General features: G+C 32.0%; 71 protein-coding genes and 1 pseudogene (2 of these 72 running past the window's edge). 58 read left to right on the forward strand and 14 right to left on the reverse strand.

The window, feature by feature from the left end; genetic code table 11:
- The 5 genes from fdhF to HMPREF2629_RS09705 all read left to right on the forward strand — a co-directional run.
- On the forward strand, positions 1-1,458 hold the 3' end of the coding sequence (gene fdhF / locus HMPREF2629_RS09685) for a formate dehydrogenase subunit alpha (RefSeq protein WP_017174890.1). Its footprint begins 1,494 nt before the window's first position; 1,458 of the gene's 2,952 nt are visible here — the last part of the coding sequence; the start codon falls outside the window, past its left edge; its stop codon occupies positions 1,456-1,458.
- Between the two features lies 1 nt (position 1,459).
- Positions 1,460-1,927, forward strand: a complete 468-nt coding sequence (locus HMPREF2629_RS09690; protein ID WP_048762114.1) for a helical membrane plugin domain-containing protein — start codon at positions 1,460-1,462, stop codon at positions 1,925-1,927.
- A gap of 165 nt (positions 1,928-2,092) precedes the next feature.
- Positions 2,093-2,314, forward strand: coding sequence for a hypothetical protein (locus HMPREF2629_RS09695; RefSeq protein ID WP_049334595.1), 222 nt, complete (start codon positions 2,093-2,095; stop codon positions 2,312-2,314).
- A gap of 23 nt (positions 2,315-2,337) precedes the next feature.
- Complete coding sequence (locus HMPREF2629_RS09700; RefSeq protein ID WP_070813338.1) at positions 2,338-3,129, forward strand: N-acetylglucosaminidase; 792 nt, start codon at positions 2,338-2,340, stop codon at positions 3,127-3,129.
- 20 nt (positions 3,130-3,149) lie between these two features.
- On the forward strand, positions 3,150-4,274 hold the full coding sequence (locus HMPREF2629_RS09705; RefSeq protein ID WP_017174886.1) for an FAD-dependent monooxygenase: 1,125 nt from the start codon (positions 3,150-3,152) through the stop codon (positions 4,272-4,274).
- Between the two features lie 56 nt (positions 4,275-4,330).
- On the opposite strand, the gene HMPREF2629_RS09710 is transcribed toward HMPREF2629_RS09705, so the two are convergent.
- From HMPREF2629_RS09710 to HMPREF2629_RS10965, 4 genes and pseudogenes are all read right to left on the reverse strand, one after another.
- Positions 4,331-5,290 carry a 2-hydroxyacid dehydrogenase family protein gene (locus tag HMPREF2629_RS09710; protein WP_017174885.1) on the reverse strand — a complete coding sequence of 320 codons (960 nt, stop codon included), beginning with the start codon at positions 5,288-5,290 and terminating at the stop codon, positions 4,331-4,333.
- 79 nt (positions 5,291-5,369) lie between these two features.
- Positions 5,370-5,684 carry a DMT family transporter gene (locus HMPREF2629_RS09715; protein ID WP_017174884.1) on the reverse strand — a complete coding sequence of 105 codons (315 nt, stop codon included), beginning with the start codon at positions 5,682-5,684 and terminating at the stop codon, positions 5,370-5,372.
- Between the two features lies 1 nt (position 5,685).
- Positions 5,686-6,015: a DMT family transporter gene (locus tag HMPREF2629_RS09720; protein WP_048681895.1), complete on the reverse strand. Its 330-nt coding sequence runs from the start codon at positions 6,013-6,015 to the stop codon at positions 5,686-5,688.
- Between the two features lie 204 nt (positions 6,016-6,219).
- Positions 6,220-6,375, reverse strand: a pseudogene (locus HMPREF2629_RS10965) (CHAP domain-containing protein); the annotation flags it as partial.
- Positions 6,376-6,916: 541 nt separating this feature from the next.
- On the opposite strand from HMPREF2629_RS10965, the gene HMPREF2629_RS09725 reads away from it, so the two are divergent.
- Both HMPREF2629_RS09725 and nhaC read left to right on the forward strand, forming a co-directional pair.
- On the forward strand, positions 6,917-7,987 hold the full coding sequence (locus HMPREF2629_RS09725; RefSeq protein WP_002448510.1) for an NAD/NADP-dependent octopine/nopaline dehydrogenase family protein: 1,071 nt from the start codon (positions 6,917-6,919) through the stop codon (positions 7,985-7,987).
- 56 nt (positions 7,988-8,043) lie between these two features.
- Positions 8,044-9,429 (forward strand): Na+/H+ antiporter NhaC, encoded by a 1,386-nt coding sequence (gene nhaC / locus HMPREF2629_RS09730; protein WP_048680488.1) that lies wholly within the window; start codon positions 8,044-8,046, stop codon positions 9,427-9,429.
- 302 nt (positions 9,430-9,731) lie between these two features.
- On the opposite strand, the gene HMPREF2629_RS09735 is transcribed toward nhaC, so the two are convergent.
- On the reverse strand, positions 9,732-10,514 hold the full coding sequence (locus HMPREF2629_RS09735) for a CHAP domain-containing protein (protein ID WP_049420000.1): 783 nt from the start codon (positions 10,512-10,514) through the stop codon (positions 9,732-9,734).
- A gap of 618 nt (positions 10,515-11,132) precedes the next feature.
- Between HMPREF2629_RS09735 and HMPREF2629_RS09740 the strand changes: the two genes are divergently transcribed.
- The 7 genes from HMPREF2629_RS09740 (at position 11,133) to HMPREF2629_RS09770 (ending at position 17,255) form a co-directional block, all read left to right on the forward strand.
- Complete coding sequence (locus tag HMPREF2629_RS09740) at positions 11,133-11,987, forward strand: helix-turn-helix transcriptional regulator (RefSeq protein WP_049379338.1); 855 nt, start codon at positions 11,133-11,135, stop codon at positions 11,985-11,987.
- 177 nt (positions 11,988-12,164) lie between these two features.
- A complete protein-coding gene (locus tag HMPREF2629_RS09745) occupies positions 12,165-12,893 on the forward strand; it encodes a transcriptional regulator, SarA/Rot family (protein WP_049379339.1) in 729 nt (242 codons plus the stop codon).
- Between the two features lie 274 nt (positions 12,894-13,167).
- Complete coding sequence (locus tag HMPREF2629_RS09750) at positions 13,168-13,512, forward strand: transcriptional regulator, SarA/Rot family (RefSeq protein WP_002448494.1); 345 nt, start codon at positions 13,168-13,170, stop codon at positions 13,510-13,512.
- 145 nt (positions 13,513-13,657) lie between these two features.
- Positions 13,658-14,803 carry an acyl-CoA dehydrogenase family protein gene (locus HMPREF2629_RS09755; protein ID WP_070813339.1) on the forward strand — a complete coding sequence of 382 codons (1,146 nt, stop codon included), beginning with the start codon at positions 13,658-13,660 and terminating at the stop codon, positions 14,801-14,803.
- A 90-nt stretch (positions 14,804-14,893) separates the two neighbouring features.
- Positions 14,894-15,835: a nucleoside hydrolase gene (locus HMPREF2629_RS09760; RefSeq protein ID WP_070813340.1), complete on the forward strand. Its 942-nt coding sequence runs from the start codon at positions 14,894-14,896 to the stop codon at positions 15,833-15,835.
- 74 nt (positions 15,836-15,909) lie between these two features.
- The gene (locus HMPREF2629_RS09765) at positions 15,910-16,455 is read left to right on the forward strand and encodes a biotin transporter BioY (protein ID WP_070647313.1); all 546 of its coding nucleotides are present in this window, start codon (positions 15,910-15,912) and stop codon (positions 16,453-16,455) included.
- Between the two features lie 35 nt (positions 16,456-16,490).
- Positions 16,491-17,255, forward strand: a complete 765-nt coding sequence (locus HMPREF2629_RS09770) for a GNAT family N-acetyltransferase (protein ID WP_070813341.1) — start codon at positions 16,491-16,493, stop codon at positions 17,253-17,255.
- Between the two features lie 38 nt (positions 17,256-17,293).
- Here HMPREF2629_RS09770 and fdhD read toward each other — a convergent pair whose 3' ends face one another.
- Complete coding sequence (gene fdhD / locus HMPREF2629_RS09775) at positions 17,294-18,088, reverse strand: formate dehydrogenase accessory sulfurtransferase FdhD (RefSeq protein WP_017174872.1); 795 nt, start codon at positions 18,086-18,088, stop codon at positions 17,294-17,296.
- Between the two features lie 187 nt (positions 18,089-18,275).
- Here fdhD and modA point away from each other — a divergent pair, with 187 nt between their 5' ends.
- The 5 genes from modA to HMPREF2629_RS09800 all read left to right on the forward strand — a co-directional run bounded on the left by modA (position 18,276) and on the right by HMPREF2629_RS09800 (position 21,982).
- Positions 18,276-19,067: a molybdate ABC transporter substrate-binding protein gene (gene modA / locus HMPREF2629_RS09780; protein WP_017174871.1), complete on the forward strand. Its 792-nt coding sequence runs from the start codon at positions 18,276-18,278 to the stop codon at positions 19,065-19,067.
- Between the two features lie 11 nt (positions 19,068-19,078).
- Positions 19,079-19,750 (forward strand): molybdate ABC transporter permease subunit, encoded by a 672-nt coding sequence (gene modB, locus HMPREF2629_RS09785; protein ID WP_017174870.1) that lies wholly within the window; start codon positions 19,079-19,081, stop codon positions 19,748-19,750.
- Positions 19,751-20,356 (forward strand): ATP-binding cassette domain-containing protein, encoded by a 606-nt coding sequence (locus HMPREF2629_RS09790; RefSeq protein ID WP_017174869.1) that lies wholly within the window; start codon positions 19,751-19,753, stop codon positions 20,354-20,356.
- 101 nt (positions 20,357-20,457) lie between these two features.
- Positions 20,458-21,462: a ThiF family adenylyltransferase gene (locus tag HMPREF2629_RS09795; protein ID WP_048762099.1), complete on the forward strand. Its 1,005-nt coding sequence runs from the start codon at positions 20,458-20,460 to the stop codon at positions 21,460-21,462.
- A 13-nt stretch (positions 21,463-21,475) separates the two neighbouring features.
- Positions 21,476-21,982: a MogA/MoaB family molybdenum cofactor biosynthesis protein gene (locus HMPREF2629_RS09800; RefSeq protein WP_017174867.1), complete on the forward strand. Its 507-nt coding sequence runs from the start codon at positions 21,476-21,478 to the stop codon at positions 21,980-21,982.
- An 87-nt stretch (positions 21,983-22,069) separates the two neighbouring features.
- Here the strand turns inward: HMPREF2629_RS09800 and moaC are convergent, their stop codons facing one another.
- A complete protein-coding gene (gene moaC, locus HMPREF2629_RS09805) occupies positions 22,070-22,564 on the reverse strand; it encodes a cyclic pyranopterin monophosphate synthase MoaC (RefSeq protein WP_017174866.1) in 495 nt (164 codons plus the stop codon).
- Between the two features lie 142 nt (positions 22,565-22,706).
- Between moaC and glp the strand changes: the two genes are divergently transcribed.
- The 7 genes from glp to HMPREF2629_RS09840 all read left to right on the forward strand — a co-directional run bounded on the left by glp (position 22,707) and on the right by HMPREF2629_RS09840 (position 27,352).
- The gene (gene glp, locus HMPREF2629_RS09810; RefSeq protein WP_070508203.1) at positions 22,707-23,966 is read left to right on the forward strand and encodes a molybdopterin molybdotransferase MoeA; all 1,260 of its coding nucleotides are present in this window, start codon (positions 22,707-22,709) and stop codon (positions 23,964-23,966) included.
- Complete coding sequence (mobB, locus tag HMPREF2629_RS09815; protein WP_017174864.1) at positions 23,963-24,454, forward strand: molybdopterin-guanine dinucleotide biosynthesis protein B; 492 nt, start codon at positions 23,963-23,965, stop codon at positions 24,452-24,454. Before glp ends, mobB begins: the two co-directional genes overlap by 4 nt.
- Positions 24,441-24,890, forward strand: coding sequence for a molybdenum cofactor biosynthesis protein MoaE (locus HMPREF2629_RS09820; protein ID WP_017174863.1), 450 nt, complete (start codon positions 24,441-24,443; stop codon positions 24,888-24,890). The genes mobB and HMPREF2629_RS09820 overlap by 14 nt, the downstream gene beginning before the upstream one ends.
- Positions 24,891-25,124, forward strand: coding sequence for a molybdopterin converting factor subunit 1 (gene moaD / locus HMPREF2629_RS09825; protein ID WP_017174862.1), 234 nt, complete (start codon positions 24,891-24,893; stop codon positions 25,122-25,124). It begins immediately after the preceding gene.
- A 2-nt stretch (positions 25,125-25,126) separates the two neighbouring features.
- A complete protein-coding gene (mobA, locus tag HMPREF2629_RS09830; protein WP_017174861.1) occupies positions 25,127-25,732 on the forward strand; it encodes a molybdenum cofactor guanylyltransferase MobA in 606 nt (201 codons plus the stop codon).
- A gap of 14 nt (positions 25,733-25,746) precedes the next feature.
- Positions 25,747-26,769, forward strand: a complete 1,023-nt coding sequence (gene moaA / locus HMPREF2629_RS09835; RefSeq protein WP_070813342.1) for a GTP 3',8-cyclase MoaA — start codon at positions 25,747-25,749, stop codon at positions 26,767-26,769.
- Between the two features lie 232 nt (positions 26,770-27,001).
- Positions 27,002-27,352, forward strand: coding sequence for a SarA family transcriptional regulator (locus HMPREF2629_RS09840; protein ID WP_017174859.1), 351 nt, complete (start codon positions 27,002-27,004; stop codon positions 27,350-27,352).
- Positions 27,353-27,426: 74 nt separating this feature from the next.
- Here HMPREF2629_RS09840 and HMPREF2629_RS09845 read toward each other — a convergent pair whose 3' ends face one another.
- Together HMPREF2629_RS09845 and HMPREF2629_RS09850 are read right to left on the reverse strand one after the other, a co-directional pair.
- Positions 27,427-28,632, reverse strand: a complete 1,206-nt coding sequence (locus HMPREF2629_RS09845; RefSeq protein ID WP_070813343.1) for an MFS transporter — start codon at positions 28,630-28,632, stop codon at positions 27,427-27,429.
- Positions 28,619-29,062, reverse strand: coding sequence for a MarR family winged helix-turn-helix transcriptional regulator (locus HMPREF2629_RS09850; protein WP_070813344.1), 444 nt, complete (start codon positions 29,060-29,062; stop codon positions 28,619-28,621). Before HMPREF2629_RS09850 ends, HMPREF2629_RS09845 begins: the two co-directional genes overlap by 14 nt.
- A gap of 170 nt (positions 29,063-29,232) precedes the next feature.
- On the opposite strand from HMPREF2629_RS09850, the gene HMPREF2629_RS09855 reads away from it, so the two are divergent.
- The 3 genes from HMPREF2629_RS09855 (at position 29,233) to HMPREF2629_RS09870 (ending at position 34,960) form a co-directional block, all read left to right on the forward strand.
- Positions 29,233-30,003 carry a VOC family protein gene (locus HMPREF2629_RS09855; RefSeq protein ID WP_019834797.1) on the forward strand — a complete coding sequence of 257 codons (771 nt, stop codon included), beginning with the start codon at positions 29,233-29,235 and terminating at the stop codon, positions 30,001-30,003.
- 414 nt (positions 30,004-30,417) lie between these two features.
- A complete protein-coding gene (locus HMPREF2629_RS09865; protein ID WP_017174855.1) occupies positions 30,418-31,680 on the forward strand; it encodes a lipid II:glycine glycyltransferase FemX in 1,263 nt (420 codons plus the stop codon).
- A 106-nt stretch (positions 31,681-31,786) separates the two neighbouring features.
- Complete coding sequence (locus HMPREF2629_RS09870; RefSeq protein WP_049420248.1) at positions 31,787-34,960, forward strand: efflux RND transporter permease subunit; 3,174 nt, start codon at positions 31,787-31,789, stop codon at positions 34,958-34,960.
- A 67-nt stretch (positions 34,961-35,027) separates the two neighbouring features.
- On the opposite strand, the gene mspA is transcribed toward HMPREF2629_RS09870, so the two are convergent.
- Both mspA and HMPREF2629_RS11085 read right to left on the reverse strand, forming a co-directional pair.
- Positions 35,028-35,345, reverse strand: coding sequence for a membrane stabilizing protein MspA (gene mspA / locus HMPREF2629_RS09875; RefSeq protein ID WP_019834800.1), 318 nt, complete (start codon positions 35,343-35,345; stop codon positions 35,028-35,030).
- A gap of 72 nt (positions 35,346-35,417) precedes the next feature.
- On the reverse strand, positions 35,418-35,585 hold the full coding sequence (locus HMPREF2629_RS11085) for an SE1832 family protein (RefSeq protein ID WP_101804312.1): 168 nt from the start codon (positions 35,583-35,585) through the stop codon (positions 35,418-35,420).
- A gap of 132 nt (positions 35,586-35,717) precedes the next feature.
- On the opposite strand from HMPREF2629_RS11085, the gene HMPREF2629_RS09880 reads away from it, so the two are divergent.
- Positions 35,718-36,626, forward strand: a complete 909-nt coding sequence (locus HMPREF2629_RS09880; protein WP_070813345.1) for an AEC family transporter — start codon at positions 35,718-35,720, stop codon at positions 36,624-36,626.
- A 68-nt stretch (positions 36,627-36,694) separates the two neighbouring features.
- Here the strand turns inward: HMPREF2629_RS09880 and HMPREF2629_RS09885 are convergent, their stop codons facing one another.
- Together HMPREF2629_RS09885 and HMPREF2629_RS09890 are read right to left on the reverse strand one after the other, a co-directional pair.
- Complete coding sequence (locus HMPREF2629_RS09885; protein WP_019834801.1) at positions 36,695-37,486, reverse strand: glucose 1-dehydrogenase; 792 nt, start codon at positions 37,484-37,486, stop codon at positions 36,695-36,697.
- Positions 37,487-37,507: 21 nt separating this feature from the next.
- The gene (locus tag HMPREF2629_RS09890) at positions 37,508-38,371 is read right to left on the reverse strand and encodes a GRP family sugar transporter (RefSeq protein WP_017174849.1); all 864 of its coding nucleotides are present in this window, start codon (positions 38,369-38,371) and stop codon (positions 37,508-37,510) included.
- A gap of 286 nt (positions 38,372-38,657) precedes the next feature.
- On the opposite strand from HMPREF2629_RS09890, the gene HMPREF2629_RS09895 reads away from it, so the two are divergent.
- Together HMPREF2629_RS09895 and HMPREF2629_RS09900 are read left to right on the forward strand one after the other, a co-directional pair.
- Positions 38,658-40,793 carry a DNA topoisomerase III gene (locus tag HMPREF2629_RS09895; protein WP_070813346.1) on the forward strand — a complete coding sequence of 712 codons (2,136 nt, stop codon included), beginning with the start codon at positions 38,658-38,660 and terminating at the stop codon, positions 40,791-40,793.
- Between the two features lie 112 nt (positions 40,794-40,905).
- Positions 40,906-42,240, forward strand: a complete 1,335-nt coding sequence (locus HMPREF2629_RS09900; RefSeq protein WP_002448576.1) for an NCS2 family permease — start codon at positions 40,906-40,908, stop codon at positions 42,238-42,240.
- 57 nt (positions 42,241-42,297) lie between these two features.
- On the opposite strand, the gene HMPREF2629_RS09905 is transcribed toward HMPREF2629_RS09900, so the two are convergent.
- A complete protein-coding gene (locus tag HMPREF2629_RS09905) occupies positions 42,298-42,690 on the reverse strand; it encodes a hypothetical protein (RefSeq protein ID WP_017174846.1) in 393 nt (130 codons plus the stop codon).
- 385 nt (positions 42,691-43,075) lie between these two features.
- On the opposite strand from HMPREF2629_RS09905, the gene rpsJ reads away from it, so the two are divergent.
- From rpsJ to rpsM, 26 genes are all read left to right on the forward strand, one after another.
- On the forward strand, positions 43,076-43,384 hold the full coding sequence (rpsJ, locus tag HMPREF2629_RS09910; RefSeq protein ID WP_001118667.1) for a 30S ribosomal protein S10: 309 nt from the start codon (positions 43,076-43,078) through the stop codon (positions 43,382-43,384).
- A gap of 27 nt (positions 43,385-43,411) precedes the next feature.
- Positions 43,412-44,074 carry a 50S ribosomal protein L3 gene (gene rplC / locus HMPREF2629_RS09915; protein WP_002448523.1) on the forward strand — a complete coding sequence of 221 codons (663 nt, stop codon included), beginning with the start codon at positions 43,412-43,414 and terminating at the stop codon, positions 44,072-44,074.
- Positions 44,075-44,101: 27 nt separating this feature from the next.
- On the forward strand, positions 44,102-44,725 hold the full coding sequence (gene rplD / locus HMPREF2629_RS09920; protein ID WP_002448327.1) for a 50S ribosomal protein L4: 624 nt from the start codon (positions 44,102-44,104) through the stop codon (positions 44,723-44,725).
- The gene (rplW, locus tag HMPREF2629_RS09925) at positions 44,725-45,000 is read left to right on the forward strand and encodes a 50S ribosomal protein L23 (RefSeq protein ID WP_002448403.1); all 276 of its coding nucleotides are present in this window, start codon (positions 44,725-44,727) and stop codon (positions 44,998-45,000) included. Before rplD ends, rplW begins: the two co-directional genes overlap by 1 nt.
- A 36-nt stretch (positions 45,001-45,036) precedes the next feature.
- Positions 45,037-45,870, forward strand: coding sequence for a 50S ribosomal protein L2 (gene rplB / locus HMPREF2629_RS09930; RefSeq protein ID WP_002448473.1), 834 nt, complete (start codon positions 45,037-45,039; stop codon positions 45,868-45,870).
- A 64-nt stretch (positions 45,871-45,934) separates the two neighbouring features.
- The gene (gene rpsS / locus HMPREF2629_RS09935; RefSeq protein ID WP_002448348.1) at positions 45,935-46,213 is read left to right on the forward strand and encodes a 30S ribosomal protein S19; all 279 of its coding nucleotides are present in this window, start codon (positions 45,935-45,937) and stop codon (positions 46,211-46,213) included.
- 30 nt (positions 46,214-46,243) lie between these two features.
- A complete protein-coding gene (gene rplV / locus HMPREF2629_RS09940) occupies positions 46,244-46,597 on the forward strand; it encodes a 50S ribosomal protein L22 (RefSeq protein WP_001829734.1) in 354 nt (117 codons plus the stop codon).
- A gap of 23 nt (positions 46,598-46,620) precedes the next feature.
- A complete protein-coding gene (rpsC, locus tag HMPREF2629_RS09945) occupies positions 46,621-47,274 on the forward strand; it encodes a 30S ribosomal protein S3 (protein WP_017174845.1) in 654 nt (217 codons plus the stop codon).
- Between the two features lie 2 nt (positions 47,275-47,276).
- Complete coding sequence (rplP, locus tag HMPREF2629_RS09950) at positions 47,277-47,711, forward strand: 50S ribosomal protein L16 (protein ID WP_002448374.1); 435 nt, start codon at positions 47,277-47,279, stop codon at positions 47,709-47,711.
- On the forward strand, positions 47,701-47,910 hold the full coding sequence (rpmC, locus tag HMPREF2629_RS09955) for a 50S ribosomal protein L29 (protein WP_000644737.1): 210 nt from the start codon (positions 47,701-47,703) through the stop codon (positions 47,908-47,910). Before rplP ends, rpmC begins: the two co-directional genes overlap by 11 nt.
- A gap of 26 nt (positions 47,911-47,936) precedes the next feature.
- Positions 47,937-48,200 carry a 30S ribosomal protein S17 gene (gene rpsQ, locus HMPREF2629_RS09960; RefSeq protein ID WP_002448443.1) on the forward strand — a complete coding sequence of 88 codons (264 nt, stop codon included), beginning with the start codon at positions 47,937-47,939 and terminating at the stop codon, positions 48,198-48,200.
- Between the two features lie 31 nt (positions 48,201-48,231).
- A complete protein-coding gene (gene rplN, locus HMPREF2629_RS09965) occupies positions 48,232-48,600 on the forward strand; it encodes a 50S ribosomal protein L14 (protein ID WP_002432661.1) in 369 nt (122 codons plus the stop codon).
- A 35-nt stretch (positions 48,601-48,635) separates the two neighbouring features.
- On the forward strand, positions 48,636-48,953 hold the full coding sequence (gene rplX, locus HMPREF2629_RS09970; RefSeq protein ID WP_002448459.1) for a 50S ribosomal protein L24: 318 nt from the start codon (positions 48,636-48,638) through the stop codon (positions 48,951-48,953).
- Positions 48,954-48,978: 25 nt separating this feature from the next.
- Positions 48,979-49,518, forward strand: coding sequence for a 50S ribosomal protein L5 (gene rplE / locus HMPREF2629_RS09975; protein WP_002448593.1), 540 nt, complete (start codon positions 48,979-48,981; stop codon positions 49,516-49,518).
- Positions 49,519-49,540: 22 nt separating this feature from the next.
- A complete protein-coding gene (locus HMPREF2629_RS09980; RefSeq protein WP_001140799.1) occupies positions 49,541-49,726 on the forward strand; it encodes a type Z 30S ribosomal protein S14 in 186 nt (61 codons plus the stop codon).
- 31 nt (positions 49,727-49,757) lie between these two features.
- Positions 49,758-50,156: a 30S ribosomal protein S8 gene (gene rpsH / locus HMPREF2629_RS09985; protein ID WP_002448514.1), complete on the forward strand. Its 399-nt coding sequence runs from the start codon at positions 49,758-49,760 to the stop codon at positions 50,154-50,156.
- A 24-nt stretch (positions 50,157-50,180) separates the two neighbouring features.
- Positions 50,181-50,717, forward strand: a complete 537-nt coding sequence (gene rplF, locus HMPREF2629_RS09990; protein ID WP_002448579.1) for a 50S ribosomal protein L6 — start codon at positions 50,181-50,183, stop codon at positions 50,715-50,717.
- Positions 50,718-50,748: 31 nt separating this feature from the next.
- Positions 50,749-51,111: a 50S ribosomal protein L18 gene (gene rplR, locus HMPREF2629_RS09995; RefSeq protein WP_017174843.1), complete on the forward strand. Its 363-nt coding sequence runs from the start codon at positions 50,749-50,751 to the stop codon at positions 51,109-51,111.
- 20 nt (positions 51,112-51,131) lie between these two features.
- On the forward strand, positions 51,132-51,632 hold the full coding sequence (gene rpsE / locus HMPREF2629_RS10000; RefSeq protein WP_002448405.1) for a 30S ribosomal protein S5: 501 nt from the start codon (positions 51,132-51,134) through the stop codon (positions 51,630-51,632).
- 16 nt (positions 51,633-51,648) lie between these two features.
- Positions 51,649-51,828 carry a 50S ribosomal protein L30 gene (rpmD, locus tag HMPREF2629_RS10005; protein ID WP_001096576.1) on the forward strand — a complete coding sequence of 60 codons (180 nt, stop codon included), beginning with the start codon at positions 51,649-51,651 and terminating at the stop codon, positions 51,826-51,828.
- A 19-nt stretch (positions 51,829-51,847) separates the two neighbouring features.
- A complete protein-coding gene (gene rplO / locus HMPREF2629_RS10010; protein ID WP_017174842.1) occupies positions 51,848-52,288 on the forward strand; it encodes a 50S ribosomal protein L15 in 441 nt (146 codons plus the stop codon).
- Entirely contained in the window at positions 52,288-53,580 is a 1,293-nt protein-coding gene (secY, locus tag HMPREF2629_RS10015) for a preprotein translocase subunit SecY (protein WP_070647306.1), read from the forward strand. Before rplO ends, secY begins: the two co-directional genes overlap by 1 nt.
- Positions 53,581-53,598: 18 nt before the next feature.
- Positions 53,599-54,249, forward strand: a complete 651-nt coding sequence (locus HMPREF2629_RS10020) for an adenylate kinase (protein WP_002448556.1) — start codon at positions 53,599-53,601, stop codon at positions 54,247-54,249.
- A 199-nt stretch (positions 54,250-54,448) separates the two neighbouring features.
- Complete coding sequence (gene infA / locus HMPREF2629_RS10025) at positions 54,449-54,667, forward strand: translation initiation factor IF-1 (protein ID WP_001829792.1); 219 nt, start codon at positions 54,449-54,451, stop codon at positions 54,665-54,667.
- A 31-nt stretch (positions 54,668-54,698) separates the two neighbouring features.
- Positions 54,699-54,812 (forward strand): 50S ribosomal protein L36, encoded by a 114-nt coding sequence (gene rpmJ, locus HMPREF2629_RS10030; RefSeq protein ID WP_001829709.1) that lies wholly within the window; start codon positions 54,699-54,701, stop codon positions 54,810-54,812.
- A gap of 22 nt (positions 54,813-54,834) precedes the next feature.
- Positions 54,835-54,861, forward strand: the start of a protein-coding gene (gene rpsM, locus HMPREF2629_RS10035; RefSeq protein ID WP_002448629.1) for a 30S ribosomal protein S13. 339 nt of this gene lie beyond the right edge of the window; only the first 27 of its 366 coding nucleotides appear in the window; its start codon is at positions 54,835-54,837; the stop codon falls past the right edge of the window.

Genomic DNA, 54,861 nt, shown 5'->3' on the forward strand with positions numbered 1-54,861 from the left:
TGGGTTGACAATTTTGATGAGTATTATGAGTCATTAACTCCATTTTCATTAGAATATACTGAAGAGGTTACAGGAATTTCAAAAGCGCGATTAATTAGTTTTGCGGAAGAATGCGCAAAAGCAGAATCTGTAGCTATTTGTTGGGCAATGGGTGTCACACAACAAGATATTGGTAGTGATACAAGTACAGCAATTTCAAATCTTCTTCTTGTAACAGGTAACTATAGAAGACCTGGCACAGGGGCTTATCCATTACGTGGCCACAATAATGTTCAAGGTGCAAGTGATATGGGAAGTATGCCGGACCAATTTCCAGGTTATCAAATGATACACAATGATGAAATTAGATCGAAATTTGAGAAAGAGTATGGTGTTACATTGAACCCAACGCCTGGTCGAGATAATCATCAAATGATGGATGGTATTCATGAAGGACAAATTCATTCACTATATTTGTATGGTGAAGATACTGGAATTGTAGATTCAAATATTAACTATGTACAATCTGCATTAGAAAAAGTTGAATTTTTGGTAGTTCAAGATGAATTTTTAACATTTACAGCAACGTATGCAGATGTTGTGTTACCAGCTAGTCCTTCATTAGAAAAAGATGGCACATATACAAATACAGAGCGTAGAATCCAACGTATTAATCAAGCACTATCACCTTTAGGTGACTCAAAACCTGACTGGGTAATTTTCCAATTGATTGCTAAAAGAATGGGCTTTGATTGGAATTATAGTCATCCTTCAGAAATCATGGACGAAATTGCACGCTTAACACCGTCTTATTCAGGTGTTAGCTATGAAAGATTAGAAGGTTTTAACAGTTTACAATGGCCTGTAGCACCAGATGGTACAGATCAACCTACATTATATCTTGATGGCTTTAATTTCGATAATAAACGTGCAAAATTATTTGAATTAACATTTGATAATTTCTTTAAAGAAGATGAAGTATATGATTTACATGTAAATAATGGTCGCGTACTAGAACATTTCCATGAAGGAAATATGACATATCAAACAGAAATGATTAAATATAAAATGCCTCACGCATTTGTAGAAATTTCACCTGAATTAGCCAAAGATCGCGATATCCATGAGGGTGCAGAAGTAAAACTTATTTCTGATACAGGAGAAGCTACTTTAGTTGCTACAATTACTGATAGAGTTAAAGGAAAAGAAATATATATTCCTTTAAATAATGATGCTATGAGTAATGGCGATATAGGTGCTATAAATAAATTAACTAATAGTGACGTGGATTATGCTACACACACACCATCTTATAAACGTACACATTGTCGTTTAGAGGTTATAACTAGAAAAGGTAAATCTCCTTTAAATCCAACGAATTTCCGTGTAGATAAACATCGTCATCCGCAATATAGTGTCCAAGTTCAGAAAAAATGGAAACGTAAGGATTATATTTTCCCAGGAAATGTGGTGGATTAATATGGCTGAAAGAATAACTAAAATTAATCGTCTTGAAAAATCAAAAGAACAACTTAAGTTGGAAAGTTTGAATGAAGTTACAAATGCAATTGTTGAAAATAAGGATAGTATTTTAAAAGCTATTCGTATTATTAAAAATTTAGATGATGCAAAACTCTTAGATGCTATTAACGGTGGTATTAAAGGTCGTCAAGTTATTATAAATAAATTCGCTACGGAATTAAATAAAGATATGTATACTGGACTCATTACAAATTTAGCTCCAATGGTATTTATGCTTGGGAATTTAGAAGTTAAAGAACTAAGTCAATTTTTAAATAAACTTAATAGTGGCTTACAAGTAGCTAATCAAGCAAGTCCAAATGCCAAAACGACAATACGAAGCTTAATGAGTGTATTAAAAGATGATGATATGAATCGTAGCTTAACGTACATGATAAATTTACTTAAAGGTATGTCTAGAGAATAAATTGAATATATACGACTCCTTAATATAAGAACGAAATGACTTATGTTGAGGAGTTTTTTTAGAAATGAATTTGTAAAATATAGTATACATCTATTATGATAAAGTAGAGTGTATAAATTAAAGTGTAAGGAGAGAGGACTTATTCATCCAAATATTATTAAAATAATGACTATTATTTCTAATATTTTTGTTGTATTAGGAATTATATTTTTAATTATGATGAAATTAATGTTAGCGATAGCAATGTTTGCCGTTTCATTGGCAATTAGTCTTGTTATTTTTAATGTATTATTTCGAGATCGTACGGGCATGAAAATTATTATTAATATTTCGTTTGCCATCGTCGTTATTGCTATTATAGTTGCATACAGTATGTTATCTAAATAAGACAATTAGAGGAATTTCAATTTATGAAATATAGAAATAGTAATCAGTTACGTTTATCTATTATACTTTTTATTATTGTTCTCATCATATTGATTGTATTACTTTGTATCAATCATAAGGATATACTACGTAATGATCGAAGATACAGTTTTCAAGAGGCCCTTCAAAAGCAAACCCAATCGAACCAATTAAATACCATTGATAAAAATAATCAGTTTGTTCTAGTGAATAATAATGAAGTGAAAAGAGCAATGAGTATTTCTAAAAAAGATAATGATTTAAAATATATGGATCTATCTAAAACGGTTCCAATGAATGAAGATGAGGTAAAACATATACTTAAAAATAAAGGTATTTTAACAGATCAGGCTCAAACATTTTTAAAAGCCCAAGATAAGTATCAAGTGAATATTATATATTTAATGAATCATGCAATCATAGAAACAGCAAATGGTCAATCCGAACTGGCTAATGGTATTAAAGAGAATAATCATAAATACTATAATTTTTTTGGAATTGGTGCATTTGATCAAGATGCCATTGCTACTGGTCATAGTTATGCTAAAGAACATAATTGGACAACACCAAGTAAAGCAATTATGGGCGGTGCAGCTTTTATTCGTCATCAATATTTTGAAAACGAACAAATTACGCTTTATCAAATGAGATGGAATCCTAAAAATCCAGGGTCTCATCAATATGCGATTGATATTGAGTGGGCAGATAAAATTGCAGATAATATGAAAAAAGATTATGAACGTTTGGGTATAAAAAAAGATAAGATACGTAGGAATTACTATATATCTAATAAATAGAGATATTGAGGTGTAATAGAATGAAAGTTGCAGTGATAGGTGCTGGTATCGGAGGTTTAACGGTTGCAGCACTTTTACAAGAACAAGGGCATGATGTCAAAGTCTTTGAGAGAAAGACTGATATTAAAGAAGTAGGTGCAGGTATTGGTATCGGTGATAACGTTTTAAAAAAACTCGGTAATCATGATTTAGCTAAAGGTATCAAAAATGCCGGACAAAATTTAAAATCATTAAATATCTATAGCGATAAAGGTGATTTGCTTACATCTGCTAAGTTGAAAGAGGGAACATTAAATGTGACATTATCTCGTCAGTCATTAATAGAGTTAATATCTTCATATGTAAAACCTAATACTGTATTTACTGATTATGAAGTGACTAAAGTGGATGTTCAATCTGAACTGCCAATGCTTCATTTCTCAAAACATGCAAGTCAGACGTTTGATTTATGTATTGGAGCGGATGGTATTCATTCAATCGTTAGAAAAGCATTATTCCCAGACTCTAAAGTGATTTATCAAGGTTATACATGCTTTAGAGGAATGATAGATGAAGCGGACATAATGAATCAATATACAGCAGATGAATATTGGGGAAGACGTGGACGCGTGGGCATTGTGCCTCTAATTAATAATCAAGCCTATTGGTTTATTACAATTAATGCAAATGAAAAAGATCCTAAATATGTATCATTTGAAAAACCACATTTGCAGGCTTATTTTAATCATTATCCTAATCAAGTGAGGGCATTGTTAGATAAACAAAGTGAAACAGGTATTATTAAAAACGATTTATATGATTTAAAACCTTTAACTTCATTTGTACATCGTCGTACAGTCTTATTAGGAGATGCTGCCCATGCAATGACGCCAAACATGGGTCAGGGCGCAGGACAAGCAATGGAAGATGCTATCGTTTTAGCTAATTGTATCGCTTCTTATGACTTAGAAAAAGCATTACAGCGATATAATAAATTACGTGTAAAACATACTAAAAAAGTAATAAAACGTTCTCGAAAAGTCGGAAATATCGCTCAAAAAGATAATAAACTAGTTGTTGCATTGCGCAATGCTATCATGAAACGTATGCCAAAACGATTTTTTAGTGGTCAAACTAAATTTTTATATAAAACAAAAGACAAATAAGGAGTTATCATAGAATTCACTATGGATTCTATGATAACTCCTTATTTTATTTAACCTTATTTTTTATTAACAACAAATTGCGGTTCTTCACCATTCAATTTTTTAATTGTATCATTAGCTACAATTTTAGACATCATTTCACGAGCTTCGAACGTAGCATTACCAATGTGTGGCGTAATGACTACGTTATCTAAAGATTTCAAGCCTTCAGTAATATCTGGCTCAAATTCATACACATCGAGAGCTGCACCTTCAATATCTTTATGCTTCAATGCATCAACAAGTGCTTGTTCATTAACGATTGGTCCACGCCCTGCATTGACTAAATAAGCAGTAGATTTCATTTTTTTAAATTGTTCTGAATCAATCATGTGGTGTATATCTGGATTGTAAGCAGCATTGATTGTAATAAAATCAGAGTGTTCTAATAATGTATCTAAATCAACGTATTTAGCACCAATTTCACGTTCTTTTTCCTTTTTTTGGTGAGGACCTGTATAAAGGATATCCATATCAAATCCTTTTGCACGTTTAGCTACTGCACTACCAATTTCTCCAAATCCGATAATACCAAGTGTTTTGCCTGAGACTTCACGGCCTCTAAAGAATAATGGCGCCCAACCATCAAATCCTTTTGTACGAGAAAGTTTGTCACCTTCAACAATACGACGAGCAATTGCTAATACTAAGCCGAATGTTAATTCAGCAGTTGCAGCTGTAGATGCTTTTGGTGTATTTGTAACATCAATGTTTTTTTCACGTGCATAATCTACATCTACATTATTAAATCCAGCGCCATAATTGGCAATAATTTTAAGATTTTCACCACTGTCAATTACTTCTTTATCTACATTAGTGGATAAAATACTAATTAAAGCAGAAGCATCTTTGACACCTTTTTTTAATGTTTCTTTATCGATGATACCTTCACCTTCATACATGTCTACTTCAAAATGTTCTTTGAGTAGATTTAAACCAGCTTCTGGAATTTTACCAGCTATATATACTTTTTCCATCCATCTCACTCCTTTGTATTCTTTCAAATTAAGTATAATGGAAGAAAGATAGGGACACAAAGAATTTATATGAATAAAGTTACTGTATTATTTTTAAAGCAATTACGGATATTAAGATTAAACCAATACAAAATATACGAATAAATTTTTTTGATTCATTATAGAAAATCATACCTACAATGGTACCTCCAGCAGTCCCGATCCCTGTCCATATTGCATAGGCAGTTCCCATCGAAATCGTCTGCATAGATAGTTTTAAAGTACTAAAACTAAATATAAAAGTAAGCGCACCTAGTAGAATATATATTTTTTTATGTGTACGATTCAGTTCATTTAAGAAAACAACACCTAAAATCTCAAAGCATCCTGCAACTAAAAGGTATAACCACGCCATTTTATAGACCTCCTTCAGATTGGTCATCAGTAGAAAGCTTTAATCCGATAATACCTATAATTAATAAAATAATAAATAATAATTTCATAAGTGAAATGACGTGATTAATAAATAACATATCAACGATAACTGTTCCTGCAGCGCCTATACCAACAAAGACCGCATAAACAGTACCTACTGGAAGTTGTTTTGTCGCAGAAAGCATTAAATAAAAACTTAAAGCAATAAATAATAAAGTGATGAGCCAAGTAAACGTATTATGAGCGTAATTTAAACACGTAACCCAAACAACTTCTATCAATCCAGATAAAATGACCTTTAACCATTGCATTATATCCATTACTCCTTATAATATTTTTGATAAGTAAAAATATTTTCTCAAACAATTATGAGTTATGCAATTTTAGAAAATAAAAAAGTGAGAAAGAATTCATTATGAATTCATTTTCTCACTTTTAAATTAATGAAAATATAATCTTAAAGGTTATCTTAAACGGTAATATATTTATATTCAAGTTATATCAATCTTAGATATTTACGATAAATGAATATAATTATAAGCACTTACTTCGCTTGCTGAAATTGTACGTGTATCAGTCACGTATGCGCCACCTGTGTAATTCATTTCTGAAATTGTAATTGATCCATCACTATTTACACTTTCTACATAAGCCACATGTCCTAAACTTCCTGCTGTCAGTGTTGATAATGTAATTCATTTTTTCATAAATAAAGTCCTCCCAAATACTATTCAACAATAGGATAATTTTAGCGATATGTTGAATATGTTTTAACATTAACTTGTCGCTATTAACGATAAGTCATACTTTATCAGATAAAAACATGTAGTAGGGCATTGTTACTTTACCGTAAATAAAATTCAAAATTCTTGCACAACTATGTAATAAAAATCTGTTTAATATTTCTTGCAAACTGCACGTTTGCTATACATTTTCTAATTTTTTGAAAATATTAATAGAATTTATATTACAGCACCTTGTAATAAACTTATTTTATATAAAGATATATACATAAAGGATAAGCGGTTACATTTATGGAGATTTATGTGATATCATACTACTAATAGTGTTTGTAAAAATTTAAATTAGGCTATAGAATAAAATAATACTATTTTGAAGATGCAGTATTTATATCTGCATCTTTATTTATTGATAATAATTTTTTTAGATGACTATTAAAAATTCTAAATAGAGAAATGAGGAATGATAACTATGAAAATTGCAATAGTAGGATCAGGAAATGGTGCGGTTACAGCTGCAGTAGATATGGTCAATCAAGGACATGAAGTCAAATTATATTGTCGAAATTCATCAATTCACAAATTTGATAGAGCGTTAGAAAAAGGTGGATTTGATTTTAATAATGAAGGTCATGAAACGTTTGTACCTTTTACAAATATTAGTGATGATATTGAATATGTATTAAAAGATGCAGAAGTGATACAAGTAGTGATTCCTTCATCTTACATTGAATATTATGCAAAAGTGATGTCTCATTATATAACGGCGGAACAAATTATTTTCTTTAATATCGCAGCAGCTATGGGATCAATTCGATTTATGAATGTATTAGAAGAACGTCATATTAATATTCAACCTAAATATGCAGAAGCTAATACCCTTACTTACGGAACACGTGTAGATTTTGAAGAGGCTCGAGTGGATTTATCTCTTAATGTAAGAAAAGTCTTTTTCTCAACGTACAATAAGAGAGAGTTAAATGAATGTTTTGATAAAGTGAGCCAATTGTATCCACAATTAGTAAAAGAAGAAAGTTTGTGGAAAACGAATCTAGAAAATGGAAATCCTGAAGTTCATCCAGCTCCTACACTATTAAATGTAGGTCGTATAGATTATGCAGATACATTTGCATTATATAAAGAAGGTATCACAAAACACACAGTGCGACTTTTACATGCTGTAGAATTAGAACGTCTAACTTTAGGGCGTAAATTAGGTTTTGAATTATTAACTGCTAAAGAAGCGCGTATTCAACGAGGTTATCTAGAACGTAAAGACGAGGATGAACCGCTAAATCGTTTATTTAATACAAGTCCTGTATTTTCACAAATTCCAGGACCGAACTCTGTAGAAAATCGTTATCTTACTGAAGATATCGCATATGGACTTGTATTATGGTCAAGTTTAGGACGTGAAATTGGTGTAGATACACCGAATATTGATGCGATAATTACGATTGCCTCGACTATTCTCGAACGTGATTTCTTTAATGAAGGGCTAACAGTAGAAGAACTTGGTTTAGATAAATTAGGATTAAAATAAGTATAATGTTTGGTATAGAAAAGAGGTCTTAAGAAAAAAGAAAAAGGAGCAGATATATGAAAAGAAAACCCACATTTCTAGAAGCAATATCTACAATTATTGTCATGGTAATAGTTGTTACAATTGGATTTATTAAATTCAATATCCCTATTCAAGTATTGTTACTTATCGCCTCAACCTACGCTGCTTTTATTGCTATGCGTGTTGGTTTAAAATGGAAGGATTTGGAAGAAGGAATTACACATCGATTGACAACAGCTATGCCTGCTATTTTCATTATTTTGGCTGTAGGTATTATTGTAGGTAGCTGGATGTACGCAGGTACTGTACCTGCATTAATCTACTATGGACTTAAGTTTTTGAATCCTAGTTATTTTCTAATTTCAGCATTTATCATTTCGGCTATATGTAGTTTAGCAACCGGAACAGCTTGGGGGTCTGCGTCTACAGCTGGGATTGCCTTAATATCTATTGGAAGTCAACTTGGTATAAATCAAGGAATGGCAGCAGGTGCAATTATTGCAGGTGCAGTATTTGGAGATAAAATGTCACCTTTATCAGATACAACCAATCTTGCTGCACTCGTAACAAAAGTAAACATTTTTTCTCATATTAGAGCAATGATGTGGACAACCATTCCAGCATCAATCATTGGACTTATCGTATGGTTTTTTGCAGGATTAAATTCCCAAGGTAATGTAAATACTAAGCAAATAAAAGTACTTTTAAATGAACTATCTAGTATTTATAATATTAATTTTTTTGTATGGATTCCTTTAATTGTGATTATCATTTGTTTAATATTTAAAATTTCAACTGTTCCATCTATGCTTGTTTCAGCGTTGAGTGCTATTTTGATAGGTAAGTTTAATAATGGATTTAAATTTGTAGATGGTTTTAAAGCAACGTTTGATGGTTTTACATCATCTATGACTGGGCATTCTCATGTTACCGAAAATGCAAAAACATTGATTGAACAAGGTGGAATGATGAGTATGACACAAATCATTGTGACCATTTTTTGTGGTTATGCATTTGCAGGTATTGTAGAGAAATCTGGTTGTTTAGATGTAATGTTACAAACTGTTGCAAAAGGTGTTAAATCTGTTGGTACCCTCGTTCTTATTACTGTGCTATCGTCCCTAATGTTGGTGTTTGCTGCTGGTGTGGCGTCAATTGTTATTATTATGGTTGGGGTACTTATGAAAGACATGTTTGAAGATATGAATTTAGATAGAAGTAATTTATCTCGTACATTAGAAGATTCCAGTACTATGGTTCTACCATTAATTCCTTGGGGAACATCTGGTATTTACTATGCGCAACAATTAGGAGTTTCAGTTGATCAATTCTTTATTTGGGCAGTACCATGTTATTTATGTTCTATATTAGCAATTATTTATGGATTTACTGGCATTGGAATACGTAAAAAAATAAATTAAATGATTAATTCGATGTTTAATTCCCTTACAATATGGAAATAACAAATTAGGATTAAAGTATTAATGAGAAACATAGTAGCGATGTTATTTAAAAAAATACATTCATTTTAGATATCCTAAAAAATGAATTAAAAGTGGATTTAATTTTTGTGGCGAGAATTCAATCCATAATAACGAATTTGATTAATATGATAACTTAAAGCGTTCTAAACACTAAAGTTTCGAACGCTTTTTGTATGTATGCATAAAAAAAGATTTAGAATTCATATTGAATTCTAAATCTTTTTTCTTTATCAATTTAATTAATGAATGAAATTATATGAAGCAGCTTCACTTGAAGAAAGTGTACGAGATGTTACTACACCTACACCATGTCCATAATTCATTTCAGATACTGTGATTGAACCATTACTATTTACACTTTCAACATATGCTACGTGACCGTAAGCACCAGCAGTAGATTGCATAATTGCACCTGCAGATGGACGGTTATTTACTGTGTAACCAGCAGATGCTGCAGCATTTGCCCAGTTATTTGCGTTACCCCAAGTTGAACCGATTTTACCACCTACACGGTCATATACATAATATGTACATTGGCCAGAAGTATAGTAGTTTCTACCTGAGCTAACAGAGTTAGAAATTGAAACACCTGTTGATGACGGTGCAGTTACAGTAGTTACTTTTACATTACTATTAGAAGTAGAAGCAGAAGCTGAACCTAAACCACCAGTTTGTTGATTATTTGTTGTGTAAGATTGTGTTGGATTACTAGCAACTTGATTTGAGTTATTAGTATGATAGTTGTTATAACTATATGTTGAATTTGTATTAGAATAATTATTATATGTATTGTAGTTATAATTATAGTTATAGTTAGAATGATTTAAACGATCTGGGCTCCAGTTACCTTTCCAAGTGTAATGGTAGTTACCTTGTTGATCGATAGTGTAAGAGTAGCTATATGAAGTAGGATCATTTGGATTATATCCTTGTTCAGCTGCATGAGCTTCATGTCCTTGTCCGGCGATAGCAATTGCGGCAACTCCTGCAGTAGCGATTGTAGCTGTAGCGATTTTTTTCATTATAAATTTCCTCCTGAGAATTAAATTAATATTATTTTATATTTAATAGTCATTTGTTAACTTAGTCTTTAAATCATTTTACTTAACGACAAGAATTACTTTATCAAAAAAATTACAATTTGTGGGGAATGTTAATGATTTGTAATTTTTCGATAATATAAAAGCTTGTTAATTTAATTATTAGTAATATTTTTTAATATAAAAAAAGCTATTATGACAGTGTTTACAGAAGAATATGAAAAAAATACTCATTTTCTTGTAATCTTTTTGTAAAATAATAGAAAAATAATTTATAACAAAATAATTTAGCCTATTGAATGATTCCTTGATTAAACAAATACTAAAAAATCATTTTATATGTCCTCTTTATATATAAATAAAGTAAGTTTATATTGAAAAATAATAAAATCATACTATAAGATAATAAAGTGATAAAATAAGTCAAAATATTGCTACTGCTAATACCGAAATAAAACATAAAATTGTATATGAAGATAGATCTCCGATACGCATACACAAGTATCGAAGCGATAATTCAATAGAATTAAGTGGTGAATAAAGGGGAGAAATGTCATCGCTTATATCTAGTCTTTATATTACAAACGAGAGGAAAGACGTATGATAGATAATTTTTCGGTAAAGCTTTTAAAAAATACGAGAATAGTAAAACAAAAAGAATCCAATATCAAACTTATATATTGGTTAAAGGGTTCTGGAAAAATAAATTTAGACTTAGATACATATAATATGAAAAAAAGAGATCTCGTATTTATTATGTTAAATGATTTATATTCGATAGAAGGCGAAACGAACTCTGTTATTGCAATAATTGAAATTTCATTCACAGATTATTTAAGATTTGCAGACGATTATATCAGACAAAAAGGATATAAATTTTCTTCTATTGAACGAAAACAATTAGAATCATTTATTATTAATCTTCTTGAATTTGAAAGTCGAAAACCTCGACTTCCACACATAAGGGATAAATTAGTTAAACATTTATGTGTAGAATTAGGTTATATTCAAAGAAAACATCGTCAAAACTATAAACTAGACAATCCACTTGTAGATGAAGTTCATGAATATATTATCGAACATCATCATGAAAAGATTAATAAACAAGCATTAGCGAATTCACTTGATATGTCTAACAAAGAGTTAAGTCAAGTGATTAAATTTCATACACCTTATCATAATATTGCTCAATATATTAATGATATTCGTTTGAAATTATGTTTACTTGATATTTTAGATAGCAGTGAATTTATTCAAGATATTGCTTATAAACATGGATTTAATCATTTTCCGAGATTTATTGCATTATTTAGTAAAAAATATGGGATGACTCCAGGTCAAGCACGAAAAAAACAATTTGCTCCAATATATAAGACTACCGAAACGGTTGAAATATCTTTAGATTATGAAGCACAGTTACTTATAGCTGAGGCCAAAAGTAACTATCATACCTAAAATAGGATTAAGTCCAATAATAAGTAAAAAGATAAAGTATTTAGACCTTTACTCATACTTAATATGAAGTAAGTATATGTATGATATAGAGATAAACTTGTAACACTTTAAAATTGTATCGCAATACTAAAGTCTGTCTTCTAGAATTGTTGTATAAATTGCGAGGTGGCGACTATCATGACAAAAAATGATATGGATGTACTATTATTTTATCTTTTATTTTATAAAGCAGTCGATGAACTTTTAAAATATTCTAAAAACCTAAATATTGAACACCTAAATGTACTATATGCTATTATTGATTATCATAAAACGAGCCATCAAGGTATGGATATTGAAACACTAATGAAAAAAACGTATTTATCTAAACGAACTTTACTTTATCTTGTGAGCCATTTGTATCACGAAAATTGGATTTTTAAATCTTATGATGCAAATGATCAACGAAGATTAAGAATCTTGCCTGTAGAAATGTATGAAAGAAAAATGAATCATTTATTATTAGAAATTGGAGAATTACTTGAAAATAACTATCTTAAAACATCAATCAAGAATATGAATTATTGCAAGTTAACATATCTAATTACTATTTATAAAGTTTTAAGTAAGATTGAAAAAAATATTAAGCACTATCAGTTAAGTTTAAATGATTTGCTTGTTTTAGGCATTATTTGGTTGAATCAAAATGATATCTCGTTGAAATCGATAAACTATTTTTCGCGTTGTCAGTCTATAAATATAAATTTAGTAATTAAACGATTACAACAAAGTGGTTATATTTTGAAAAAAAGAGATGATCTAGATGAACGTAGAGTGTGTATAAAGTTAAATATGTCAAAAAAGGAAGAGATTCATTATATCTTGAGTCATTGTAGTAAAATGATAAAAAAGGAATTAACATTATAATTTGTTTCAAAAAATAAAAATAACTAGTAATGTAAGATTATCTCTTACATTACTAGTTATTTTAGGTGTATAACACATGAAATAATTATGTATAATTTAATTTGGCAAATGAGATTTTAATATATAATATCATTTTAATTTCATAAAAATATTGAAATATTATACTTAAATGTTATAAAATAATTTTTATAGCATAAGAAATGTTTAGTGTTGTAGTAGTAGTATACATGAACCTTGTAGCAACTAGATGTACATCAGAGGAGTGGTTTAGAATATGGGACAAATTAAAGACATCAATGATTTAGTTAACGCAACATTTCAAGTGAAAAAGTTTTTTAAAGACACTAAGAAAAAATATAATCTGAATTATGAAGAAATTTATATTTTAAATTATATTGTTAAAAGTAAAAAAGATGAAATTACTTCAAAAGAAATTGCAACGTATTCAGAATTCAAACCTTATTACTTAACTAAAGCATTACAAAAATTAAAAGATTTACAATTATTATCAAAAAAACGTAGTATACAAGATGAAAGAACAGTTATTGTTTATGTAACAAAAGAGCAACGCGAGAGAATTAATGCTTTAATTGCTGAATTAGAGAAATATATACAATAGAATGATGATGGGGTAAATGAGTGAGACAGAATGTCTGTCCACTCTTTTTTAATTCTAATATACTATGTGAATGAGATGCTTTATATTATTAAAACCGAGTGTTAAACTATGATTAAATATATCAAATATCGAATAGGTGATAGTCATGTTAGATTCATTTTTAATAAGTAGTGATATTCAAAGAAAATGGATTAAAAAATTTAAAACAATTGAAGATACATTTAAACAAAGAGCAGCAAAAGAAGATATTGACTCTAAATTCCCATTTGACAATATAAAATGGCTTGTAGAGGAAGGTTATAGTGTGTTAACTTTACCTAAATCATATGGTGGAGAAGGTGCAACCATAGAAGATATGGTCGTTTTACAATCGTATCTTGGAGCCATAGATGGCGCTACAGCACTATCTATAGGCTGGCATCTAAGCGTTGTAGGGCAATTATATCAACAGCATATGTGGAGTCAAACTATGCTTGATCAATTTGCAAAAGAAGTAAAAAATGGCGCACTTGTAAATAGAGCAGTAAGTGAAGCGGATACTGGTAGTCCTACTCGTGGTGGAAGACCTGCTACGCATGCAATAAAAACTAAAGACGGATATAAATTAAATGGTGTGAAAACATTTACTTCTATGAGTAAAGCATTGACACATTATATTGTTGCTGCATTTGTAGAAGATATTCAAGAAGTAGGCTTCTTTTTAATTTCTAGGGAGAGTAAAGGTTTAGAAATTGCAGATAATTGGAATATGTTAGGGATGCGTGCAACGGAAAGTCATGATTTAGTATTAAATGATGTTATAGTTCCATTTGAAAACTTTGTAGAAACGAAACTTAAACCGCAACCCAATGGATGGATTTTACATATACCAAGTGTATATTTAGGTATTGCCCAAGCAGCGAGAGATTATGCTATTGAGTTTGCCAAAACGCATTCCCCTAATAGTATTGAAGGCACAATTGCTACGCTACCTACTGTACAACAAAATGTTGGGAAAATGGAATCACTCTTATTATCTGCTCGTCATTTTTTATGGAGTACAGCTAGAGGTTACAATCAATATAATGAAACACTTAATATTTGGAATGAAACATCTGCAAGTAAAATTTTAGTCATGAATCAAGGATTAGAAGTAGTGGATCTTGCTATGCGAATAGTAGGGGCGAAAAGTTTAGAAATGGATCGTCCATTACAACGCTATTATCGTAATATGCGTGCGGGCCTACATAATCCTCCTATGGAAGATGCAGCATATACGAATATTGCAAAATCTATACTTGATTTAATGTAGAATGAATTTTTTATTTATAATATGTTTAAAGAAAGCTATGATTACGTATAATGTAGTCATAGCTTTTTTACATATTTTTGGAGGGATTTAATGACTAAAATATATTTTAATCATGATGGCGGCGTTGATGATTTAATATCACTATTCTTATTACTACAAATGGATAATGTTGAATTAGTAGGTGTAAGTACAATCGGTGCAGATTGTTATTTAGAACCTTCTCTAAGTGCTTCATGTAAAATTATAAATCGTTTTTCAAATTTATCTATTGATGTAGCTCCTTCATATGAAAGAGGAGTTAACTCTTTTCCGAAAGACTGGAGAATGCATGCCTTTTTTATGGATGCGCTTCCTATTTTAAATGAGAAATGGATTGATAAACGTTCTGTAACGAGTACATTTGAAGCTTATGAGGATATTATTAATGTATTAAATAATAGTAAAGAAAAGGTGACTTTATTGTTTACTGGTCCGTTAACCGATTTAGCCAAAGCAATCAAACATGATAAAGCAATAGTAAACAATATTGAAAAGTTAGTTTGGATGGGAGGAACATTTTTAGAAAAGGGAAATGTAGAAGAACCCGAACATGATGGCACAGCTGAATGGAATGCTTTTTGGGATCCTGAAGCTGTTAAAACAATATTTGATACGTCTATCAAGATAGAAATGGTAGCGTTAGAAAGCACTAATCAAGTACCATTGACGCCAGCTATTCGTCAAATGTGGGCAAATCAACGTCAGTTTATAGGAGTTGATTTTTTAGGAATCAGTTATGCAGCTGTACCTCCTCTTACTCATTTTGTCACAAACTCTACTTATTTTTTATGGGATGTATTGACGACTGCTCAAATTGGTAAAGAAAGCTTAACAGATTCTATAGAACTTAAAGTAGATGTATATACAAAAGGACCAAGTCAAGGACGTACATATAAGAGTGATGATGGACGTATAGTGCGTGTCGTTAATCATGTCAATCATGACGAATTCTTCAACTATATCACGTTTTTAGCTAAAAAAGTATCTCATTAACTTCAAATGTAAACTTTTTATATAAAACAGTTTACATAAGTGGTATAATTTTCTTCATAAAAGGAGGAAATCAAATGAGTACAAAAAATTTAGTATATACAGCGTTAATGACAGCGGTTATTTGTATTTTAGGCCTAGTACCCGGAATACCGTTACCATTTATGCCCGTACCAATTGTATTACAAAATATAGGTGTCTTTTTAGCAGGAGTTATATTAGGACGTAAATACGGCGCACTCAGTGTTATTATCTTCTTATTATTAGCAGCCACAGGTTTACCATTATTATCAGGTGGACGTGGCGGAATAGGTGTGTTTGCAGGTCCTTCAGCAGGATTTTTATTCTTATATCCAGTAGTGGCATATCTTATAGGTTTAGTAAGAGATCGTTTTAAAAATCATATTAATTTCTTTACATTATTTATTGGTATGCTTGTATTTGGTGTTTTATTATTAGATATTGTAGGAACAATCATTATGGGGTTCATTATACATATGCCTATAAGTAAAGCATTCTTATTGTCATTTACATTTGTTCCAGGAGATATCATTAAAGCGATTATTGCAAGCTTGATTGGTACAACATTACTTAACCATTCACGTTTTAAGAATTTGATATAATAGTACAAAATATACATAGTAAGGTGATGGTTGCTATGACACACATAACAATGAAGCAGATTAAAGAAAATGGAAAAATATACTTAGAAAATGAGTTGAATATTATATATTTAACACCTTCTGATCCAATGACATATCACATGAATAAGTGGCAGTACAAAACGTTACCTTCAATTAATCAGTGGTATGCAGATATGGAGAAACAACGAATTTTGCATAAAAAACAACATTCTTCTCATTTATCTTTTACATTTCCAGAAAACCAATTACTTCATTCTACATGGTTAGAAGCGATACGCAATGAAGGATTTCAATTAAAACTACTTGAATTGTATGCGATAGACAGTGCTACATTAAAACAATTTGAGAGCAATATTCAGGTAGATATTGAACCTGTAACTTCATTTAATATGGAAGATTATCTAAGTGTTTACAATGAATTTTCAAAACCGTATGGCGAAGCGTTTGTTAAAGAAAGTGAAGAACGAACGAGAGAAGCAATATTAAATCAAATAGATGACGTCACTCGTATAGTTGCATATTATCTTCATAAACCTGTGGGGATTTTGGATGTTATAGTTACAGATGAAACTGTTGAAATTGATGGGTTCGGCGTTTTAGAAGACTATCGTCATAAAGGAATAGGTACTACGATGCAGTCCTATGTAGGCCATTTAGCCGGTTCTCGACCAGTCATATTAGTGGCAGATGGCGATGATACAGCAAAAGACATGTATATAAAGCAAGGCTATATTTTTCAAAGCTTTCAATATCAGATAGTTAAAGAAGATGCGATATAAATAAAAGTAGGGAGTGAAAAATGAATTTATAATAAATTCTATTTCACTCCTTTTATACGTTCTGGATGACTATAAATGTTAAAAGAATCACCTCTAATAAAACCAATAGCAGTAATATTTAAGTCATGTGCCAGTGTTATTGCCAATGTGGTAGGTGCAGATTTCGATAATATAACACCGACACCGATTTTAGCTGCTTTTAGTAAAATTTCAGATGATATGCGTCCACTAAAAATAAGTACTTTATTTCTAACAGGAATTTGATGAGTAAGACAAAAACCGTAAAGTTTATCTAAGGCATTATGTCTACCTATATCTTGACGATGTTCAAAAAATGCCTCACCATCACTAATTGCTGCGTTATGCAAGCCACCTGTTTGTTTAAATAAGGTACTTGCACTTTGTAAACCTGTCATCATATTTAAAATTTGTCTTGGAGTGAGAATGATATTAGACATAGACGTTTTAGCAATTGCTGCATCATTTTGAAAATAAAATTCTCGACTTTTTCCACAACATGAAGCAACCATGCGCTTTGTAGAATACTCAAAACGGTCGCTTAATGACTTAGTTAATTCTACATGAGCAAACCCTTTACTATCATCAATTTGTAAATGTTTAATTTCTTCTTTTTTATAAATGGCTCCTTCAGATGCTAAAAATCCTATGACTAACTCTTCTAAATGTGTCGGACTGCAGATTACTGTAGCAAATTCTTTTCCATTTACCATAATCGTTAATGGAAATTCGGTTACATAGCTGTCTTCAGTTTCGATGAGTTGCTCATCTTCATACCTAATAATTGGTTGATTTTGAACGGCATCTTTATCCATGAATGTCTCCCCTTTGGTTATAACTACTTTATACTGTATCATTATATTCACAAAAAGTATTTCAATATTGAATGATTATATAAAACTTTATATTTTAAAATTTAGAAATAAATATAAAATACGGTAAAACTGTTCAAAAGATATAAAAAGCGTATAATATTTGATTGAATAGGGGGCATAAAAATAAATGACTGTAAAACGATTATTAGCGGTGTTAGGGACTTTCATTATCATTATAGCAGGTTGTTCAAATTCAAAAGATAATGACAATAGCAAGCAATCTTCAAAGTCAAATAATAGTGATAATCCTAAAACTGAATTGAAAGTTTCAGCAGCAGCAAGTTTAAGTGATGTAAGTAAAGCATTAAAGAAAGAGTTTGAAAAAACACATAAAAATGTAAATGTAACATTTAATTATGGTGGATCAGGGGCATTAAGACAACAAATTGAAAAAGGTGCGCCAACTGATGTCTTTATGTCTGCAAATACGAAAGATGTAGATATGTTGAAAAAACATAATCAAGCTCATAATACATATAAATACGCACATAATCAGTTAGTATTGATTGGTGATAAAAACAGTGATCAAGCTTCAGTAAAAGATTTAAAAGACAACGAAAAATTAGCTATTGGTGAAGTGAAAACTGTACCAGCAGGTAAATATGCGAAACAATATTTAGATAATCAACATTTATATAGTGATGTAAAAGATAAAATTGTATATGCCAAAGACGTTAAACAAGTATTAAATTACGTTGAAAAAGGTAATACTCAAATGGGATTTGTATATGAGACCGATTTATATACGAATAATGAAAGAACAGATAAAGTAAATGAGATTAAAAAAGCGGATTTGAAAAAACCTATCACTTATGAAGCGGGAGCAACATCAGATAACAAATTTGCTAAAGAATGGATAGAATTTTTAAAATCTAAAAAAGCGAAAGATATTTTAAAAGAATATCACTTTAAAGTATAGGGGGATGACATATGCCTGATTTAACACCTCTATGGATTTCTATTAAAGTAGGATTTATCAGTACGATAATTGTCTCTATATTAGGAATTTTTATTTGTAGAACGTTATATAAAAGAAAAGGGCATGCAACTCAATTTCTTGAAAGCTTAATATTATTACCTATTGTTTTACCACCGACAGTACTAGGGTTTATACTTATTATTGTTTTTTCACCTAGAACATTTGTGGGCCAATTCTTTCAAAATGTACTTCACTTACCCGTAGTATTTACAATGACAGGTGCAGTAATTGCATCTGTCATTGTTAGTTTTCCACTGATGTACCAACATACTATTCAAGGATTTCGAAGTATTAATCCTAAAATGTTAAATACTGCACGAACAATGGGAGCAAGTGAACGTAAAATCTTCTATCGTTTAATTCTACCATTATCTAAACGCTCAATTATTGCGGGTATTATGATGAGTTTTGCGAGAGCTATTGGAGAATTTGGTGCAACATTGATGGTTGCAGGATATATTCCAAATAAAACCAATACTCTGCCACTGGAAATCTATTTTTTAGTAGAACAAGGAAAAGAGAATCAGGCATGGTTATGGGTACTTGTACTCGTTGCATTTTCTATTACAGTCATTAGTATGTTGAATTTTGCGAATCGTGATAAAGTTCAGGAGGTAGACTAGATGTTACAAGTTAAATTACAACATCAGTTAAAGCAAACGTTGATTCATATTAACATTGAAGATACAAAAGCTAAAATATATGCAATACAAGGTCCCTCCGGTATTGGAAAAACGACAATATTAAATATCATTGCGGGATTAAGACAACCAGATGAGGCTTATATCAATATTGATAATCATCTATTAGTGGATACTGAAAACCATATTAATGTAAAGATTCAACAACGCCAAATTGGCTATTTATTTCAAGATTATCAACTTTTTCCTAACATGACGGTTCTTCAGAATATTACATTTATGACTAAACAGTCTAAACATATTGATGAGCTTATTCAACGTTTAAATATTAGCCATTTAATAAATCAATTTCCGCCGACACTGTCTGGTGGGGAAGCCCAACGTGTAGCACTCGCGCGAACTTTAAGCACGAAACCCAATTTAATTTTACTTGATGAACCTTTTTCAAGTTTAGATGATATTTCTAGAGATGAAGGCATCCATCTAGTTAAGCAAATTCATGAGGAATGGTGTATACCTATTATTTTTGTAACGCACTCTAATTATGAAGCAGAAGTATTAGCAGATGAAATTATTCAAATTAAATAAATAGGAGTAGGATATCGAAGTTTAGAACGTTTTAGATTTCTGTCCTACTCCTATTTCGTTATAATAAAAAGAAGAGAGAATGTTGAGAGAGGTTTCAAATAATGACTCAAGAACGTTATTCAAGACAAATTTTATTTAAAGATATTGGAGAACATGGACAACAAACCATTAATCAGAAACATGTATTGATTGTTGGAATGGGCGCTTTAGGTACCCATGTAGCTGAAGGACTTGTTCGTGCTGGTATTCAAGAGTTGACTATTGTGGATAGAGACTATATTGAATATAGTAATTTACAAAGACAGACATTGTTTACAGAAAGTGATGCAGATCGTATGCTGCCAAAAGTGGTTGCTGCACAAGATCACTTAAAACATATTCGTTCTGATATAAAAATGAATATTTATATTGAACATGTAGATGCTCAATTTTTAGAGCAATATGCAACGAGTGTAGATTTGATTATTGATGCAACGGATAATTTTGAAACAAGACAATTAATCAATGATTTTTCCTATAGGTATCGCATTCCTTGGATTTATGGTGGAGTAGTTCAAAGTACCTATGTAGAAACTGCATTTATTCCAGGTCAAACCCCTTGCTTTAATTGTTTAATGCCTCAGTTACCAGTTATAAATCTGACATGTGATACTGTCGGTGTGATTCAGCCAGCCGTAACGATGACCACAAGTTTTCAATTACGGGATGCTTTAAAGATATTGATTGGTAAACAGATTCCCACAAAGCTGACATATGGAGATATTTGGGAGAATACACATTGTTCTTTTGGTTATAGTAAAATGCGTCGTGATGATTGCCCAACTTGTGGTAAGAATCCTAGCTTTCCGTATTTATATGCTCATTCGACTTCATATGCAACTTTGTGTGGTAGAGATACAGTTCAATATGAAAATAAAGACATTACAAAAAAAGTATTAGTTGATTTTCTTACAGCACTCGATATTCGTTACCATGAAAACCAATATATGTTAGTATTTGAATTTAAAAAACATAGAATTGTATATTTTGAGGGTGGGCGAATGTTGATTCATGGTACAACTAAGAAATCTGAAGCAATACATTTAATCAATCAACTATTTGGATAAGGAGAGAATGATGATGCATCAGCATGATAACAAAGAAGTTAAAAAAACAATTCAATGTGCAGTGTTAACAATTTCTGATACACGAAATAAAGAAACAGATAAAGGCGGTCAATTAGTTCAAAAGTGTTTGAAAGAACTGAATATAGAAGTGACAGAAGAACACTATCATATCATTAAAGATGACAAGGAAGACATCCAATCTCAAATTGACGAATGGTTAGCATCAGATATTGATGTCATTATAACGACTGGAGGCACTGGTATAGCACAACGTGATGTGACTATAGAAGCTGTAAAACCACTTTTAGATAAAGAAATTGAAGGATTCGGCGAACTTTTTAGATATTTAAGTTATACGGAAGATGTAGGAACAAAAGCGCTTCTCTCAAGAGCATTAGCGGGAACAGTTATGAGTAAATTAATCTTTACGTTGCCGGGATCAACTGGGGCAGTAAAGTTAGCAATGACTAAACTCATTATTCCGGAATTAAATCATATGGTTTATGAACTCCATAAATAAAATAGTCATAAAAAGCATTGTAAATCATAGGTTTCCCTAATTGAAAATGCTGCTTATGACTATCATAATAGAAGAAAATCATAAAGATTAATCTAATTGACGGTGATAATCTCCAGATTTACCTCCAGATTTTGATTCAAGGTATGTGTCACCAATGATCATTCCTTTATCAGCTGCTTTTGTCATATCATATACTGTGAGAGCTGTAACTGAAGCAGCTGTTAAAGCTTCCATTTCAACACCAGTCTTACCTGTAGTAGAAACCGTAGCAGTAATGCTTAATTGATAGTGGCGTGGTGTGTTTGCTTGATTCCAAGAGAATTCAATATCTATTCCAGTTAAGGGCAATGGATGACACATAGGAATAATAGTCGATGTATTTTTAGCAGCCATTATACCTGCAATTTGAGCAGTATTAAGTACATTACCCTTTTTATTTGTATTGTCTATAATTTGACGGTAAATCGTCTCATTCACTGTGATGCTTGAATGCGCTTTAGCGATACGTTTTGTAATACTTTTATTAGAAACATCAACCATTTTTGCATTACCTTGATGATTGATATGTGTAAAATTTGACATAAATAGCCTCCTATAGAAATATCTAAAAAATCATAACATATAAATAAAGTTATAAACATTTATTTTTAATGAGTACATCATTATCTTACTGAGTTTATAAAATAGTATAGCATGAATTTATCGTGTAATTGGAGTTGATAAAATGGTAGTTGAAAAAAGAAAACCAATACCTATTAAAGAAGCAATTGAACGTATTGTAAAACAAGATATATATACTCAACAAAATAATATATCATTAGAGGACAGTTTAGGATATGTCTTAGCAGAAGACATTGTAGCAACTTATGATATACCACGTTTCAATAAATCGCCGTATGATGGTTTTGCTATAAGAAGTGAAGATTCGGCTGGTGTCTTTTCAAAAAATCGTAAAACGTTTAAAGTGATAGATCATATTGGTGCAGGCACAGTATCTCATAAAACAGTTGGAGAAAATGAAGCAGTTCGTATTATGACAGGCGCTCAAATTCCTGAGGGTGCAGATGCAGTAGTGATGTTTGAACAAACTGTGGAAAATGGAGATACATTTACGATTAGAAAACCTTTTGAAGAGAATGAAAATGTGTCGCTAAAAGGAGAAGAAACTAAAACAGGAGATATCGTTTTAAAAAAAGGACAAGTCATTAATCCTGGAGCTATTGCAGTACTAGCGACCTATGGTTATACAGAAGTGCCTGTATTTTTAAAACCAAGTATTGCAGTTATTGCTACTGGAAGCGAATTATTGAATGTAGACGAAGAATTACAACCAGGAAAAATTAGAAATTCTAATGGTCCGATGATACAAGCGTTAGCTGATAAAATGAGATTAACGATAGAGCCTTATAGTATACAACAAGATGACTTAGAAAGTAGTATTCAAGTCATCACTAAAGCAATGAAAGATCATGATATTGTCATTACTACTGGAGGCGTTTCGGTAGGAGATTATGACTTTTTACCAAAGATATACAAAGCAATTCAAGCAGAAGTGTTATTTAATAAAATTGCGATGCGTCCTGGAAGTGTGACAACTGTGGCAGTTGCAAATAAGACGTATTTATTTGGTTTATCAGGGAATCCATCGGCTTGTTTTACTGGTTTTGAATTATTTGTTAAACCAGCAGTGCAACATATGATGCAAGCCAAAGCAGTTTACCCTCAAGTTGTGAAAGCAACATTAATGGAAGATTTTGCGAAAGCCAATCCATTTACAAGATTTATTCGAGCAACTGCATCTTTTACTCATAATTGTGCGACTGTGGTTCCATCCGGATTTAATAAATCGGGTGCTGTGGTAGCAATAGCACATAGTAATGCAATGATTATGTTGCCAGGGGGTACAAGAGGATTTAAAGCCGGCCATACGGTAGATGTTATTTTAACTGAATCGAATGTTTTCGAAGAGGAACTATCATTATGATTTTACAAATAGTTGGTTTTAAAGATTCGGGTAAAACAACGTTGTTACAACAATCTATTACATTTTTAAAATCTCAAGGCTATCACATTGTGACGATTAAACATCACGGACATGAAAAAGATGATATTACACTTCAATCATCTAATGTGGATCATATGAAACATTTTGAAGCTGGTGCAGATCAGAGTATTGTTCAAGGATCTGCTTATCAACAAACAGTAACACGTAGAAATCAGCCGTCGCTTGAACAACTGATAAAAGAAAGTGTAACTATTAGTTATGACGTTATTTTAGTTGAAGGGTTTAAAAATGAGGATTATGACAAAATAGTGGTATATAAAACCCAAGAAGAATTAGAAGAACTGAGACTTCTTACACATGTTCAATATTTTTATAATTATAATAATGAGAATGCTTTAAAAAACTATGAGCAATGGTTACTAAAATGGATGAAACGAAAGGATGAACATAAAAATGAAACAATTTGAAATCGTGACGAATCCAATTGAGCCCGAACAATATAGAACATTTACTTTAAATGAACATCAAGGAGCTGTTGTTGTATTTACAGGTCATGTTCGCGAATGGACTAAAGGGGTGAAAACAGAATATCTTGAGTATGAAGCTTATGTTCCAATGGCTCAAAAAAAACTAGAACAAATTGGAGAAGAAATTACACAGCGTTGGCCAGGAACGATAACAACGATTGTACATCGTATTGGCCCCCTACAAATCTCTGATATTGCAGTATTGATTGCTGTCTCTTCGCCACATCGTAAAGATGCCTATCGTGCAAATGAGTATGCGATTGAAAGAATTAAAGAAGTTGTGCCAATTTGGAAAAAAGAAATTTGGGAAGACGGTGCAGAATGGCAAGGACATCAAAGAGGAGATTATAGTCAAGCAACTAAAGGAGAGGCTTAAATGAGAGTATTATATTTTGCAGAAATAAAAGAAATATTAGAAATGAATTCAGAAGACATTGATTTAATAGAAGATATTACAGTAGAAACGTTTAAAGAATTATTATTTGAACGTCACCCATCCATTCGTGATAAAAAATTTCAAGTAGCTGTAAATGAAGAATTTGTTCAACTTAATGATATTGTAAAGCAAGATGATGTTGTTGCGTTAATACCTCCAGTTAGTGGTGGTTAAATATGAAAGCAATTATTCTAGCTGGGGGACACTCTAAACGTTTTGGTAGTCCTAAAGCATTTGCTTGTATTCACGGGGAAATGTTCTATAAACGAATTATTAACACATTAACAGAAACGAATTTATTTGACGATATTATTATAAGTACAAACAAACAACTTAAGAATGAATTTGAGTATAAACATATTATGGTAGATGAAGAAACACATGCAGATAAAGGCCCGTTATCAGGAATCTACACAGTTATGAAACATTATAATAATGAAGAATTATTTTTTGTGGTCTCTGTAGATACTCCTATGATTACTAAAGAAGCAATAAGTCAACTATATCAATTTACAATTTCACAGCGTATGGAACATCAAGCCGATATTATAGCTTATTCAGACGATGATAAACCTATACCGACCATTGCTTTTTATAGTCGAGGAGTCATTTCGAATATTGAAAAAGCACTCAATTCTAATGATTATAGTTTACAGCATGTATATAAAAATGTGATAACATGTTTTCTAGATACTAAAGAGGTTCAGCCTTTAAAAAATTGGTCTAAAAATATTAATTATCAAGATGATTTGAATACTTTACTTCATCAGATTAATGATTAAAGGGGGACACGTTAATGACGATCCAAATTAAAGATAAATTAGGACGTCCTATAAGAGATCTACGAATTTCTGTAACAGATCGTTGTAATTTCAGATGTGATTATTGTATGCCAAAAGAAATATTTGGTGATGATTTTGTTTTTTTACCTAAAAAGGAATTACTTACATTTGATGAAATTACAACAATTGCCAAAGTTTATGCTGAATTAGGCGTGAAAAAATTAAGAATTACTGGTGGAGAACCTTTATTACGACGTGATTTATATAAATTAATTGAAAAACTTAATCATATTGAAGGTATTGAAGATATTGGTATGACCACTAATGGTTTACTTTTAAAAAAACATGGTCAAAAGTTGTATGATGCAGGATTGCGTAGAATTAATGTAAGTTTAGATGCAATTGATGATGAAGTATTTCAAGCAATCAATAACCGTAACATTAAAGCTTCTACCATCTTGCAACAAATTGATTATGCAATATCTATTGGATTTCATGTAAAAGTAAATGTAGTGATACAAAAAGGAATTAATGATGATCAAATCCTACCTATGATTGAATATTTTAAAGATAAACATATTCAAATAAGATTCATTGAATTTATGGATGTAGGTAATGATAATGGTTGGAATTTTAGTAAAGTTGTTACGAAAGAAGAAATGCTATCTACTATTGAAGAAGAGTTTGATATAGAACCTCTTCCACCTAAATATTTTGGTGAAGTTGCCACATATTATAGACATAAAGATAATGGTGCACAGTTTGGTCTAATCACAAGTGTTTCAGCTTCATTTTGTTCTACTTGTACAAGAGCAAGATTATCATCTGATGGGAAATTTTATGGATGTTTATTTAGTGTGATTGATGGTTTTGATATTAAATCATTATTGCGTAGTGGTGCTACACATCAAAAATTAAAAGACACGCTCATTTCATTATGGCAAGCACGTGATGATCGTTATTCAGATGAACGAACAGAACAAACAGTAAGAAATCGACAACGAAAGAAAATTAATATGAATTATATTGGTGGTTAATCTATACAGAAACAAGTGATAATCATATGTGATATCACTTACTTCTGTATTTTAATTTGATAGTATCTTTAATTAATTTTAATAATTTCAAAGTAATTTATATTAATCACTAAACAGATATAAATTAATATTTGTAATAGATTAAATTGTGCATATGTTATATAATTAAATTAAGCAATTTTATTATATTATGTATTTATACAACTTAGAATCAACTTTGGAGGCATGTACTATGAATAATAAAGTGACTCGCTTTATTGAAGCGGAAAGAGAACTTAGTCAATTGAAGCATTGGTTGAAAATGACGTATAAAATTTCTATTGAGGAATTTGTTGTTTTATTTAAAGTGTATGAAGGTAAAAAAATTAGCGGAAAAGAGTTACGCGATACATTACATTTTGAAATGTTATGGGATACAAGTAAAATTGACGTCATCATCCGCAAAATTTACAAGAAAGAATTAATTTCTAAATTACGTTCTGAAACAGATGAACGACAAGTATTTTATTTCTTTAATGCGTCGCAACAAAAAGTATTAGATAAAATGAAAAATGAAATTGAAGCTATTAGTATTGCAAATTAATTAAATAAAAAGAGCACCTCTAATATTCTATAACGAATAATAGGGGTGCTTCTTTTTATATATTAAATGAAAGATTAATACGTATTACCATTCACTTTTCTACCATGAACAATTAAATAAAGTACCGTACATAAAGCGGCTACAATAGCCATAATGAAATAAACTTGAGTATACGTGATTGCACTTGTAAATAATCCAAGCAACGATGGACCAAAACCAATACCAATATCTAATCCAATAAAGTAAGTTGAAGTTGCAATTCCATATTTACTTGAAGGTGACACTTTAATTGCAATGGCTTGCATAGAAGAAGAGAGATTTCCATAGCCAATACCTAAGAACACGCCAGCAAGTAATAATACCCAACCATTATAGCTAAATACTAATAAAACAAATGTGATAATTAAGGCAAGAAATGCTGGATAAACCACAACATTTTCATTTTTTGCATCAATCATCCTACCAGCAATAGGTCGAGTGATTAATGAAGCGATCGCATAGAAAATAAAGAAATAACTAGATGCTTCTAACAAATGACGTTGCTCAGCAAAAGATTTTAAGAATGTTAGGATTGAAGCATAGTTCAACCCTATAATCATCATCACAATTGCTACTGGTACAGCTTCTTTAGCAATGAAATTATGAATGTTGAAACCAGAAGCTTGGGCTACTTTTCTATCAATTGCATTTTTAGTAGGATTAAAGTCAATTTTAATAAAGACTGAAACAATTAAACTTGTAATTCCTAGTATAAGACAGATAAGAAATAGTAAATTAATTGAGAATGATTTCAATAATAAAATTCCAAAGAAAGGACCAATGGCTGATCCAAGAACAAGACTTAGTGAAAATAAGCTAATGCCTTCACTTTTACGTTCTACAGGGGTAACATGTGCAGCAATTGTACCTGTAGCTGTCGTTGCGATAGCTGTAGCAATTCCATTTAGGAGTCGTACTAACATCAAGATGGTTATCGATCCAGAGATAAAATAAAGTAACTGAGTAATGATTAGAAAAATTAAACCAGCAATTAAAATCTTTTTAGGACCAAAACGATTGACATACTTTCCCGTTCCAAAACGTCCAATCAATGATCCGATAATAAATAGTCCTACAACAAGTCCAGATAAGCTGTCTGACACATGATAGAATGTTTTAGAATAATCAGCGATGATAACTAATAATAAGTACATACACAAATAAACAAAGAAATTAATCATAAAATTGATTGTAAAACTTTTAGTAAAAATAGGTTGTTTAGTAGTACTAGTCTGATTCATGAAGATCCCCCTTCGATAATGTGGTATGTAATTTTTTCATAATTGCTATGACGTGATCCAAATCATCATTAGATATATTAGATTGATGGATTAAATCTTCTTGAATAGGTGTAATACAAGCATTAATGTCCTCAAATAATTGCTGTCCTTTTTCAGATAAACTTAATAGCTTTTCACGTTTGTCAGTCCCTGGAGTAACCAAAAGTAAATCTTTTTCAAATAGTACTTTAATAATTTTACGCGCAGTCGGTTTTTCAATAAAACGACGTTTAGATATTTGAACTAAAGTCGTTTGGTCATATGTAGCAATATCTTTAAGCACTAACCACTGACCTGTATGTAGACCAAACTGATCTAATATAGATTGAGTACGTTTAATATAAGGACGATAAATACCAATAAAACTATTAAAAAATTCATTTGTGAGCATTTTGAATTATCTCCCTCAAAAATAGTTAGCAAGGCTAACTAATTGATGACGAAAAATATTATACGCCGATTTCATTCATTTTTCAACACTAAATATAAGTTATAGAGTAAAGTATAGTGAAATTTGTTAAAATACAATTAAGTTTAAATTAGTAAAGGGGATATTGATAAATGAAGTTGAAATTTGATCATATGATTCATTACGTCGATCAATTAAAAGGATTTAAATATCCAGGTGAGTTATTAAAAATTCATTCTGGAGGCAAGCATCATCAATATGGCACTTTCAATCGTTTAACTTATATAAATGGAAATTACATCGAACTCTTAGATGTTGAAGATGTCGAAAAGTTAAAGAAAGAAGCTAAAACTGAAGAGGGTAGAGTCGCTTTTGCAACGAAAATTGTTCAAGATGATTTTAAGCAAGGATTTAAAACAATGGCATTTAGAACGGAAGATATAGAGAGGGTAAAACAATCTTTAAACGAACGTCATATTGATACGATTGGTCCTATACATATGGACAGAGAAGATAAAAAGGGTGAAAAGATAAGATGGAAGTTACTCTATATCGCTGATCCCGACTATATGGTTAGGCCACCTTTTTTTATTGAGTGGAATAAAAATAAAGTCGATCATATGCAAAATTTAGACTCATTTTTTCAGAAACAATTTAAAATTGATAAAATTATTATAGATAGTTCTAAACGCTCTAAAACCTTAACTAAGTGGCAAAGCTGGTTTAATATGGACATTATAGAAGAAAATGAGAACTACACTGACTTAAAATTAGAGGGGGATACTATCGTTTATCGGATTCAAGATGCGGCTCAATCTGGATACAATACCATTGTTTTTAAAGATAATGAAACTACGACTCCTTATTCAATTATTATTAAAGGAGCCAAATATCGTTTCGAACCGAATGAAGGAACTAATTAAATAGATAGGTATAAGTACTATGTGCGATAAAAGCAATATGAATAAAAACTAGTACTAGAGAGATTAAGCTTAATATTAAAGAAAAACGATTTGTTTTTAATAATATAAATAAAATGGTAAGTACAAGTGATAAAGCGACAAACATCACTCTCAGACTAAAAAAATTTATAGTTAAAGGATGAGCCATTGTATAAATTATTGCAATAGCATTACATACAATAAATATAAGTAAAATTATATTTCTCAATTTTAAAAACCTCTTTAATAAAAAATAGTAGTGTTTTTCATTCATTAAGTATAACAAAAAGAATAGCTTTTTGAAGAAAATTCAACTTCTATTATGAGTTTGTCGACACTCTCAAATCTACAATGTATAATGATAAGTAATGCAAAGATAAAGGAGTTTTATATAGCATGGAAAAGATGAATATCACAAATCAGGAACATGACGAATTTGTAAAAACTCATCCGAATGGTGATTTATTGCAACTGACAAAGTGGGCAGAGACAAAGCGCTTAACTGGATGGTATTCAAAACGTGTGGCAGTAGGTGAAAATGGTGAAATTAAAGGTGTAGGACAGTTATTATTTAAAAAGATACCGAAGTTACCATTTACATTATGCTACGTATCACGTGGATTCGTAGCCGATTATAATGATAGAGATGTACTGAGAGCACTTTTAAATGAAACAAAAAAAATCGCTAAAGAAGAAAAAGCGTATGCGATTAAGATTGATCCAGATGTTGAAGTAGAACATGGCACAGAAGCACTTAAAAATTTAAGAATGCTTGGATTTAAACATAAAGGGTTTAAAGAAGGATTATCAAAAGACTATATTCAACCTCGTATGACAATGATTACACCTATTGATAAGACGGATGATGAAATTATTCAAAACTTTGAACGTCGTAATCGTTCTAAAGTTAGATTGGCGCTTAAACGAGGTACTAAAGTTGAACACTCAAATCGTGAAGGGCTTAAAACATTTGCGAAATTAATGCAAATTACGGGTGAACGTGATGGCTTCTTAACACGTGATATTAGCTATTTTGAGAATATTTATGACTCATTACATGAAGATGGGGATGCAGAATTATTCTTAGTGAAATTAGAGCCACAACAAGTGCTTGATGAAACGAATAAAGATCTAGAAGCTCAAGAAGCAGAAAAAACTAAACTAGAAGCGAAGTCAGAAGCACGTCCAAATGATAAAAAAACAGCTAACAAATTAAATGATGTAAAAAATAAGATTTCTAAGACAACTGAATTAAAAGAAGATTTAGAAAGATTAAATCAAGAACATCCAGAAGGCGTATATTTATCAGGCGCATTACTTATGTTTGCAGGTAAAAAATCATATTACTTATATGGAGCTTCTTCAAATGATTATCGTGATTTCTTACCGAACCATCATATGCAATATGAAATGATGAAATACGCAAGAGATCATGGTGCAACAACGTATGACTTTGGTGGCACAGATAATAATCCATCAAAAGATTCTGAACACTATGGATTATGGGCTTTTAAACGTGTATGGGGCACTTATTTAAGTGAAAAAATTGGTGAGTTTGATTATGTCTTAAATCAGCCGTTATATCAATTAATCGAACAAGTTAAACCAAGACTTACAAAAGCCAAAATTAAACTCTCTCGCAAATTAAAACGTAAATAATTAATTTACAGTATTGTAGATACAGTATTTAATCTGAACGATTCTATAAAGAAACGTTCAGATTTTTTTACCAATATTAATAACTTATTATAGGAGAAGTAATTAAATGATTAAAAAAATGCTTCAATTTTCATTAGGTAATAAGTTTGCTATTTTCTTAATGGTTCTTTTAGTCATTATAGGTGGCATATATTCAAGTGCTAAACTTAAATTAGAATTATTACCTGATGTTGAAAACCCAATTATTTCTGTCCAAACGACGATGCCAGGCGCTACACCTCAAACGACACAAGGTGAAATTAGCTCGAAAATTGATAAACAAGTCAGATCACTCGCTTATGTAAAAAGTGTAGAAACACAATCGATACCTAATGCTTCAATTGTGAAAGTTGAATATAACAACGGAACTGACATGGATAAAGCTGAAGAAGTACTGAAAAAAGAAATAGACAAAATCGATTTTAAAGATGGAGTAAGCGAACCAGAATTAATACGTAATTCTATCGATGCTTTTCCTATCGTAGCTTACTCATTTACAAATAAGAGTAATGACTTAAGAACCACTACAAAGGAAATTAATGAACAATTAATACCTAAACTTCAAACTGTTGATGGTGTTCAAAGTGCACAACTGAATGGACAAACTACACGTCAAGTTACTTTAAAATTTAAACAAAAGGAATTGGATAAAGTAAGGTTATCTGCGGAGGATGTTGAAAATTACATTAAGACAGCGACAAGAGAAACACCACTCGGTTTATTCCAATTTGGAAATAATGAAAAATCCCTTGTTGTGGATGGTCAATTTAAATCAGTCAGTGCATTAAAAGATTTAAACATCCCGCTTTCTATAGCAGGCCAAGGACAATCAAGTGATTCTAACGATAATAGTATTAGTAGTACTGGCCAAGAAGGTAGTCAATCATCTAGTGCAAGTCAATCGCAAACGAATAGCTCTTTAAAAGGAACAAATGGTCAAATGCCAAGCGTGCCACTTAAAGATTTAGCTAACATCACTGTGGGCGATGAACGAGATTCTATTTCAAAAACAAATGGTAAAGACGCAGTGAACGTACAAGTAATGAAAGCACAAGATGCAAATACAGTTCAAGTGGCTAGAGCAACGCAAAAGAAAATAGACGAGTTTGTTAAGAATAATAGTGATATCAAAGCTACAAAAACAATGGACACAGCTAAACCAATTGAAGATTCATTATATACTATGATTGAAAAAGCGGCATTAGGTACCATCGTCGCAATTATTGTTATTTTATTATTCTTAAGAAATATTAAAACAACAGCGATATCTATCGTTTCAATTCCGTTATCTATTTTGATTGCACTTATTGCACTGAAATTAAGTAATGTATCACTTAATATTTTAACTTTAGGTGCATTGACGATTGCGATTGGTCGGGTCATAGATGATTCTATTGTTGTAGTAGAAAATATCTATCGACGATTATCAGATCCAAGTGAACAATTAAAAGGGAACAATTTAGTTATTAGTGCAACGAGAGAGGTATTTAAACCTATTTTATCTTCTACGATTGTTACAATTATAGTTTTCTTACCGCTAGCTTTTGTTTCCGGCTCAGTAGGTGAAATGTTCCGACCATTTGCGTTAGCTATCACATTTAGTTTACTGGCTTCGCTTCTTGTTTCTATTACTGTTGTGCCAGCCCTTGCCTCAACATTCTTTAAAAATGGAATAAACATAAAGGGCAATGTTAATGAAGAAAATAAATTAGGAGGGATTAGTAAGGGATATAAACGAGTACTTGGTTGGTCACTTAATCATAAATGGCTTGTTCTTATTATTAGTATTGTTATATTAATTGCGAGTATAGGAATTGGTGCAGCTAAATTAGGAACAAGTTATATTTCTACAGGGGAAGATAAGTTTTTAGCGTTAACTTATACACCTAAACCAGGAGAAACTGAAGAAGCAGTACTTAAACATGCTGAAAAAGCTCAAAAATACCTTCAAAGTAAAGATAAAGTTAAAACAGTTCAATTTTCTGTAGGGGGACCTTCTCCAGCAGATCCAACGGGAAGTACGAATAGCATGGCTATTATGGTGGAATATGATTCGGATACGCCGCACTTTGAGGAAGAACCAGATAAAGTGGTTACACATCTTTCTAAAATGAAAAACCCAGGTAAATGGAAAAATCAAGACTTAGGTACAGGAGCTGGAAACAATTCAGTGGACGTAACTGTTAAAGGATCTTCTACTGATGCAATTAGAAGTACAGTAACTAAAGTTGAAAATAAAATGAAATCCATTAAAGGTGTAGCAGATGTCAATTCAGATTTATCACAAACCTATGATCAATATGAAATCAAAGTAGATCAAAATAAAGCAACAGATAAAGGTATTTCAGCTGCACAATTAGCATTGAATTTAAATGAGAACTTACCAGAAAAAACAATTACAACTGTTAAAGAAAATGGTAATAATATAGATGTAAAAGTAAAACAGAATAAACAAACAAATTGGTCTCAAAATAAACTAGAAAACATCGACTTACATGCACCAAGTGGAGAAACTGTTAAATTAAAAGATATTGCACGTCTAAACAAAACAACAACACCAAGTAAACTTGTTCAAGAAGATGGCGATTATGCTACAACAATTTCAGGTAAAATTACCGCTTCTGATGTTGGTGGAACTTCTAGTAAAGTGATGCGTGAAATCAATACAATTGATAAACCTAATAACGTTAAGTTTAATGTTGGTGGTGCAACAGATGATATTAATACAGCTATGAGCCAACTCGCTTTTGCAATGCTTATTGCTATTGTTATTGTGTATCTTGTGTTGGTTATCACATTCAAAGGTGGTTTAGCACCATTTACAATTCTATTCTCATTACCATTTACAGCTATTGGTATAGTATTTGCATTATTGATTACCGGAGAAACCATTTCAGTACCAAGTTTAATTGGTATGTTGATGTTAATTGGTATTGTTGTTACAAATGCAATTGTATTAATTGATAGAGTGATTTCAAATGAACAACAAGGTATGTTAATGAAAGAAGCTTTAATTGAAGCGGGTGGAACCCGAATTAGACCTATTTTGATGACTGCAGTTGCAACAATCGGTGCATTATTACCATTATTATTTGGGCAAAATAGTTCAATTCTAATTTCTAAAGGAATGGCCGCTACAGTCATAGGTGGATTAGTATCATCAACACTACTAACCTTAATCGTAGTGCCAGTTATCTATGAAATACTCTTTACTTTAAAAAACAAACTTACACGTAAATAAAGATAAATTTAGGATAAGTCAAAAAAAGCAATTGAGACGTATGCACATACGTTCAATTGCTTTTTTATTAATACATAGTAAAAGTTAAAATAATATATATTACAAAAATAATAATAGATATAATATTTAAAATTGAAACACCTTTATAATCGTTTTTAAGTGCTTTAAAAGCTGTAACTTCTACATTTCCTACAAGAAGAAGCAATACAACAAATACCCACCAATTTTCACTAGGAAATTGGATCGTAGTGATAGCTACTACAAATAATAATAATATTCCCATAATAAGACGTAAAATATGTACGAACATTGATTTCATTTTAAAAATACTGATATAACTTACAATAAGATACAGTATGGGTAATAAAATTAAGTATATTTTCACTTGATGACATCCTTTCTATTACGACTAATATCATAGCATTCATGAACTTTCATGCCTAGATATATTGAAAAATTATTTCTGATGTAATTTTGAACGTATGTCTGAAATTTCTTTTTCAATTTCTTCTAATTGTTTTACTAAAGGATCAATCTGTTGATTTAGTGATTCTTTTTTCTCTAAATCATTTTGTAAACGAATATAATCGTATTTAAGCTCAGCTAATTGTGATTCTAAGTCCATGTCTAGTCGAACTCCTTATTTATTAATATGATTAGTAATGATTATAGCATGAAACAAGTAACTTCTAAAAATACTGTTAATTGTGTTAGAGTAATTAGTTGTAATGGAATATTAGGGAAGAAGGGATGAATTGTGACTGAGCAATTTATAATCATTATTTTGTTAATTGCATTAGGTTACTTACTTAAACGTATTAATTTTATTAAGTCTGCAGATAGTCAAGTATTGTCTACGCTTGTATTGAATGTCACATTACCTTCTTTAGTTATTGTCAATTTAAATAGTGCGAATCTTGATTTATCATTTTCTATTTTACCAATTATGATGCTCATCTATGGCATATTGGCCAAAGTAATTATTGTTGCATTATTTAGAAAATATGATAATCATGTCAAGGGTTCAGTAGGTATGATGGCAGCGTCATTAAACATTGGTTTATTTGCTTATCCACTTGTAGAAACAATTTGGCCTGAAAATGGTATGATTTATTTTGGTATGGCCGATATCGGTGGGGCAATTATTATGTTTGGAGTCACTTACTTTGTAGGTAGTTATTACAGTGAAGGTAGTGATCAATTTAATTTCAAATTTTTAGGGAAAAAGTTAATTTCTTCAGTACCACTCGTTACTTATATTGTAATGTTTATACTTAATATGGCTAATATTCATTTACCAAAAGCTTCAATTGACTTTTTTACCATTATTTCTAAAGCGAACATGCCATTATCAATGATTTTACTTGGAATTATGTTGAGCTTCAGAATTGAAAAGCAATTTTTACCAATTGCAGTGAAATATTTAATTGTCCATTACGGACTTGGATGTATTGCTGGTTTATTAGTCCACTTTTTTTTACCAACATCGGATGATATGATTAAAACAACGTTATTAATTACATGGTTACTTCCTGTGGGTGTGGCAATTATTCCATATTCAATTCAATTTAAATATAAAACATTACCATTAGTTGGAATGGTTACTAATATTTCTATTGTGATAAGTATTATTATTATATATATTTATCAAGCTATCTTTGTATAAAAACTATATATATATGAAAAAAGCAAGCGATTTTTAATCATCGCTTGCTTTTTTACTTTATAGTATGATTACCCTTTTCCACCCATAAATGCAGGATAGTTCATCATACCACCATCAACATATAATGTTGTTCCATGAACATAACTAGCTAAATTAGAAGCTAAGAACAATGCACCGTTTGCTACATCTTTTGCATCACCGATTTCTCTAGCTGGAATCATTTCTAATGTTTCGGCACGTGTTTTTGGATCAGAGAATTTTTCTTTTGTATGCTCAGTCACAACGGCACCTGGAGAGATATTATTAATACGAATACCGTGTTGGGCATATTCCATTGACATTGTTTCCATCATTAACTTAAGACCGCCTTTACTTGCAGCATAGTTAACGTAATTTGGCCAAGGAATGGTATCATGCACGCTTGAAGTATTAATAATAATACCTTTCTTATCTTCTTTTAAAAATTGTTTTACCGCTTCACGTGAACCAATAAATGCACCAGTTAAGTTAATATCAAGAACTTTTTGCCATTCAGCCATAGACATTTCATGACTTGGAGTGGCTTTTTCAAAACCAGCATTATTAATCATGATATCAATTGTTCCAAATTCTTTAACAGCCGTTTCTACTAATCGTTTCACATCTTCTTCGACTGAAACATCGGCTTGCACCGTAATTGAGTCACCGCCAGATTTTTTGATTGTTTCTTGAAGGGCATCAAGTTCTTTCATATGACTTTCTGATCTATAATTTAAGACTACTTTCGCTTTTTCTTTACCAAAAACTTCCGCCATTGCTTTTCCTATGCCACTGCCAGAGCCAGTAATAACAACAACTTTATTTTCTAATTCAGAAAACATTGTATGACCTCCTCAATATACTTATTTTAAGTTTCCTAATATAATTGCTGCGATGATAATCAACGCAATACCTGACCAAATCCCAATCATTTGGCGTCGATCTTTTTTCTCACCTAATAAGAATATACCACCAAGAGTAGAAACTATAACTAATAATTGTGATAATGAGAAACTTGTTGCTACACCAACTTTAGGTTGAGAATAGAACATAAATAAGTTACCTATTCCCCAAACAATCCCTGGAATAATATTAAGTGTGGTAGATTTAATATTTGTTTCATGTCTCATTGAAAGTAAAAATCCACCAATAGCCATACCAACTGATTGGAAGAATAAGGCATCAGTACCATTTACGCCAAATATATTCCCGATTACTACATAACCTACATAACCTAATGTACCTACAACTAGAATCACCATTGCTTTACTAAAATTAGGATCTTTTGTAGAACGCTCATTTTTTCCTTTTAGTGATGTAAGGGCAATCCCTGTTACTAATAAAACCATTGCAATAAGTCCTAAAGTAACTTGTAATCCAGTACTCCATTCACCTAAAAAGATAGCACTAAATAAAGTTGTACCTACTAATTGTAAACCAGTAGAAATAGGCATTGTTTTAGATACGCCGACAAGGTTAACAGATTGTAATTGAGTTCCTTGACCGAATGCCCACATTGCACCAGAAATTAACCCTACAATGATGACAGTAGGGTTATCAAATTGTGCATGACCTGTAAGAAGTAAGATTAAACCAATAACCAATGTACCTAACGTTGTACCTCTAATTTGATTGTATGGACCTCCTCCTACAAATACATTGATTAATACGAGACTTCCCCAAAATAATGCAGGTAATAAGGCGATTAATATGTTAATAATCTGCATTTATTACTCACTCTCCTTTTCAAAAATAAGTGCTTTCCTTTCCATAACACTTGGTGAATATTTTATATTATTTGTGATTGATATAAAACGCAATTGCTCATTTTTTTATAAAATATAAAAGACTAATATTATAAAAATGTATAGCCTAAGTATTTTAGTAAGCTGAATTTAATATAGGAGTTTTACTTTAAATTAATAAGTTGAGATGGAAAGTAACACTATTGCTATACATGTTACAATATTAAACGTATGAAAATAAAAAGTAAGAATGCGAAAGGAAATTTGAATGAAATCATTAATTCTAGCGGAAAAACCCTCAGTAGCGAGAGATATTGCAGAAGCACTAAATATTAAAGAAAAACATAATGGATATATTGCAAATCATTGCTATATAGTGACATGGGCTTTAGGTCATTTAGTAACAAATGCGCAACCAGAACATTATGATAAAACATATAAAGAATGGAAATTAGAAGATTTACCTATATTACCTAAGCAAATGCATACTGTGGTCATAGGTAAGACAAGTAAACAATTTAAAATTGTAAAATCTTTAATATTAAATAAAGATGTGAAAGACATTATTATTGCTACAGATGCTGGACGTGAAGGAGAACTGGTAGCACGTCTCATCTTAGATAAAGTAAAAAATAAAAAGCCAATTAAACGTTTATGGATTAGTTCGGTGACTAAAAAAGCAATACAACAAGGCTTTAAACATTTAAAAGATGGACGTGAATATAATCACTTGTATCAAGCAGCTCTTGCACGAAGTGAAGCGGACTGGATAGTGGGTATTAATGCTACTAGAGCACTGACAACTAAATATGATGCTCAACTTTCATTAGGAAGAGTACAAACACCAACGATTCAACTGGTTTATCATCGACAACAAGAAATTAATCATTTTAAACCTCAAAAGTATTACACACTTTCTTTAAATGTAAATGACGCTATATTTGATATTCAAACGAATCAAAGATTTACTAATAAAGAAGAAATACAAAAATTATCTAAAAAAATAGAAGGACAATCAGGTCAGATTGAAGATGTTTCAATTAATCAAAAAAAATCTTACGCAAAACCTTTATATAATTTAACTGATTTACAACAAGCATCATACCAGCGATTTAAAATGGGACCCAAAGAAACTTTAAATACCTTACAGAGTCTTTATGAACGTCATAAACTATTAACATATCCAAGAACAGATTCTAACTACTTGTCTAACGATATGACAGATACCATACAAGAACGTCTCCAAGCCTTATTAGCGACTGATTATAAATCACATGCTCGTCAGTTATTGACTAAGTCATTTACAACTAAGATGCATATTTTTAATAATCAAAAAGTGTCAGACCATCATGCGATTATCCCAACTGAAATTAGACCCAACTTTGATACATTAACTAACAGAGAAACAAAACTATATTTAATGGTTGCACAACGATTTTTAGAAACATTAATGGATCCTTATCAGTATGAAGCGACACAGGTTATTTTAAAAGTAGGAGAATATCAATTTAAACATGCCAAAAACGTCACACGTAAATTAGGATTTAAAGCACTTAGTAACAATGATTCAACTGCTAATAAGACTATCACTTTTAGCAAGGATGAGACCTATCATGTACAACAAGTCAAAGTAAGCGAACATGAAACAACACCTCCTGAATATTTCAATGAAGGTAGCTTACTTAAGGCGATGGAAAACCCACAAAATTATATTCAATTGAATGACAAAAAGTACGCTAATACCCTTCATAAGACGGGAGGAATTGGAACAGTAGCGACGCGTGCAGATATTATTGAAAAACTATTCAATATTAATGCAATAGAATCAAAAGATGGAAAATTAAAAGTGACATCTAAAGGAAAACAAATATTAGAGCTTTCTCCTAAAGCGCTGACTTCTCCTTTAATGACTGCAGAATGGGAAGAAAAATTACTTTCTATTGAGAAAGGTAAATATAACGCTAAACAATTTATTAATGAGATGAAAGATTTTACTAAAGAAATTGTTGGGCAAATCAAACATAGTGATCAAAAATATAAACATGATAATTTAACTTCTACTGAATGTCCCAATTGCGGTAAATTTATGATAAAAGTAAAAACTAAAAACGGTCAAATGCTAGTGTGTCAAGACCCTAGCTGTCACACTAAAAAGAATATTCAACGTAAAACGAATGCACGTTGTCCTAACTGTAAAAAGAAAATGACATTGTTTGGAAGAGGAAAAGAAGCGGTCTACCGATGTGTATGCGGTCATACTGAAACCCAAGCACAAATGGATCAACGATTGAAAAATAAAAATAATGGTAAAGTTTCTAAAAAAGATATGAAAAAATATATGAATAATCATGATGAATTGGATAATAATCCTTTTAAAGATGCATTAAAGAACTTAAAATTTTAACTAAAATCGAACTTATAATGAAATAAGTCGATAAAAGTTCGCTTTTAGTATTGTTTTTTTAAGTAAGTAATATTAAACTATTAAAGTATTTCAAAAAAAGGAGTTTAAAGCTGTGAAAAAATACTTCCAATTCGACGAGTATGGTACTAACTACAAAAGAGAAATCATCGGTGGTATCACAACTTTCTTATCAATGGCTTATATATTAGCCGTGAATCCTCAAGTCTTAAGTTTAGCAGGTGTTAAAGGTATATCTGGTGATATGAAAATGGATCAAGGTGCCATTTTTGTAGCGACAGCATTAGCAGCCTTTGTAGGATCTTTATTCATGGGACTGATTGCAAGATATCCGATTGCGCTTGCCCCAGGGATGGGGTTAAATGCGTTCTTTGCATTTACAGTTGTTTTAACAATGGGAATTCCTTGGCAAATCGGTTTAACAGGTGTGCTGTTTTCAGGTATATTCTTTGCGATATTAACAGCAACTGGATTGAGGGAAATAATTATTAATGCAATACCCTATGAAATGAAAATGGCGGTTTCGGCAGGTATAGGGCTATTTATTACTTTTGTAGGTTTACAAAGTGCAGGTATTATTGTAAAAAATGATTCAACGCTTGTAACATTAGGTCATTTAACTAAACCATCAGTACTTTTAGCTATATTTGGGATTGCTATAACAATCATTTTATATGCTAGAAAGGTTCCAGGTTCAATCTTTATTGGTATGATTATAACTGCAATTGTAGGGATGATTACGGGTCAAATTCATACACCATCAGGTATTGTAGGTAAAATTCCAAGTATTACACCTACATTTGGAGCAGCTTTTGAAGCATTTAAAGATCCAGGCCAATTATTTACAATCCAATTTCTTATTGTTATTTTAACGTTCTTCTTTATTGATTTCTTTGATACTGCAGGTACTTTAGTAGCAGTAGCAACCCAAGCAGGTATAATGAAAGACAATAAATTACCAAGGGCTGGAAGAGCATTATTTGCAGACTCGCTTGCTACAATTGTTGGAGCTATTTTTGGTACAACAACAACAACCTCTTATATTGAATCTACTTCTGGTGTTGCAGTAGGAGCACGTACAGGTTTTGCAAGTATCATAACTGGTTTTTGTTTCTTATTAGCATTATTCTTTAGTCCGCTAATCGAAGTCGTTACAAGTGCAGTAACAACACCAGCGTTAGTTGTAGTTGGTATTTTAATGGCGGCAAACTTTGCTGAAATTAATTGGAAAAAATTTGAAGTAGCAGTACCAGCATTCATTACAATCATTATGATGCCTTTATCATATTCAATTGCTACAGGTATTGCATGTGGGTTTATCTTCTATCCAATAACAATGTTAATTACTAAAAAACATAAAGAAGTTCATCCTATCATGTATGTATTAATGGTATTATTTATTTTATACTTCGTGTTTGTACACGGTTAGACATAAAAAGACACATTTAATTTTTGAATTAAATGTGTCTTTTTAATATTGAAATTATTAATTATTTTTATCATCTTTTTTGTATTGTGTATAAATAACTTTAGAATCTTTATTAGGAATGTAAGTTGGGGCGTTGAGTACAACAAATATAAAGAATACCATTAAGAAAAATAGTATCCAATGCGTAAACATACCAATAATAGGTAGAAAAGCAACAAATGATCCAATTAATCCAATAAATGGAATCATTGCCATTGGCTTAATTGTGTTTTGAGAATCTACTAATAGAATGATTCCTAAAATAAGATAAAGTAAAGCATTTAATAATAAAGGTTGCCAACCAAACCCAAGAATAACTGAGCCTCCTAAAAAAGGAATACCATAGAAAAATTCACTAGCTATTAAGAAGATACTAATAATTGCTAAAGTAAGTTTCACATTTCTTTTCATTTATATTATATTCACCTCCGATAAAGTTCATGAATTTTAAAATAAATTAGCATTAAAAATGTATAGCTATAATTTCAAAATTCATTACTCTCTATATCTATTATAAAGGTTTATAGAAAAAAGGGAAAAAATTTACTCAAAATGGTTGAACTACATAAAAATTTCCAGTACAATACTTAAGTATGTGTTAGACGTAAATAAAAAAAGTTAAAGAAAAACCTTGATTTATCAGTGTTTTTCTTGTAACATATTTAATGTTGGACTTGAAGAAAGCGATGAAGCGAAAGGTTACTGACACACCCGGCCGCTTTGCCATGGCGTTGTGTGAGATAGTTTTCGTGGAGAAGTCTATCACTTCAATGTAGACGAACAAGGAGGGAAAATTATGGCAAAACAAAAAATCAGAATCAGATTAAAAGCTTATGATCACCGTGTAATTGATCAATCAGCAGAAAAGATTGTTGAAACTGCTAAACGTTCTGGTGCAGATGTATCTGGACCAATTCCGTTACCAACAGAAAAATCTGTTTATACAATTATTCGTGCGGTGCACAAGTATAAAGATTCTCGTGAACAATTCGAACAACGTACACACAAACGTTTAATCGACATTGTTAACCCAACACCAAAAACAGTTGATGCTTTAATGGGCTTAAACTTACCATCTGGTGTAGACATCGAAATTAAATTATAATAGATCAATTTAGGAGGTGGACTTTCGATGACCAAAGGAATCTTAGGAAGAAAAATTGGGATGACACAAGTATTCGGAGAAAACGGTGAATTAATCCCTGTTACAGTAGTAGAAGCAAATCAAAACGTAGTATTACAAAAGAAAACTGAAGAAGTTGATGGCTACAATGCTATCCAAGTAGGTTTTGCAGACAAACAAGCATATAAAAAAGATGCTAAATCAAATAAATATGCAAATAAACCAGCTGAAGGTCACGCTAAAAAAGCTGGCGCAGCACCTAAGCGCTTCATTCGTGAATTCAGAAACGTTAATGTTGATGAATACGAAGTAGGTCAAGAAGTCACAGTAGATACTTTTGAAGCTGGAGACATTATTGATGTTACAGGAACTTCAAAAGGTAAAGGTTTCCAAGGTGCAATTAAACGTCATGGTCAAGGTCGTGGACCAATGGCTCACGGTTCTCATTTCCACAGAGCACCAGGTTCAGTAGGTATGGCTTCAGATGCTTCAAGAGTATTTAAAGGTCAAAAAATGCCTGGACGTATGGGCGGTAACACAGTTACAGTTCAAAACTTAGAAGTTGTTCAAGTTGATACTGATAACAATGTTATTTTAGTAAAAGGTAATGTACCTGGACCTAAAAAAGGTTTTGTAGAAATTAAATCTTCAATTAAAAAAGGTAATAAATAATAAGTAGCGAAAGGAGGAAAAAGCATAATGGCTAATTATGATGTATTAAAAGTAGACGGATCAAAATCTGGTTCAGTTGAATTAAGCGATTCAGTTTTCGCAATCGAACCAAACAACAGTGTTCTTTTCGAAGCAATCAATTTACAACGTGCTTCTTTACGTCAAGGTACACACGCAGTGAAAAATCGTTCAGCTGTTCGTGGTGGTGGACGTAAACCATGGAGACAAAAAGGTACAGGACGTGCACGTCAAGGTACAATCCGTGCTCCACAATGGCGTGGTGGTGGTATCGTTTTCGGACCAACTCCAAGAAGCTATTCATACAAAATGCCTAAGAAAATGCGTCGTTTAGCATTACGTTCTGCATTATCTTTCAAAGTTCAAGAAAACAACTTTACAATCGTTGATACTTTTGGTTTTGATGCACCAAAAACAAAAGAATTTAAAAATGTTTTAACTACACTTGAACAACCTAAAAAAGTGTTAGTAGTAACAGAAAACGAAGATGTAAATGTTGAATTATCTGCACGTAATATTCCTGGCGTACAAGTAAGTACTGCTCAAGGATTAAACGTATTAGATATCACTAGCGCTGACAGTGTAATCATTACTGAATCAGCTGCGAAAAAAGTTGAGGAGGTGCTCGGATAATGGAAGCTAGAGATGTTCTTAAGCGCCCCGTAATCACTGAAAAATCTTCTGAAGCAATGGCTGAAGATAAATATACTTTTGACGTAGATACTCGTGCTAACAAAACTCAAGTTAAAATTGCAGTTGAAGAAATTTTCGACGTTAAAGTTGAAAGTGTAAATATCATCAACTACAAACCAAAGAAAAAACGTATGGGCCGTTATCAAGGCTATACAAATAAAAGAAGAAAAGCGATTGTAAAACTTAAAGAAGGTTCAATCGACTTATTCAACTAAAATAAAATAATATTACCATTAAGGAGGTAAGCGACAATGGCTCTTAAAAAATATAAGCCAATTACAAATGGTCGTCGTAATATGACTACGTTAGACTTCGCTGAAATCACGAAGACTACACCTGAAAAGTCATTATTACAACCGCTACCGAAAAAAGCGGGTCGTAACAATCAAGGTAAATTAACAGTTCGTCACCATGGTGGAGGACATAAACGTCAATATCGTGTAATTGACTTCAAACGTAATAAAGACGGAATCACTGCTAAAGTTGATTCAATTCAATATGATCCAAACCGTTCAGCTAACATTGCTTTATTAGTATATGCTGATGGTGAAAAACGTTACATTATTGCACCAAAAGGATTACAAGTAGGCCAAACAGTTGAAAGTGGTGCTGAAGCAGATATCAAAGTTGGTAATGCTTTACCATTACAAAATATTCCAGTTGGTACTGTAATTCATAATATCGAATTAAAACCTGGTAAAGGTGGACAAATTGCTCGTTCAGCAGGTGCAAGTTCACAAGTACTTGGTAAAGAAGGTAAATATGTATTAATCAGATTACGTTCTGGTGAGGTACGTATGATTTTATCTACTTGCCGTGCTACAATCGGTCAAGTTGGTAACTTACAACATGAACTTGTTAACGCTGGTAAAGCTGGTCGTTCAAGATGGAAAGGTATCCGTCCAACAGTTCGTGGTTCTGTAATGAACCCTAACGATCACCCACACGGTGGTGGTGAAGGTCGTGCTCCTATCGGTAGACCATCTCCAATGTCACCATGGGGTAAACCAACGCTTGGTAAGAAAACACGTCGCGGTAAAAAATCATCTGATAAACTTATCGTTCGTGGACGTAAGAGAAAATAATAACAACTTATTTGAGTGTGCGGCTTAACAGCTGCACGCACACAATAAGAAGGGAGGCGCCCAAATGGCTCGTAGTATTAAAAAAGGACCTTTCGTTGATGATCATTTAATGAAAAAAGTAGAAGCTCAAGACGGAAGTGAAAAGAAACAAGTAATCAAAACATGGTCACGTCGTTCTACAATTTTCCCAAATTTCATCGGTCATACTTTTGCAGTATATGATGGTCGTAAACATGTACCTGTTTATGTAACTGAAGATATGGTTGGTCACAAATTAGGTGAATTTGCTCCAACTCGTACATTTAAAGGACATGCAGCTGACGATAAAAAAACTAGTAGATAATAATATATATAAGTAGAGGAGGATATCCTAATGGAAGCAAAAGCGGTTGCTAGAACAATCAGAATCGCACCTCGTAAAGTAAGATTAGTTCTTGACTTAATTAGAGGTAAAAATGCTGGAGAAGCTATTGCTATTTTAAAATTAACTAATAAAGCTTCATCACCAGTAATTGAAAAAGTATTAATGTCCGCTTTAGCAAATGCTGAACATAACTATGACATGAATACAGATGAATTAGTTGTTAAAGAAGCATATGCAAATGAAGGACCAACTTTAAAACGTTTCCGTCCACGTGCACAAGGTCGTGCAAGTGCAATCAACAAACGTACAAGCCACATTACAATCGTCGTAAGTGACGGTAAAGAAGAAGCTAAAGAAGCTTAATAACTATTTAAGGAGGGAATACTGTGGGTCAAAAAATTAATCCTATCGGACTTCGTGTTGGAGTTATCCGTGATTGGGAAGCTAAATGGTACGCTGAAAAAGATTTCGCTTCTTTATTACACGAAGATTTAAGAATCCGTAAATTCATTGATAACGAATTAAAAGAAGCGTCAGTTTCTCACGTTGACATTGAACGTGCTGCTAACCGTATTAACATCGCAATCCACACTGGTAAACCTGGTATGGTAATTGGTAAAGGCGGTTCAGAAATTGAAAAACTTCGTAATAAATTAAATAACTTAACTGATAAAAAAGTACACATCAACGTTGTGGAAATTAAAAAAGTTGATATGGATGCTCGTTTAGTAGCAGAAAATATCGCACGTCAATTAGAAAATCGTGCTTCATTCCGTCGTGTACAAAAACAAGCTATTACAAGAGCTATGAAACTTGGTGCAAAAGGTATCAAAACTCAAGTATCAGGTCGTTTAGGCGGAGCTGACATTGCTCGTGCTGAACAATATTCAGAAGGAACTGTTCCACTTCATACTTTACGTGCTGACATTGATTATGCACATGCTGAAGCAGACACTACTTATGGTAAATTAGGTGTTAAAGTATGGATTTATCGTGGTGAAGTTCTTCCTACTAAGAATACTAGTGAAGGAGGAAAATAATAATGTTACTACCAAAACGTGTTAAATATCGTCGTCAACATCGTCCAAAAACAACTGGTCGTTCTAAAGGCGGTAACTTTGTAACATTTGGTGAGTATGGTTTACAAGCTACAACAACTTCTTGGATCACATCTCGTCAAATCGAATCTGCTCGTATCGCTATGACACGTTACATGAAACGTGGCGGGAAAGTTTGGATTAAAATCTTCCCACATACGCCTTACACTAAAAAACCTTTAGAAGTACGTATGGGTGCTGGTAAAGGTGCTGTTGAAGGCTGGATCGCAGTTGTAAAACCAGGTCGTATTTTATTTGAAATCGCTGGTGTATCTGAAGATGTAGCTCGTGAAGCATTACGTTTAGCAAGTCACAAACTTCCAGTAAAAACTAAGTTTGTAAAACGTGAAGAATTGGGTGGTGAAACAAATGAAAGCTAAGGAAATTAGAGACTTAACCACTTCAGAAATCGAAGAACAAATCAAATCTTCAAAAGAAGAGCTTTTTAACCTACGCTTTCAGTTAGCTACAGGTCAATTAGAAGAAACTGCACGTATTCGTACAGTTAGAAAAACAATTGCACGTCTAAAAACTGTTGCTCGTGAAAGAGAAATTGAACAAAGTAAAGCTAATCAATAAAGTATAAGAAAGAGGAGGTTACAAAAGTGAGTGAAAGAAACGATCGTAAAGTTTATGTAGGTAAAGTTGTTTCTGATAAAATGGACAAAACAATTACTGTACTTGTTGAAACTTACAAAACACACAAATTATACGGTAAACGAGTAAAATACTCTAAAAAATATAAAACTCATGATGAAAACAATTCAGCTAAATTAGGAGATATTGTTAGAATTCAAGAAACTCGTCCTTTATCAGCATCAAAACGTTTCCGTTTAGTAGAAATTGTTGAAGAATCAGTAATTATTTAATACAAGATTAGAGATAAGGGAGGTTTAACTAATGATCCAACAAGAAACGCGTTTAAAAGTAGCAGACAACTCTGGTGCTCGTGAAGTACTTACAATCAAAGTATTAGGTGGATCTGGTCGCAAAACAGCGAACATTGGCGATATCATCGTATGTACTGTTAAAAATGCAACACCAGGTGGCGTTGTTAAAAAAGGCGACGTTGTGAAAGCTGTTGTTGTTAGAACTAAATCAGGCGTACGTCGTAACGATGGTTCTTATATCAAATTTGATGAAAATGCATGTGTCATTATTCGTGATGACAAAGGCCCACGTGGTACTCGTATCTTTGGTCCTGTTGCTCGTGAATTACGTGAAGGTAACTTCATGAAAATCGTATCATTAGCACCAGAAGTACTATAATTTATTAAAACCATAATATTTAAGGAGGTGCCCACATGCATATCAAAAAAGGTGACAACGTTAAAGTTATCGCAGGTAAAGATAAAGGTAAAGAAGGTAAAGTAATCGCTACTGAACCTAAAAAAGACCGCGTCGTTGTGGAAGGTGTTAACGTTATTAAAAAACACCAAAAACCAACTCAATTAAATCCTGAAGGTGGAATCTTAGAAACAGAGGCAGCAATCCATGTTTCTAACGTACAATTATTAGATCCTAAAACAAATGAACCAACTCGTGTTGGTTACAAATTTGTAGATGGTAAAAAAGTTCGTATCGCTAAAAAATCTGGCGAAGAAATCAAATCTAATAATTAATAACTAGTTGAAAGGAGGATCCACTTTGAACCGTTTAAAAGAAAGATATAATACTGAAGTTACTCAAAACTTAGTTAAAAAATTCAACTATAGTTCAGTAATGGAAGTACCAAAAATCGAAAAAATCGTTGTAAATATGGGTGTTGGTGATGCAGTTCAAAACTCTAAAGTGTTAGATAATGCTGTTGAAGAGTTAGAATTAATCACTGGACAAAAACCATTAATCACTAAAGCAAAAAAATCAGTTGCAACATTCCGTTTACGTGAAGGTATGCCAATCGGTGCAAAAGTAACACTTCGCGGAGAAAGAATGTATGAATTCTTAGATAAATTAATCGCAGTTTCATTACCTCGTGTACGTGACTTCCAAGGTGTTTCTAAAACAGCTTTCGATGGTCGTGGTAACTACACTTTAGGAATTAAAGAACAATTAATTTTCCCAGAAATCGATTATGATAAAGTAAGTAAAGTAAGAGGAATGGATATTGTTATCGTAACAACTGCTAACACTGACGAGGAAGCTCGTGAATTGTTAACAAACTTCGGTATGCCATTTCGTAAATAATCTCTAAAAGGAGGCTAATTAAGTGGCTAAAACTTCTATGGTTGCTAAGCAACAGAAAAAACAAAAATATGCAGTACGTGAATATACTCGTTGTGAACGCTGTGGTCGTCCACATTCTGTATATCGTAAATTTAAATTATGCCGTATTTGTTTCCGTGAATTAGCTTATAAAGGCCAAATTCCTGGCGTACGTAAAGCTAGCTGGTAAGATAAAAGAGTTTGAAAGGAGGCAACAATAAATGACTATGACAGATCCAATCGCAGATATGCTTACTCGTGTAAGAAACGCAAACATGGTGCGTCACGAGAAATTAGAATTACCTGCATCAAATATTAAAAAACAAATTGCTGAAATCTTAAAAAATGAAGGTTTCATTAAAAACGTAGAATACGTTGAAGATGATAAACAAGGTGTTATTCGTTTATTCTTAAAATATGGTCAAAATAATGAACGTGTTATCACAGGATTAAAACGTATCTCAAAACCAGGTTTACGTGTATATGCTAAAGCGAACGAAGTGCCTAAAGTATTAAATGGTTTAGGTATCGCATTAGTTTCAACTTCTGAAGGTGTTATCACTGATAAAGAAGCTAGAAAACGTAACGTTGGTGGAGAAATCATCGCATACGTTTGGTAATAATAAATAAGGAGGTGCCATAACATGAGTCGTGTTGGTAAGAAAATTATTGACATCCCTAGTGACGTTACAGTAACTTTTGACGGACAAACAGCTACTGTAAAAGGTCCTAAAGGTGAATTAACTAGAACTTTTGATGAAAGAATGACTTTTAAACAAGATGAAAACACTCTAGAAGTTGTAAGACCTACTGATTCTAAAGAAGATAGAACAGTTCACGGTACAACTCGTGCGTTATTAAATAATATGGTACAAGGTGTTTCTCAAGGTTTTGTTAAAACTCTTGAACTTGTTGGTGTAGGTTACCGTGCTCAAATGCAAGGTAATGACTTAGTATTAAACGTTGGTTACTCTCATCCTGTTGAAATTAAAGCTGAAGATGGCATTACTTTCGCAGTAGAGAAAAATACAACTGTTACAGTATCTGGTGTATCTAAAGAACAAGTTGGAGCTATCGCTTCTAATATTCGTTCAGTAAGACCTCCAGAACCTTATAAAGGAAAAGGTATCCGTTACCAAGGTGAATATGTTCGCCGTAAAGAAGGTAAAACTGGTAAATAATAGATAACTCTCTAAAGAAAGGAGTAATACAATGATCAGTAAAATTGATAAAAACAAAGTGCGTTTGAAAAGACATGCTCGTGTGCGTACTAAATTATCAGGTACAGCTGAAAAACCACGTTTAAATGTATACCGTTCAAACAAACATATTTATGCACAAATTATTGATGATGTTAAAGGTGAAACTTTAGTACAAGCTTCATCTCAAGATAAAGATATCGCTAGTGATTCTACTTCTAAAGTTGATTTATCAACTAAAGTTGGTGAAGTAATCGCTAAAAAAGCTTCAGATAAAGGTATCAAAGAAATCGTATTTGATCGTGGTGGCTATTTATATCATGGTCGCGTTAAAGCGTTAGCTGAAGCTGCGAGAGAAAACGGATTAGAATTTTAATTTAAAGGAGGGACAAATACATGGCTCGTAGAGAAGAAGAAACGAAAGAATTTGAAGAACGCGTTGTTACAATTAATCGTGTTGCTAAAGTTGTTAAAGGTGGACGTCGTTTCCGTTTCACTGCATTAGTAGTAGTAGGAGATAAAAATGGTCGTGTAGGTTTCGGTACTGGTAAAGCTCAAGAGGTACCAGAAGCTATTAAAAAAGCTGTAGAAGCAGCTAAAAAAGATTTAGTAGTAGTTCCACGTGTAGAAGGAACAACTCCTCACACTATCACTGGCCGTTATGGTTCTGGTAGCGTATTTATGAAACCAGCTGCACCTGGTACAGGAGTTATCGCTGGTGGTCCAGTACGTGCCGTATTAGAATTAGCAGGTATCACTGATATCTTAAGTAAATCATTAGGTTCAAATACACCTATCAACATGGTACGTGCGACATTAAATGGTTTACAAAACCTTAAAAACGCTGAAGATGTTGCGAAATTACGTGGCAAATCAGTAGAAGAATTATATAATTAAGGAGGGAAAATAAATAATGGCTAAATTACAAATTACCCTCACTCGTAGTGTTATTGGTCGTCCTGAAACACAACGTAAAACTGTTGAAGCGTTAGGTCTTAAAAAGACTAATAGTTCAGTAGTTGTTGAAGATAACCCTGCAATTCGTGGGCAAATCAACAAAGTTAAACACTTATTAACAGTTGAAGAAAAATAATTAAGGAGGTGCCTAAATAATGAAATTACATGAGTTAAAATCAGCTGAAGGTTCACGTCGTGTACGTAATCGTGTAGGTCGTGGTGCTGGTACAGGTAATGGTAAAACTAGTGGTCGCGGTCAAAAAGGTCAAAAAGCACGTTCAGGTGGTAGCGTAAGACCAGGATTTGAAGGTGGACAATTACCTTTATTCCGTCGTTTACCAAAACGAGGTTTCACTAACATTAATCGTAAAGAATATGCTATTGTTAACTTAGACCAACTTAATCAATTTGAAGATGGTACTGAAGTAACTCCAGCTTTATTAGTTGAAACTGGTGTGGTTAAGAATGAAAAATCTGGTATTAAAGTACTAGGTAATGGTTCACTTGATAAAAAATTGACAGTGAAAGCTCACAAATTCTCAGCTTCAGCGGTTGAAGCTATCGATGCTAAAGGTGGAGCACACGAGGTGATCTAATGTTTCAAACGTTTGTGAGCTTCTTTAAAACTAAAGAAGTTCGAAACAAGATTTTCTTCACATTAGCAATGTTAGTAATATTCAAAATAGGAACTTATATTCCGGCTCCTGGAGTTAATCCTGAGCCTTTTGAACAGCAAGGTTCTGATCAAGGTGTCGCTGCTCTTCTTAATACGTTTGGTGGCGGAGCCTTAAAGAACTTTTCTATCTTTGCTATGGGTATAATGCCGTACATCACTGCTTCTATCGTAATGCAATTATTACAAATGGACATTGTCCCTAAATTTACTGAATGGGCTAAACAAGGTGAAGTAGGTAAAAGAAAGCTTAGCAATGTAACACGTTATTTCGCTATCATATTGGCATTTATACAGTCAATTGGTATGGCATTTCAATTTAATAACTATTTAGGCGGTAAATTGATTATTCATCAATCTGTCATGAGTTATTTATTGATTGCTGTAGTTTTAACAACTGGAACTGCATTTTTAATTTGGCTTGGTGATCAAATTACACAGTTTGGTGTAGGTAATGGTATTTCAATCATTATCTTTGCAGGTATTTTATCAACGTTGCCATCATCAATTATCCAATTTGTGCAACAAGCATTTGTTGGTAATGACGATACAACGTTAGCATGGTTAAAAGTCATCGGTTTAATTGTTGGATTAATTTTATTAACAATTGGAGCGATTTATGTATTGGAAGCGAAACGTAAAATTCCAATTCAGTATGCTAAAAAACAATCTGCACAACGTTTAGGATCACAAGCAACATATCTACCTTTAAAAGTAAACTCTGCAGGGGTTATTCCAGTCATCTTTGCGATGGCATTCTTCTTATTGCCAAGAACATTAACATTGTTCTTCCCTAAAGCTGATTGGGCGCAAAATATTGCAGAATATGCTAACCCTTCAAACACTTATGGTATGATTGTTTATGTTATATTAATTATTGCATTTGCATATTTCTATGCCTTTGTTCAAGTTAATCCTGAAAAAATGGCTGACAACTTGAAAAAACAAGGTAGTTATGTACCAGGAATTAGACCTGGGGAACAAACAAAAAAATATATTACTAAAGTACTTTATCGCTTAACTTTTGTAGGCTCTATTTTCTTAGCAGTTATTGCTATTCTTCCAATTATAGCGACAAAATTTATGAATTTACCTCAATCAATTCAAATTGGTGGTACAAGTTTATTAATCGTTATTGGTGTAGCAATTGAAACTATGAAATCACTTGAAGCACAAGTGAGTCAAAAAGAATATAAAGGCTTTGGTGGTAGATAATTTGTAGGAGGGCAATTTATGAATATCATTTTAATGGGTTTACCTGGAGCTGGTAAAGGTACTCAAGCGAGTGAAATTGTTAAGAAATTCCCAATACCACATATATCTACTGGTGACATGTTCAGAAAAGCGATTAAAGATGAAACTGATTTAGGTAAAGAAGCTAAATCATACATGGATCGTGGAGAATTAGTCCCTGATGAAGTTACTGTAGGTATCGTTAAAGAAAGAATTTCTGAAGACGATGCAAAAAAAGGTTTCTTATTAGATGGATTCCCTAGAACGATTGAGCAAGCTGAGGCATTAAACAATATTATGTCTGAGCTTGACAGAAATATTGATGCTGTTATCAATATTGAAGTTCCTGAGGAAGAGCTAATGAATCGTCTTACAGGTCGTCGTATCTGTGAGAAATGTGGTACAACTTATCATCTTGTATTTAATCCTCCAAAGGTTGATGGTGTTTGTGATATCGATGGTGGAAAACTTTATCAACGTAAAGATGATAATCCAGAAACAGTATCTAATCGTTTAAGCGTTAATGTTAAACAATCTAAGCCAATTTTAGAGTACTACGATGAAAAAGGCGTATTGAAAAACATTGATGGTGCGAAAGATATTGACGAAGTAACCAAAGATGTCATTGATATCTTAGATCAATTAAAATAGTTCAACTAATGTGCGATCTAGATTTATGTGAACTTTGATTAGGTTTCTCTGGCAAGAATTTATTTTTTGAGTGTCGTATGACGATCATAATTCCCGCATTTTGTTAAACTTATAATAACTATTCACTATATTAGATTCGTATCGTTGAAGTTGTCTATTGACGATTACCTTACTATTGTAAAAAGGGGGAAGTTAATCAATGGCGAAACAAGATGTAATAGAATTAGAAGGTACAGTACTTGATACTTTACCAAATGCTATGTTTAAAGTAGAATTAGAAAATGGTCATGAAATTTTAGCACATGTAAGTGGTAAAATTAGAATGAATTATATTCGTATTCTACCTGGCGACAAAGTAACAGTAGAAATGTCTCCGTATGATTTATCACGCGGTAGAATTACGTATCGTTATAAATAATCGTCACTCCATAATATAGGGAGGTATAAAAATGAAAGTAAGACCATCAGTAAAACCTATTTGCGAAAAATGTAAAGTCATTAAACGTAAAGGTAAAGTTATGGTAATTTGTGACAATCCTAAGCACAAACAAAGACAAGGTTAATAAAAGAGAGGTGTAAAAATATATGGCACGTATTGCAGGAGTAGATATT

Source organism: Staphylococcus sp. HMSC034C12 (genome assembly GCF_001835895.1).
Lineage (GTDB): Bacteria > Bacillota > Bacilli > Staphylococcales > Staphylococcaceae > Staphylococcus > Staphylococcus hominis.

What these genes read in the sequence shown, in the direction of transcription:
- HMPREF2629_RS09690 (WP_048762114.1), top strand. Translation starts at nt 1,460, where the DNA reads ATGGCTGAAAGAATAACTAAAATTAATCGTCTTGAAAAATCAAAAGAA.
- HMPREF2629_RS09695 (WP_049334595.1), top strand. Translation starts at nt 2,093, where the DNA reads ATGACTATTATTTCTAATATTTTTGTTGTATTAGGAATTATATTTTTA.
- HMPREF2629_RS09700 (WP_070813338.1), top strand. Translation starts at nt 2,338, where the DNA reads ATGAAATATAGAAATAGTAATCAGTTACGTTTATCTATTATACTTTTT.
- HMPREF2629_RS09705 (WP_017174886.1), top strand. Translation starts at nt 3,150, where the DNA reads ATGAAAGTTGCAGTGATAGGTGCTGGTATCGGAGGTTTAACGGTTGCA.
- HMPREF2629_RS09710 (WP_017174885.1), bottom strand. Translation starts at nt 5,290, where the DNA reads ATGGAAAAAGTATATATAGCTGGTAAAATTCCAGAAGCTGGTTTAAAT.
- HMPREF2629_RS09715 (WP_017174884.1), bottom strand. Translation starts at nt 5,684, where the DNA reads ATGGCGTGGTTATACCTTTTAGTTGCAGGATGCTTTGAGATTTTAGGT.
- HMPREF2629_RS09720 (WP_048681895.1), bottom strand. Translation starts at nt 6,015, where the DNA reads ATGCAATGGTTAAAGGTCATTTTATCTGGATTGATAGAAGTTGTTTGG.
- HMPREF2629_RS09725 (WP_002448510.1), top strand. Translation starts at nt 6,917, where the DNA reads ATGAAAATTGCAATAGTAGGATCAGGAAATGGTGCGGTTACAGCTGCA.
- nhaC (WP_048680488.1), top strand. Translation starts at nt 8,044, where the DNA reads ATGAAAAGAAAACCCACATTTCTAGAAGCAATATCTACAATTATTGTC.
- HMPREF2629_RS09735 (WP_049420000.1), bottom strand. Translation starts at nt 10,514, where the DNA reads ATGAAAAAAATCGCTACAGCTACAATCGCTACTGCAGGAGTTGCCGCA.
- HMPREF2629_RS09740 (WP_049379338.1), top strand. Translation starts at nt 11,133, where the DNA reads ATGATAGATAATTTTTCGGTAAAGCTTTTAAAAAATACGAGAATAGTA.
- HMPREF2629_RS09745 (WP_049379339.1), top strand. Translation starts at nt 12,165, where the DNA reads ATGACAAAAAATGATATGGATGTACTATTATTTTATCTTTTATTTTAT.
- HMPREF2629_RS09750 (WP_002448494.1), top strand. Translation starts at nt 13,168, where the DNA reads ATGGGACAAATTAAAGACATCAATGATTTAGTTAACGCAACATTTCAA.
- HMPREF2629_RS09755 (WP_070813339.1), top strand. Translation starts at nt 13,658, where the DNA reads ATGTTAGATTCATTTTTAATAAGTAGTGATATTCAAAGAAAATGGATT.
- HMPREF2629_RS09760 (WP_070813340.1), top strand. Translation starts at nt 14,894, where the DNA reads ATGACTAAAATATATTTTAATCATGATGGCGGCGTTGATGATTTAATA.
- HMPREF2629_RS09765 (WP_070647313.1), top strand. Translation starts at nt 15,910, where the DNA reads ATGAGTACAAAAAATTTAGTATATACAGCGTTAATGACAGCGGTTATT.
- HMPREF2629_RS09770 (WP_070813341.1), top strand. Translation starts at nt 16,491, where the DNA reads ATGACACACATAACAATGAAGCAGATTAAAGAAAATGGAAAAATATAC.
- fdhD (WP_017174872.1), bottom strand. Translation starts at nt 18,088, where the DNA reads ATGGATAAAGATGCCGTTCAAAATCAACCAATTATTAGGTATGAAGAT.
- modA (WP_017174871.1), top strand. Translation starts at nt 18,276, where the DNA reads ATGACTGTAAAACGATTATTAGCGGTGTTAGGGACTTTCATTATCATT.
- modB (WP_017174870.1), top strand. Translation starts at nt 19,079, where the DNA reads ATGCCTGATTTAACACCTCTATGGATTTCTATTAAAGTAGGATTTATC.
- HMPREF2629_RS09790 (WP_017174869.1), top strand. Translation starts at nt 19,751, where the DNA reads ATGTTACAAGTTAAATTACAACATCAGTTAAAGCAAACGTTGATTCAT.
- HMPREF2629_RS09795 (WP_048762099.1), top strand. Translation starts at nt 20,458, where the DNA reads ATGACTCAAGAACGTTATTCAAGACAAATTTTATTTAAAGATATTGGA.
- HMPREF2629_RS09800 (WP_017174867.1), top strand. Translation starts at nt 21,476, where the DNA reads ATGCATCAGCATGATAACAAAGAAGTTAAAAAAACAATTCAATGTGCA.
- moaC (WP_017174866.1), bottom strand. Translation starts at nt 22,564, where the DNA reads ATGTCAAATTTTACACATATCAATCATCAAGGTAATGCAAAAATGGTT.
- glp (WP_070508203.1), top strand. Translation starts at nt 22,707, where the DNA reads ATGGTAGTTGAAAAAAGAAAACCAATACCTATTAAAGAAGCAATTGAA.
- mobB (WP_017174864.1), top strand. Translation starts at nt 23,963, where the DNA reads ATGATTTTACAAATAGTTGGTTTTAAAGATTCGGGTAAAACAACGTTG.
- HMPREF2629_RS09820 (WP_017174863.1), top strand. Translation starts at nt 24,441, where the DNA reads ATGAAACAATTTGAAATCGTGACGAATCCAATTGAGCCCGAACAATAT.
- moaD (WP_017174862.1), top strand. Translation starts at nt 24,891, where the DNA reads ATGAGAGTATTATATTTTGCAGAAATAAAAGAAATATTAGAAATGAAT.
- mobA (WP_017174861.1), top strand. Translation starts at nt 25,127, where the DNA reads ATGAAAGCAATTATTCTAGCTGGGGGACACTCTAAACGTTTTGGTAGT.
- moaA (WP_070813342.1), top strand. Translation starts at nt 25,747, where the DNA reads ATGACGATCCAAATTAAAGATAAATTAGGACGTCCTATAAGAGATCTA.
- HMPREF2629_RS09840 (WP_017174859.1), top strand. Translation starts at nt 27,002, where the DNA reads ATGAATAATAAAGTGACTCGCTTTATTGAAGCGGAAAGAGAACTTAGT.
- HMPREF2629_RS09845 (WP_070813343.1), bottom strand. Translation starts at nt 28,632, where the DNA reads ATGAATCAGACTAGTACTACTAAACAACCTATTTTTACTAAAAGTTTT.
- HMPREF2629_RS09850 (WP_070813344.1), bottom strand. Translation starts at nt 29,062, where the DNA reads ATGCTCACAAATGAATTTTTTAATAGTTTTATTGGTATTTATCGTCCT.
- HMPREF2629_RS09855 (WP_019834797.1), top strand. Translation starts at nt 29,233, where the DNA reads ATGAAGTTGAAATTTGATCATATGATTCATTACGTCGATCAATTAAAA.
- HMPREF2629_RS09865 (WP_017174855.1), top strand. Translation starts at nt 30,418, where the DNA reads ATGGAAAAGATGAATATCACAAATCAGGAACATGACGAATTTGTAAAA.
- HMPREF2629_RS09870 (WP_049420248.1), top strand. Translation starts at nt 31,787, where the DNA reads ATGATTAAAAAAATGCTTCAATTTTCATTAGGTAATAAGTTTGCTATT.
- HMPREF2629_RS11085 (WP_101804312.1), bottom strand. Translation starts at nt 35,585, where the DNA reads ATGGACTTAGAATCACAATTAGCTGAGCTTAAATACGATTATATTCGT.
- HMPREF2629_RS09885 (WP_019834801.1), bottom strand. Translation starts at nt 37,486, where the DNA reads ATGTTTTCTGAATTAGAAAATAAAGTTGTTGTTATTACTGGCTCTGGC.
- HMPREF2629_RS09890 (WP_017174849.1), bottom strand. Translation starts at nt 38,371, where the DNA reads ATGCAGATTATTAACATATTAATCGCCTTATTACCTGCATTATTTTGG.
- HMPREF2629_RS09895 (WP_070813346.1), top strand. Translation starts at nt 38,658, where the DNA reads ATGAAATCATTAATTCTAGCGGAAAAACCCTCAGTAGCGAGAGATATT.
- HMPREF2629_RS09905 (WP_017174846.1), bottom strand. Translation starts at nt 42,690, where the DNA reads ATGAAAAGAAATGTGAAACTTACTTTAGCAATTATTAGTATCTTCTTA.
- rpsJ (WP_001118667.1), top strand. Translation starts at nt 43,076, where the DNA reads ATGGCAAAACAAAAAATCAGAATCAGATTAAAAGCTTATGATCACCGT.
- rplC (WP_002448523.1), top strand. Translation starts at nt 43,412, where the DNA reads ATGACCAAAGGAATCTTAGGAAGAAAAATTGGGATGACACAAGTATTC.
- rplD (WP_002448327.1), top strand. Translation starts at nt 44,102, where the DNA reads ATGGCTAATTATGATGTATTAAAAGTAGACGGATCAAAATCTGGTTCA.
- rplW (WP_002448403.1), top strand. Translation starts at nt 44,725, where the DNA reads ATGGAAGCTAGAGATGTTCTTAAGCGCCCCGTAATCACTGAAAAATCT.
- rplB (WP_002448473.1), top strand. Translation starts at nt 45,037, where the DNA reads ATGGCTCTTAAAAAATATAAGCCAATTACAAATGGTCGTCGTAATATG.
- rpsS (WP_002448348.1), top strand. Translation starts at nt 45,935, where the DNA reads ATGGCTCGTAGTATTAAAAAAGGACCTTTCGTTGATGATCATTTAATG.
- rplV (WP_001829734.1), top strand. Translation starts at nt 46,244, where the DNA reads ATGGAAGCAAAAGCGGTTGCTAGAACAATCAGAATCGCACCTCGTAAA.
- rplP (WP_002448374.1), top strand. Translation starts at nt 47,277, where the DNA reads ATGTTACTACCAAAACGTGTTAAATATCGTCGTCAACATCGTCCAAAA.
- rpmC (WP_000644737.1), top strand. Translation starts at nt 47,701, where the DNA reads ATGAAAGCTAAGGAAATTAGAGACTTAACCACTTCAGAAATCGAAGAA.
- rplN (WP_002432661.1), top strand. Translation starts at nt 48,232, where the DNA reads ATGATCCAACAAGAAACGCGTTTAAAAGTAGCAGACAACTCTGGTGCT.
- rplX (WP_002448459.1), top strand. Translation starts at nt 48,636, where the DNA reads ATGCATATCAAAAAAGGTGACAACGTTAAAGTTATCGCAGGTAAAGAT.
- rpsH (WP_002448514.1), top strand. Translation starts at nt 49,758, where the DNA reads ATGACTATGACAGATCCAATCGCAGATATGCTTACTCGTGTAAGAAAC.
- rplF (WP_002448579.1), top strand. Translation starts at nt 50,181, where the DNA reads ATGAGTCGTGTTGGTAAGAAAATTATTGACATCCCTAGTGACGTTACA.
- rplR (WP_017174843.1), top strand. Translation starts at nt 50,749, where the DNA reads ATGATCAGTAAAATTGATAAAAACAAAGTGCGTTTGAAAAGACATGCT.
- rpsE (WP_002448405.1), top strand. Translation starts at nt 51,132, where the DNA reads ATGGCTCGTAGAGAAGAAGAAACGAAAGAATTTGAAGAACGCGTTGTT.
- rpmD (WP_001096576.1), top strand. Translation starts at nt 51,649, where the DNA reads ATGGCTAAATTACAAATTACCCTCACTCGTAGTGTTATTGGTCGTCCT.
- rplO (WP_017174842.1), top strand. Translation starts at nt 51,848, where the DNA reads ATGAAATTACATGAGTTAAAATCAGCTGAAGGTTCACGTCGTGTACGT.
- secY (WP_070647306.1), top strand. Translation starts at nt 52,288, where the DNA reads ATGTTTCAAACGTTTGTGAGCTTCTTTAAAACTAAAGAAGTTCGAAAC.
- HMPREF2629_RS10020 (WP_002448556.1), top strand. Translation starts at nt 53,599, where the DNA reads ATGAATATCATTTTAATGGGTTTACCTGGAGCTGGTAAAGGTACTCAA.
- infA (WP_001829792.1), top strand. Translation starts at nt 54,449, where the DNA reads ATGGCGAAACAAGATGTAATAGAATTAGAAGGTACAGTACTTGATACT.
- rpmJ (WP_001829709.1), top strand. Translation starts at nt 54,699, where the DNA reads ATGAAAGTAAGACCATCAGTAAAACCTATTTGCGAAAAATGTAAAGTC.